This is a genomic window from Frigoribacterium sp. CFBP 8754 (genome assembly GCF_014841815.1).
Classification (GTDB): domain Bacteria; phylum Actinomycetota; class Actinomycetes; order Actinomycetales; family Microbacteriaceae; genus Frigoribacterium; species Frigoribacterium endophyticum.
This window is the reverse complement of record NZ_JACYUO010000004.1, coordinates 171,389-220,470: the sequence shown is the minus strand read 5'-3', so window position 1 is coordinate 220,470 and position 49,082 is coordinate 171,389. Positions and strand designations below refer to the sequence as shown.

At 74.2% G+C, this 49,082-nt stretch carries 51 protein-coding genes (1 of these 51 cut by a window edge); 23 read left to right on the top strand and 28 right to left on the bottom strand.

Annotated elements, in window-relative coordinates:
• Positions 1-284 precede the first annotated feature (284 nt).
• On the top strand, positions 285-953 hold the full coding sequence (locus tag IFT72_RS12875; RefSeq protein ID WP_192046685.1) for a VanZ family protein: 669 nt from the start codon (positions 285-287) through the stop codon (positions 951-953).
• Positions 954-1,156: 203 nt separating this feature from the next.
• On the opposite strand, the gene IFT72_RS12870 is transcribed toward IFT72_RS12875, so the two are convergent.
• From IFT72_RS12870 to IFT72_RS12835, 8 genes are all read right to left on the bottom strand, one after another.
• Positions 1,157-1,981, bottom strand: coding sequence for a CPBP family intramembrane glutamic endopeptidase (locus IFT72_RS12870; protein ID WP_244634511.1), 825 nt, complete (start codon positions 1,979-1,981; stop codon positions 1,157-1,159).
• Between the two features lie 49 nt (positions 1,982-2,030).
• Positions 2,031-2,339 (bottom strand): hypothetical protein, encoded by a 309-nt coding sequence (locus tag IFT72_RS12865; RefSeq protein WP_156155572.1) that lies wholly within the window; start codon positions 2,337-2,339, stop codon positions 2,031-2,033.
• Between the two features lie 132 nt (positions 2,340-2,471).
• Entirely contained in the window at positions 2,472-3,047 is a 576-nt protein-coding gene (locus tag IFT72_RS12860) for a recombinase family protein (protein WP_192046684.1), read from the bottom strand.
• 226 nt (positions 3,048-3,273) lie between these two features.
• A complete protein-coding gene (locus IFT72_RS12855) occupies positions 3,274-3,864 on the bottom strand; it encodes a sigma-70 family RNA polymerase sigma factor (protein WP_307803258.1) in 591 nt (196 codons plus the stop codon).
• Positions 3,865-4,001: 137 nt separating this feature from the next.
• On the bottom strand, positions 4,002-4,766 hold the full coding sequence (locus tag IFT72_RS12850) for an SDR family NAD(P)-dependent oxidoreductase (protein WP_192046683.1): 765 nt from the start codon (positions 4,764-4,766) through the stop codon (positions 4,002-4,004).
• A 226-nt stretch (positions 4,767-4,992) separates the two neighbouring features.
• Positions 4,993-6,294, bottom strand: a complete 1,302-nt coding sequence (locus tag IFT72_RS12845) for a polysaccharide pyruvyl transferase family protein (protein WP_192046682.1) — start codon at positions 6,292-6,294, stop codon at positions 4,993-4,995.
• A gap of 126 nt (positions 6,295-6,420) precedes the next feature.
• The gene (locus IFT72_RS12840; protein WP_192046681.1) at positions 6,421-7,089 is read right to left on the bottom strand and encodes a sortase domain-bontaining protein; all 669 of its coding nucleotides are present in this window, start codon (positions 7,087-7,089) and stop codon (positions 6,421-6,423) included.
• Positions 7,090-7,094: 5 nt separating this feature from the next.
• A complete protein-coding gene (locus IFT72_RS12835) occupies positions 7,095-7,829 on the bottom strand; it encodes a CHRD domain-containing protein (RefSeq protein WP_192046680.1) in 735 nt (244 codons plus the stop codon).
• A gap of 194 nt (positions 7,830-8,023) precedes the next feature.
• On the opposite strand from IFT72_RS12835, the gene IFT72_RS12830 reads away from it, so the two are divergent.
• Entirely contained in the window at positions 8,024-8,620 is a 597-nt protein-coding gene (locus tag IFT72_RS12830) for a sigma-70 family RNA polymerase sigma factor (protein ID WP_192046679.1), read from the top strand.
• Positions 8,613-9,452, top strand: a complete 840-nt coding sequence (locus IFT72_RS12825; protein ID WP_192046678.1) for a hypothetical protein — start codon at positions 8,613-8,615, stop codon at positions 9,450-9,452. The genes IFT72_RS12830 and IFT72_RS12825 overlap by 8 nt, the downstream gene beginning before the upstream one ends.
• Before the next feature lie 188 nt (positions 9,453-9,640).
• Here the strand turns inward: IFT72_RS12825 and IFT72_RS12820 are convergent, their stop codons facing one another.
• Positions 9,641-10,570 carry a serine hydrolase domain-containing protein gene (locus IFT72_RS12820; protein WP_371741293.1) on the bottom strand — a complete coding sequence of 310 codons (930 nt, stop codon included), beginning with the start codon at positions 10,568-10,570 and terminating at the stop codon, positions 9,641-9,643.
• Between the two features lie 157 nt (positions 10,571-10,727).
• Between IFT72_RS12820 and IFT72_RS12815 the strand changes: the two genes are divergently transcribed.
• Together IFT72_RS12815 and IFT72_RS12810 are read left to right on the top strand one after the other, a co-directional pair.
• Positions 10,728-12,998 carry a glycosyltransferase gene (locus IFT72_RS12815; protein ID WP_192046676.1) on the top strand — a complete coding sequence of 757 codons (2,271 nt, stop codon included), beginning with the start codon at positions 10,728-10,730 and terminating at the stop codon, positions 12,996-12,998.
• On the top strand, positions 12,995-14,320 hold the full coding sequence (locus IFT72_RS12810) for a glycosyltransferase (RefSeq protein WP_192046675.1): 1,326 nt from the start codon (positions 12,995-12,997) through the stop codon (positions 14,318-14,320). The genes IFT72_RS12815 and IFT72_RS12810 overlap by 4 nt, the downstream gene beginning before the upstream one ends.
• 35 nt (positions 14,321-14,355) lie before the next feature.
• On the opposite strand, the gene IFT72_RS12805 is transcribed toward IFT72_RS12810, so the two are convergent.
• A complete protein-coding gene (locus IFT72_RS12805) occupies positions 14,356-15,018 on the bottom strand; it encodes a hypothetical protein (RefSeq protein ID WP_192046674.1) in 663 nt (220 codons plus the stop codon).
• A gap of 1,081 nt (positions 15,019-16,099) precedes the next feature.
• Here IFT72_RS12805 and IFT72_RS12795 point away from each other — a divergent pair.
• Both IFT72_RS12795 and IFT72_RS12790 read left to right on the top strand, forming a co-directional pair.
• Positions 16,100-16,768: a response regulator transcription factor gene (locus IFT72_RS12795; RefSeq protein WP_056052315.1), complete on the top strand. Its 669-nt coding sequence runs from the start codon at positions 16,100-16,102 to the stop codon at positions 16,766-16,768.
• On the top strand, positions 16,765-18,453 hold the full coding sequence (locus tag IFT72_RS12790; protein WP_192046672.1) for an ATP-binding protein: 1,689 nt from the start codon (positions 16,765-16,767) through the stop codon (positions 18,451-18,453). Before IFT72_RS12795 ends, IFT72_RS12790 begins: the two co-directional genes overlap by 4 nt.
• A gap of 69 nt (positions 18,454-18,522) precedes the next feature.
• Here IFT72_RS12790 and IFT72_RS12785 read toward each other — a convergent pair whose 3' ends face one another.
• Entirely contained in the window at positions 18,523-19,101 is a 579-nt protein-coding gene (locus IFT72_RS12785) for a PadR family transcriptional regulator (RefSeq protein ID WP_185231390.1), read from the bottom strand.
• Positions 19,102-19,320: 219 nt separating this feature from the next.
• Here IFT72_RS12785 and IFT72_RS12780 point away from each other — a divergent pair, with 219 nt between their 5' ends.
• Entirely contained in the window at positions 19,321-20,166 is an 846-nt protein-coding gene (locus tag IFT72_RS12780) for a Cof-type HAD-IIB family hydrolase (protein ID WP_371741292.1), read from the top strand.
• 49 nt (positions 20,167-20,215) lie between these two features.
• Positions 20,216-21,184 (top strand): hypothetical protein, encoded by a 969-nt coding sequence (locus IFT72_RS12775; RefSeq protein WP_192046671.1) that lies wholly within the window; start codon positions 20,216-20,218, stop codon positions 21,182-21,184.
• A 108-nt stretch (positions 21,185-21,292) separates the two neighbouring features.
• On the opposite strand, the gene IFT72_RS12770 is transcribed toward IFT72_RS12775, so the two are convergent.
• Both IFT72_RS12770 and IFT72_RS12765 read right to left on the bottom strand, forming a co-directional pair.
• Positions 21,293-22,876 (bottom strand): GMC family oxidoreductase, encoded by a 1,584-nt coding sequence (locus tag IFT72_RS12770; protein ID WP_244634510.1) that lies wholly within the window; start codon positions 22,874-22,876, stop codon positions 21,293-21,295.
• Positions 22,877-22,887: 11 nt separating this feature from the next.
• Positions 22,888-24,375: an alpha/beta fold hydrolase gene (locus IFT72_RS12765; protein WP_192046669.1), complete on the bottom strand. Its 1,488-nt coding sequence runs from the start codon at positions 24,373-24,375 to the stop codon at positions 22,888-22,890.
• A gap of 180 nt (positions 24,376-24,555) precedes the next feature.
• Here IFT72_RS12765 and IFT72_RS12760 point away from each other — a divergent pair, with 180 nt between their 5' ends.
• From IFT72_RS12760 to IFT72_RS12740, 5 genes are all read left to right on the top strand, one after another.
• Positions 24,556-25,521, top strand: coding sequence for a helix-turn-helix transcriptional regulator (locus IFT72_RS12760; RefSeq protein WP_192046668.1), 966 nt, complete (start codon positions 24,556-24,558; stop codon positions 25,519-25,521).
• Positions 25,493-25,729 (top strand): hypothetical protein, encoded by a 237-nt coding sequence (locus tag IFT72_RS12755; RefSeq protein WP_192046667.1) that lies wholly within the window; start codon positions 25,493-25,495, stop codon positions 25,727-25,729. The genes IFT72_RS12760 and IFT72_RS12755 overlap by 29 nt, the downstream gene beginning before the upstream one ends.
• Before the next feature lie 102 nt (positions 25,730-25,831).
• Positions 25,832-26,179, top strand: coding sequence for a hypothetical protein (locus tag IFT72_RS12750; protein ID WP_192046666.1), 348 nt, complete (start codon positions 25,832-25,834; stop codon positions 26,177-26,179).
• Between the two features lie 335 nt (positions 26,180-26,514).
• A complete protein-coding gene (locus IFT72_RS12745) occupies positions 26,515-28,209 on the top strand; it encodes a ribonuclease J (RefSeq protein WP_056052293.1) in 1,695 nt (564 codons plus the stop codon).
• A 203-nt stretch (positions 28,210-28,412) separates the two neighbouring features.
• Positions 28,413-28,610, top strand: a complete 198-nt coding sequence (locus IFT72_RS12740; RefSeq protein ID WP_192046665.1) for a hypothetical protein — start codon at positions 28,413-28,415, stop codon at positions 28,608-28,610.
• Between the two features lie 31 nt (positions 28,611-28,641).
• Here IFT72_RS12740 and IFT72_RS12735 read toward each other — a convergent pair whose 3' ends face one another.
• Complete coding sequence (locus IFT72_RS12735) at positions 28,642-29,046, bottom strand: ATP-dependent DNA ligase (protein ID WP_185231378.1); 405 nt, start codon at positions 29,044-29,046, stop codon at positions 28,642-28,644.
• A 440-nt stretch (positions 29,047-29,486) separates the two neighbouring features.
• Here IFT72_RS12735 and IFT72_RS12730 point away from each other — a divergent pair, with 440 nt between their 5' ends.
• The gene (locus IFT72_RS12730) at positions 29,487-29,873 is read left to right on the top strand and encodes an MmcQ/YjbR family DNA-binding protein (RefSeq protein ID WP_056052287.1); all 387 of its coding nucleotides are present in this window, start codon (positions 29,487-29,489) and stop codon (positions 29,871-29,873) included.
• An 88-nt stretch (positions 29,874-29,961) separates the two neighbouring features.
• Here the strand turns inward: IFT72_RS12730 and phoA are convergent, their stop codons facing one another.
• Positions 29,962-31,884: an alkaline phosphatase gene (phoA, locus tag IFT72_RS12725; protein ID WP_192046664.1), complete on the bottom strand. Its 1,923-nt coding sequence runs from the start codon at positions 31,882-31,884 to the stop codon at positions 29,962-29,964.
• Between the two features lie 190 nt (positions 31,885-32,074).
• Positions 32,075-32,680: a TetR/AcrR family transcriptional regulator gene (locus tag IFT72_RS12720; RefSeq protein ID WP_192046663.1), complete on the bottom strand. Its 606-nt coding sequence runs from the start codon at positions 32,678-32,680 to the stop codon at positions 32,075-32,077.
• A gap of 154 nt (positions 32,681-32,834) precedes the next feature.
• On the opposite strand from IFT72_RS12720, the gene IFT72_RS12715 reads away from it, so the two are divergent.
• Positions 32,835-33,545, top strand: coding sequence for an SDR family oxidoreductase (locus tag IFT72_RS12715; protein ID WP_192046662.1), 711 nt, complete (start codon positions 32,835-32,837; stop codon positions 33,543-33,545).
• Between the two features lie 246 nt (positions 33,546-33,791).
• Positions 33,792-33,971, top strand: coding sequence for a hypothetical protein (locus IFT72_RS12710; protein WP_056052278.1), 180 nt, complete (start codon positions 33,792-33,794; stop codon positions 33,969-33,971).
• 111 nt (positions 33,972-34,082) lie between these two features.
• On the opposite strand, the gene IFT72_RS12705 is transcribed toward IFT72_RS12710, so the two are convergent.
• The gene (locus tag IFT72_RS12705; RefSeq protein WP_185231368.1) at positions 34,083-34,538 is read right to left on the bottom strand and encodes an SRPBCC family protein; all 456 of its coding nucleotides are present in this window, start codon (positions 34,536-34,538) and stop codon (positions 34,083-34,085) included.
• A 114-nt stretch (positions 34,539-34,652) separates the two neighbouring features.
• Entirely contained in the window at positions 34,653-35,636 is a 984-nt protein-coding gene (locus IFT72_RS12700) for an EamA family transporter (protein WP_192046661.1), read from the bottom strand.
• 72 nt (positions 35,637-35,708) lie between these two features.
• On the opposite strand from IFT72_RS12700, the gene IFT72_RS12695 reads away from it, so the two are divergent.
• Entirely contained in the window at positions 35,709-36,284 is a 576-nt protein-coding gene (locus IFT72_RS12695) for a CGNR zinc finger domain-containing protein (RefSeq protein WP_192046660.1), read from the top strand.
• 110 nt (positions 36,285-36,394) lie between these two features.
• Positions 36,395-36,934, top strand: a complete 540-nt coding sequence (locus tag IFT72_RS12690; RefSeq protein WP_192046659.1) for a hypothetical protein — start codon at positions 36,395-36,397, stop codon at positions 36,932-36,934.
• A 92-nt stretch (positions 36,935-37,026) separates the two neighbouring features.
• Here the strand turns inward: IFT72_RS12690 and ppk2 are convergent, their stop codons facing one another.
• Complete coding sequence (gene ppk2, locus IFT72_RS12685) at positions 37,027-37,938, bottom strand: polyphosphate kinase 2 (protein ID WP_192046658.1); 912 nt, start codon at positions 37,936-37,938, stop codon at positions 37,027-37,029.
• Positions 37,939-38,236: 298 nt separating this feature from the next.
• Here ppk2 and IFT72_RS12680 point away from each other — a divergent pair, with 298 nt between their 5' ends.
• Positions 38,237-38,692, top strand: a complete 456-nt coding sequence (locus tag IFT72_RS12680) for an Hsp20/alpha crystallin family protein (RefSeq protein WP_056052267.1) — start codon at positions 38,237-38,239, stop codon at positions 38,690-38,692.
• Between the two features lie 155 nt (positions 38,693-38,847).
• Here the strand turns inward: IFT72_RS12680 and IFT72_RS12675 are convergent, their stop codons facing one another.
• Both IFT72_RS12675 and IFT72_RS12670 read right to left on the bottom strand, forming a co-directional pair.
• Positions 38,848-39,726 carry an anti-sigma factor gene (locus IFT72_RS12675; RefSeq protein WP_192046657.1) on the bottom strand — a complete coding sequence of 293 codons (879 nt, stop codon included), beginning with the start codon at positions 39,724-39,726 and terminating at the stop codon, positions 38,848-38,850.
• Positions 39,723-40,232, bottom strand: coding sequence for a sigma-70 family RNA polymerase sigma factor (locus IFT72_RS12670; RefSeq protein ID WP_056052262.1), 510 nt, complete (start codon positions 40,230-40,232; stop codon positions 39,723-39,725). Before IFT72_RS12670 ends, IFT72_RS12675 begins: the two co-directional genes overlap by 4 nt.
• Positions 40,233-40,430: 198 nt before the next feature.
• Here IFT72_RS12670 and IFT72_RS12665 point away from each other — a divergent pair, with 198 nt between their 5' ends.
• Positions 40,431-41,123 (top strand): YceI family protein, encoded by a 693-nt coding sequence (locus tag IFT72_RS12665; protein WP_192046656.1) that lies wholly within the window; start codon positions 40,431-40,433, stop codon positions 41,121-41,123.
• 123 nt (positions 41,124-41,246) lie between these two features.
• On the opposite strand, the gene kdpC is transcribed toward IFT72_RS12665, so the two are convergent.
• From kdpC to IFT72_RS12640, 5 genes are all read right to left on the bottom strand, one after another.
• On the bottom strand, positions 41,247-41,852 hold the full coding sequence (kdpC, locus tag IFT72_RS12660) for a potassium-transporting ATPase subunit KdpC (protein ID WP_192046655.1): 606 nt from the start codon (positions 41,850-41,852) through the stop codon (positions 41,247-41,249).
• A 73-nt stretch (positions 41,853-41,925) separates the two neighbouring features.
• Positions 41,926-44,142 carry a potassium-transporting ATPase subunit KdpB gene (kdpB, locus tag IFT72_RS12655; RefSeq protein ID WP_192046654.1) on the bottom strand — a complete coding sequence of 739 codons (2,217 nt, stop codon included), beginning with the start codon at positions 44,140-44,142 and terminating at the stop codon, positions 41,926-41,928.
• Between the two features lie 3 nt (positions 44,143-44,145).
• The gene (kdpA, locus tag IFT72_RS12650; protein ID WP_192046653.1) at positions 44,146-45,819 is read right to left on the bottom strand and encodes a potassium-transporting ATPase subunit KdpA; all 1,674 of its coding nucleotides are present in this window, start codon (positions 45,817-45,819) and stop codon (positions 44,146-44,148) included.
• Positions 45,819-45,908, bottom strand: coding sequence for a potassium-transporting ATPase subunit F (locus IFT72_RS16715; protein WP_156369875.1), 90 nt, complete (start codon positions 45,906-45,908; stop codon positions 45,819-45,821). Before IFT72_RS16715 ends, kdpA begins: the two co-directional genes overlap by 1 nt.
• The gene (locus tag IFT72_RS12640; RefSeq protein ID WP_156369874.1) at positions 45,905-46,066 is read right to left on the bottom strand and encodes a hypothetical protein; all 162 of its coding nucleotides are present in this window, start codon (positions 46,064-46,066) and stop codon (positions 45,905-45,907) included. Before IFT72_RS12640 ends, IFT72_RS16715 begins: the two co-directional genes overlap by 4 nt.
• Positions 46,067-46,351: 285 nt before the next feature.
• Between IFT72_RS12640 and IFT72_RS12635 the strand changes: the two genes are divergently transcribed.
• Positions 46,352-46,711 carry an ATP-dependent DNA ligase gene (locus IFT72_RS12635; RefSeq protein WP_192046652.1) on the top strand — a complete coding sequence of 120 codons (360 nt, stop codon included), beginning with the start codon at positions 46,352-46,354 and terminating at the stop codon, positions 46,709-46,711.
• A 239-nt stretch (positions 46,712-46,950) separates the two neighbouring features.
• Here the strand turns inward: IFT72_RS12635 and IFT72_RS12630 are convergent, their stop codons facing one another.
• Positions 46,951-47,415 (bottom strand): VOC family protein, encoded by a 465-nt coding sequence (locus tag IFT72_RS12630; RefSeq protein WP_192046651.1) that lies wholly within the window; start codon positions 47,413-47,415, stop codon positions 46,951-46,953.
• Positions 47,416-47,693: 278 nt separating this feature from the next.
• Between IFT72_RS12630 and IFT72_RS12625 the strand changes: the two genes are divergently transcribed.
• A complete protein-coding gene (locus tag IFT72_RS12625; RefSeq protein ID WP_255465212.1) occupies positions 47,694-48,914 on the top strand; it encodes an MFS transporter in 1,221 nt (406 codons plus the stop codon).
• 161 nt (positions 48,915-49,075) lie between these two features.
• On the opposite strand, the gene IFT72_RS12620 is transcribed toward IFT72_RS12625, so the two are convergent.
• A protein-coding gene (locus tag IFT72_RS12620; protein ID WP_192046650.1) for a DUF4287 domain-containing protein crosses the window boundary here: on the bottom strand, positions 49,076-49,082 show its 3' end. 248 nt of this gene lie beyond the right edge of the window; only the last 7 of its 255 coding nucleotides appear in the window; the start codon falls outside the window, past its right edge; the stop codon is at positions 49,076-49,078.

The window sequence follows — 49,082 nt, the reverse complement described above, 5'->3', positions numbered from 1 at the left end:
ACCCCGCTTAGCAAGGATCGACAACGTCGCAAGCGACGCGGCCTGCACGGAGGTTCCGCCGAGGCTCGTCCGCGTGCCACAGATACGACCGTCCGCTCTGCCATCACCAAGCGAAACGGGTCTCAGCTGGCCGCGCTTTCCGTTCCGGACCGCCACCAGTGCCGGAACGTGGCTCGGTCGAGCCACGTTCGTGTGCCCGAATAATCGATCCCCGGGATCGGTTACCGAGACCGTCCACGGTCATCAGATCCTTGCAGCAGCTCAGCGTCACTAGGCTTCCCCGGATGTCTACTAACCCGTTCGGCGAAGTCCCCGTCCTACCCGTCGCTGTCCCCGTCGGCGCCGTCGTGTTCCTCATCCAGCTTGCGCTCCTGCTCAGGGGGCAACGTTTCACCCGGCCGCGCGCGGCTGTCGCGGCCGCCATCGCCGTCTACGCCGCGGGAATCTTCGCGAACACGGTCTTCCCGATCTTTCTCAACCCGATGCCAAGGTCTGAGCCATGGGAGCCGGCGCTGGCACTGATCCCGTTCCAGGACTACGAGCTCGCGGACGCGCTCACCAACCTGGCGGTGTTCATACCGCTCGGCATCCTCATACCGCTCCTGATGCGCCGGCCGTCCTGGTGGAAGGTGCTGCTGACCTCGGCGGTGGTCAGCCTGACAATCGAGCTACTGCAACTCGCCGCGCAGAAGCTGTTCTCCGGTGGTCACGTCGCTGACGTCAACGACTTCATCTGGAACACCTTCGGGGGAATCCTCGGCTACGTAATCTTCGTTCTGCTCACACGTGTACCGATCTTGTCCGCACTCGCGGACCGGTTCCGCTGGCACACGAACCCCGGGGCAGCACCCCCGCCTAAACCGCGGAGCAGCGCCCGCTTGGGGATCGATCACCGACTAATCGCGGAGGCTGGCCACTCCCCCGCAGCTACGGAGCGTCGGCCGTCTCGATAGGTCAGTCCGAAACGGATCTCGGTGAACGATCGTCTATCGGGCACCGAGGAGGTCGAGCGGCGGGTTGATCCAGACGCCACTGCGATCGACTGCACGCTCTTGCTCTCCACATCCGGTGATGACGGTATCTGCGGCGAACACAGTCGTCTTTCGGGATGAGGTCGCTGGGCACATCACCATCGGTGATCGACCGAGGTAGACCGCTAGACCACCTGCTGCCCGTGATGTGCCGCACGGCGCTCCGTCACGAGGAAGACGACGAGCAGCACGACGCCGACGAGGACGACCACGATGTTGCCAAGCTGAGCCAGGGACCCAAGGCCGCCCTGCAGGGGGTATGTGCCCTGCATGAAGATGCTCGGGTCTGTGCTCGCGTGAAGCAGGATCGGAGCGATGATTGTTCCCGTCACCCGGAGGGTGAGGTACATGCAGAGGCCGAAGAAGAATGTGTAGAGCATCTGCAGCATGGTGGAGATGAAGGGCTGACCGGTGAAGAGGTTGGTCGCGTGCAGTAACGAGAACAACGCAGCGGAGACGAGCCCGACGGCGATCTCGGAACGGCCGGCCGAGCGCATGATGCGTACCACGTATCCACGAGTCAGCACTTCTTCGGAGAAGCCGATAACCAGTCCTGCCAAGAGCCACGCGGCGACCCAGTCGAAGCCTGCAGCGTCGTAGTCGATGCTCGCGAAGCGCAACACGTTGAAGAGCAGCACGACGGCGATGGCGATCCACATCCAGCCTCGGCCGGGGACGTCCTGCCGTGCGAAGAGGCCTCGCAGCCAGCCGAGGCTGGCACCGAAGCCGATCAGGATGAGGCTGCCGATCAGGACCGGGACGACGATGAGGACGAGGACATAGCTGGCTGATCCAGCGTCGCCGATGAATGGCACGAAGGGTGCCATGAGGAGCGATGCCGGTTCGTAGATGGCGAGGTAGCCGACGGCGAGGATCAGCGCCTTCCACCAACGACCCCGTTCCCAGAACCGCGTCCACCCTGATCGTGCAGCAGTGTCTTCCATCATCATCCCCTCGATTGGTTTTCAGTTAACCATCAGGTTCGAGACAGATTCAAGTTCAAGTCGGTGGGCGAGAGTCCGCCTTAGGCGCGCTCCGCTGCGTGCCGATCGTGGTCAAACTGCGCAAACGCACGCGACCGATGACGATGCATGCCGCTGTGCCTCCCCACCAGATGAGAAGGGCGACGATCGCGACCACGAGATAGGCGTCCTCGGTCGCCGCCCCGGCGTACGGCTTGGCGTCCAGGGCGTTCAGGGCTACCCGAACGAGGGCGGCCCCGAGGACGACGCTGAGGATGCAACCCACCGCAACGCCTGCGTAGATGCGTCGCCGTCGCGATGGGCTGTCCGGTTGCTCAGGCTTCATGGTCGTGGCCTGCCCGTCGGCGTCGCACTGCTATCAGGGTGAACCCTGCCAGCAAGAAGAGTGCGGCCGCCGTGAGTACGTGACCCGATCTTCTTCGTCGCCCTCCTTCAGAAAAGCAGCTGGCGCAAGCCCTCAAAGTGGCGCCTGGTCGGCGCGCTGAATTGCCCGGTAGACAGTCGAACGCGCGACCCCGAACAGCTCGGCGATCTCGCTTGTGGTGTGCTCGCCGGTGCGGTGCAGCTGCACGAGATGCTTCTCCTGCGAAGCGGTCAGCTTCGGCTTGCGGCCGCGGAGCTTGCCGGCGGCCTTGGCGATCGCCATCCCTTCGCGAGTGCGGGCACGGATGAGGTCGGCCTCGAACTCGGCAACCATGCCGAGGACGTTAAAGAGGAGCCGGCCGACGGGGTCGGTGGGGTCGTAGACCGCTCCCCCGAGGTTCAGTGAGACGCCCTTCTTCGTCAGCTCGTCCGCGATGTCCGTCGCGTCGCGCAGCGAGCGGGCGAGGCGGTCGAGCTTCGTCACCACTAGGACGTCGCCGGCGCGGCACGCGGCGAGAGCCTCGCGGAGGCCCGGACGCGCTCGAGTCGCGCCCGACAAGCCGTGGTCAACATGCACGTGCTGATCGTCAACACCGAGCGCTGCGAGACCGTCACGTTGTGCTGCGAGATCCTGTCCCGAAGTCGAGACCCGGGCGTATCCGATGAGCATCCGACGACTGTAGCGTTCAGACCCCCGTCACCGGGCATTTTTGCGGGACAGGCATACGCGAATCCCCAGGCCAGGCACCACTTGGCCCCAGGCAACCGAGACGCGCTCGAGAAGGTGTCCCGGTGAACGACCGCTCAGTGAAACGGCAACAGCCACCCCAGGGCCGCACTTGTTCAGCATCGGCGGAAGACGACTCCGGGTGGCCTGAGAGCCGAAGCCCCGGCGCTCAGCCGCGCGCGACGGCGTCCGGGCCGAGGAGCTTCCGCAGCGCGATCAGGGCGTCGCGCGTGCGCGTCTTCATCGTCCCGAGCGGCACCCCCGCCTCACCGGCCGCCTCGGAGTGGCTCAGGCCGCCGAAGTAGGTCAGCTCGAGCGCCTGCCTCTGGGCGGCGGTCAGGCCCTTCATCGCCCGGCTCACCCGCGCGTGCTCGATGTGCACCGCAGCGGTCTCGGCGACGTCGTCGCGGACGTCGTCGAGGTCGCGGATGCCGACGGTCATGTCACGCACCCGGCTCGCCTGCGCCGAGCGGACCCGGTCGATCGCACGACGACGAGCACGGACGAGCAACCACGACACCGCCCTGCCCTTCGCGGGGTCGAACTGCGCCGCCTCCTGCCAGGCGGAGAGGAAGACCTCCTGCGCGACCTCCTCCGACTGCGCCGGGTCGACGAGGATGCGCCTCACGAGCCCCAGCACCCGTGACGACGTCATGTCGTACAGCTGGGCGAAGGCCCTCTGGTCACCCTGCGCCGTCGCGAGGACGAGGTCGTCCTCGCTCGGGTCCTGCCGGAGCAGGAGTTCTGAGGTGAGGGTCACGGGGGCCGTCCGGTCTGGGCGTGGGGGGCGAGGAGTACAGGAATGCTCCCCCCGGCGCTCCGGCCACTGTATGCGCCTGCATCCTGTCCGGTACCCCCACTTCGGGCCGCCGCCGAGCCCCCGGCGGCCCGACCGGGTCAGATCGCCGACCAGCCGCCGTCGGAGGGCAGCACGACCCCGTTGACGTTCGTGGCGTCGTCGCTCGCGAGCCAGGTGATCGACGCGGCGAGCACGTCGGCCTCGACGGGCGTCGGCACGGTCGTCTGCATGATCGGCCCGAGGGCCGCCGCGGCGACCTGCGACTTCATCGGCGCCTCGATGTTGGTGCTGGTGGCCCCGGGCGCGACGGCGTTCGTGCGGATGCCGTGCTTCGCGTAGACGACGGCCGTGTTCTTCGTGATGCCCGCGACGGCGTGCTTCGAGGCCGTGTAGGCCACGCCGGCGGCCGAGCCGCGGAGTGCCGCCTCCGACGCGACGTTGACGATCGCACCCGAGCCGGCCTCGATCATGAGGGGCAGCACGGCCCGCGTGAGGCGCACGACGGCCGTGACGTTGATCGCGAAGACGAGCTCCCACGTGCGGTCGTCGACCTCGGCGGCGGGCAGGAAGCCGTCCATGATGCCGGCCACGTTCGCCAGCGCGTCGACCCGGCCCTCGGCGGCGACGACGACCGCCTGCACGCCCTCCTCCGTCGTGATGTCGCCGGTCACGGGCACGAGGTCGAGCTCGGCGTTCTCGGCCACGAGCGCGTCGAGGCGCTCGGCCACGACGTCGGCGGCCACGACCCGGGCGCCCTCCCGCGCGAAACGGAGGGCGGACGCACGGCCGATGCCGCTGCCCGCCCCGGTGACGATGACGGTCTTGCCGCGGAAACGGTCGGGGGTGGTGGTCAGGTCGGCCATGGCTGCCTCTTTCGTCGGGACCGGCCTCGGTGCCGGTCCCGAGCATTGTGACACGCGGTGCCAGAAAGAGGCTGCGCGTCGGCCGGGAGGGCGGCAGACCCTGACGACGAACCCCGTCCTCGCATCCGAACCCCGCCGCGGCAGGGTTCCGGTGCGAAGACGGGGTTCGTCGACCGGGCAACGCGAGCGCGCGGCGCGAGCGGGCGGCGCGAGCGGGCGGCGCGACCTACGCCCCGAGCTCCTCCGCGACGCGGTCCCACCAGCCGGCGGAGGCGGTGCGCACCGAGCCGACCCGCGACTCCCACCGGGCCCGCACCTGCGCGGCGTCGTCCCAGGTCGCCAGCGCGAGCCGCGCCGCCGAGCCGAGCACCAGCGCCTCGACCGAGGCGACGCTCGTCTGGCCGAAGGCGCCGAGCGCCCCCGTGAGCTTCACGCGCGTGTACTCGTCGACCGAGATGCCGACCGTCGGCACCCCGCCGGCGACCGCGAACACGGCCGGGTGGTAGCGGCTCGTCAGGTGCAGGGAGGCGCCCCGCGCGAACCGCGCGGCGGCCACGGAGTCGGTGGTCGGCTCGATCCGCACCCGCGAGGTCGTCATCGCGTCGATGACCCGGCGGTGCAGCACGGAGTCGCCGCGCTCCTCGCCCTCGTTCAGCGAGGCCCAGTGCGCGAGGAACGCGATCTCGAGCCCCGTCTCGTCGGCGACCCGGTCGAGCAGTCGCGCGAGGGCGGTGACGACCTGACGCCGGTCGGCGTCGCCGACGTGCGTCGAGAGGCTGACCGCGCAGTACGGGAAGGAGCCGGCTCCGACGAGCAGCGACCCGGGCCCGGCCGAGGCGCCCGCGTCGAGGCCGGCGCCCGCGTCGAGGCCGGTGACCACGGGAGGCGCGGCGTCGGCCCCGAGGAAGCTCGCGTCGTCGACGTTCTGCACCACCTTGCGCGCGAGGTCGGGCGCGGTGTCGTCGGCGACGCGCCGCATCAGCGTGTGCGAGGCGCTCTCGCGCACCCCGAAGAGGCGCGCGTCACGGAGCAGCCCCGACACGAGCCGCTCGTCGTCGGCGACGAGGTCGGGCCCGATCGTCTGGCCCGTGACGACCAGCGGGCGCCCGACCACGCGGGCGACGGCGCCGAGGGCGGCGCGCTCGAAGACGTGCAGCGACCAGCGCGAGGCCATGTTGCCGCCGCCGGCGACGGCGACCGCGTCGGCCTCGCGGACGGCCTCGATCACGGCGAGCGCCGGGTCGTCGTGGGGCAGGGCGGTGCGGCTGCCCTCGGCCGCGGCGAGCACGCGCTCGAGGCGCTCGACCTGGCCGTCGCGGCCGCCGAGCGGGCCGGGGGCGAAGCCGATCGGCCGGACGGCGTCGACGTCGTAGCGCGCGGCGGTCTCGTCGGGGGCGCTCGAGAGCAGCGTGACGGCGTCGACGCGGCGCCGGCGCAGCTGGACGACGAGCTCCTCGGTCATGGCCTCGTCGCCGATGTGGATCATGTCGTCGACGACGCCGACGTCTCCGATGGCGAGTGTGCGCACGCTGACCTCCGGGCCCGCGGGCCGTCCAGGGACAAGGGGAAGGAGGCGCGGACCGGGCCCGCGCCTCCTCGACGGTAGTGCACCGCAGGTGGCCCGCCGCACGGGCCGCGGGCGCTGCCCGGCCGGCTATGCCACGCGGTCGGCGAAGACGACGCGGTTCTGGTCGTAGTGGCCCGATCCGCGGTCGAAGACCCCGCCGCAGGTGATGAGCCGCAGCTCGTCGGTCGGCTGCGCCCCGAACACCCGGGCGGTGGGGAACTCGGCCTTCGGCACGTCCACCACCTCCGACACGACGTAGCGCGCGACGCCGCCGTCGACGTCGGTCAGCACGACCTCGTCGCCGACGACGAGCTCGTCGAGCCGCGCGAACACGGCGGGCCCCGAGGCCGAGTCGACGTGGCCGGCGACGACGGTCGGACCACGCCCGCCGGGGCGCCCTCCCCCGGTGAACCAGCCCACGTCGTCGGCGTCGACGGGCACCTCCATCGCGCCAGAGGCGTCGAGCCCCAGGTCGATCAGCGGCTCGGAGAGCCCGATCGCGGCGACGTCGACGCGCGCCGGCGCGACGCCGACGGCCGGCACGGCCACGGCCTCCGCCTCGGCCGGCGGAGGCGTCGCCGTCGCCGCGCTCGGCGACGAGGCGGGGTCGGGCGCCGGGGCGGGAGCCGACGGAGTCGCGGTGCGGGCCCCGGCACCGGTCGCGTCAGCGGCGACCCCGGCCCCCGTGTCCGAGCACCCGGTCAGCACGCCCAGCACGACGACCGCCGCGGCGAGCGCCGGCAGCGGCCGTCGCACGCGGGTCAGCCTTCCTGGGCCTGACGGCGGCGGACGGCGATCCACGCCGCCGTGCCGAGGACGCCGACCAGCCCGAGCGCACCCGCGCCGAGCGCGAGGTCGGAACCCGTGCCGGCGCCGGTGCCGGCCTGCGCCGCGCCTCCGAAGCCGGTGTCGACGCCGCCGACGGGCACCTGCGTCAGCTGGCCGCGGACGACGCCCGAGGTGAACGCGGCGGTGTGCGAGTCACCGGTGAACGACGCCGGGTCGGCCTCGATCTGGGCCAGCGTGAAGCCGGTGCCGGTGTCGGCCCCCGCGTCGTTCATGACGCCGGTGGTGAAGGGGCCCTGCAGGCAGCCGCTGCTGGTGCGGGTGCCGTCGCCCTGGTCGACGGGGTTCGGGAAGGCGATGCGGGGCGGGCCCGACTTGCCGACCGCGGCCTGGTGGAGGTGCGTCGCCGTCTTCGCCGGGCTCATGTAGTCGCCCGTCACGCCCGTGAGGGTGATGTCGTAGCAGATGATCTCCTGGTCGCTGTTGATCCGGAAGTCGAACGTGCCCGTCGCGCCGGCCTCGCCCGGCGCCGGGGCGCCCGCGGTCGAGATGACCTGGTCGGGCGTCGCCATGACGGTGAACGCGCTGGTGAACGTGGACGGGGCCTGCACCTCGGTCTCCGCCGACGCGGGCGCGGCGGCGAGCAGGGTGAAGGCGGCCGCGGCGGCTCCTCCGATGGTCAGGATGCGGATGGATCGCTTCTTCGACATTCGTCTGCCTCTCGACGGGAGCCGCCCGGTCGGGCGCGCTTCTGCAGGGAGGTACGCCGGAGGGGACGGCCGCGTTCACCCGAGTCCCGAGAATTCTCGGAACCGTCCTGGGGGCGGGTGAACGGAGCCGCCCGGTCGGTCGTATCCCCCCTCGAGGGCGACGACCGGCGCGCCCCTACAGTGGGAGGCACCCGATGACGCTCGCGCTGACGCGTCCCGCACCCGCACCCGCACCCGAGTGGAGCCCGATGAGCACGCCCGAGCCCGGCGTCGACGTGCACCCCGTCGACCTGCCGACCTTCGACGTGCCGTCGGCGTTCGCCGAGCACGGCTCGGCCCTGCTCGGCTTCGCGGTCAACGCGCTCCGCGACCGCAGCGCCGCGGAGGACTGCGTGCAGGAGACGTTCCTCCGCGCCTGGCGGTCGCGCGACTCCTTCGACCCCGCCCTCGGCAGCGAGCGCACCTGGCTCTTCACCATCCAGCGACGCGTCGTGCTCGACGCCCTCCGCGCCCGGGCCCGCCGACCGGCGCTCGTCGAGCACGACGACCAGCTCGACGTGCCGGCCGAGACGGGGGCGGACCCGCTCGACCGGCTCGGCATCGTCGAGGGGCTCGCCCGCCTCAGCGCGGAGCACCGGGAGGCGGTGGTCGCCGTGCACCTGACCGGCCTGAGCTACCAGGAGTTCTCGGCCGCCACCGGCGTGCCGGTCGCCACGCTCCGCACCCGTGTCTTCTACGCGCTCCGCGCGCTCCGCTCGCACCTCGACGAAGGGGACCAGACCGATGCCTGAACCGATGCCCGGGACGCCCGGCTCCGACGACCGGCGCGACGACGACCGACGGGCCGAGCTCGTCGCCGCGGCCCTCGGCGACGACCTCAGCCCGGCCGAGGCCGACGAGTTCGCGCGGCTGCGGGCGGCCGACCCCACGATCGACCGCGAGCTCGCCGAGCTGGGCGGGCTGCCCGGCGCCCTCGCCGGCCTCGGATCGTGGCAGGACGTCGAGCCGAGCGCCGAGCTGCGCCGCCGGGTCGAGGGAGTCGCGGGGGCGGAGGCACCCGGAGCGACCGCCTCGACGACGGGGCCGGCCCCGGTCGCCGGCACCGCGCCTCCGGCACCCCGGACCCCCCAGGCACCCGGCCACGCCCCCGCACCCGCGCCCACGGCGCCCGCGGCCCCGGTGACGCCGCTGCGGCCGCGGCGCCGACCGCTGCTCACCGTGCTCGGCGCCGCCGCCTGCCTCGCGCTGGGAGCGGGCGTCGGCGCGCTCGTGGCCGCCCCGCGCGACTCGACGCCCGAGGGGCCGGCCGGAACGCTCGGCGCCGTCGAGCCGATCGACTTCGCGGGGGCGCCGACCGGCGTGCGCGTCGAGGGCGACCTCGTCGCGCACACCTGGGGCACCGAGACGCTGCTGACCGTGACGGGCCTGCCCGTGGGCACGGCGTTCTCGGTCGTCGTGATCGACGACGAGGGCGGGGAGCACCCCTCGGGCGCCTTCCTCGGCACGGAGGTCGAGATCGACTGCCAGCTCAACGCGGCGGTGACGCGCGACCACGTCCGGTCGGTGGAGATCCGCGGGGCCGACGGCGAGCTCGCGGTCGCCGCGGTGCCCGCGGTCGCCTGAGCCGTCCGTCGGTCGGTACGTCCGGCCGTCCGAACGGGGGGGGTGCAAGGGCGGGTCGGCGGGTCGAGGTCCTCGTGGGCGGGTCGGGGCCGACCCGCCCACGAGGACGGCGACCCGCCGCACTCCGGGGGGAGAGCACCCACGAGGACGGCGACCCGCCCGCTGCGGCGGGTCGAGGTCAGCGCAGGTCAGCGCTCCGCCGCGGGCGGACCCTCCCGCAGCCCCTCGAGCTCGCGGACGACCGCGGCCGCGACGGCGTCGGCCCGCTCGTGGTCGTCGGCGGTGAGCGTGACGACCGCGTCGTCGACGACGAGCACCAGCTGGCCGAGCGCGCCGTGCAGGCGCCAGGCCGAGCCGGGGCCGCTCCACGCACCGAGGCCGTAGCGCTCGTAGCCCGGGCTCGTGCCCGCCGCGACCCAGCCCGAGTGCACGGCCGCGGCGGTCTGCTCCGACACGACGCGCCTCCCCCGCCAGGCCCCGCCGTCGCGGAGCAGCCAGCCCAGCCGCGCCACCTCCTCCGTGCGGAGCGCGAGCCCGTCGCCGGCGGTGACGAAGCCGAGCGGGCAGCGCTGCCAGGCCACGTCGTCGAGGCCGAGGGGGCCGAGGAGTCGCGGGCGGAGGAAGTCGACGACGTCGCCCACCCGGGTCGCCAGCACCCGCATCGCGGTGTACGTGCTCGCGTTCGAGTACTGGAACACGCGGCCCCGCGACGGTCGGCCGACGAACTCGAGTGCGAGGTCGGGCCAGTCGGTCATCAGGGTGGGCGACCACGGGAGGTCGACGCCGCTCGTCATCGAGAGCAGGTGGCGGAGCGTGACACGGTCGACGCCCTCGCCGAGCTCGGCGCCGGGCAGCCACGCCGCGACGGGCTCGTCGAGCGAGAGCCGGCCCTCGTCGGCGGCGATCCCCGCCGCGAGCGCGCAGACGGCCTTGGCGACCGAGTGCACCTCGCGCCGGACGTCGGGCGACCAGCGGTGCTCGGCGACGTCGTCGCCGACGAGCACGTGCAGCCCGTGCGCGCGGAAGCCCGCGAGCTCGACCTCGGCGACGATGCGGTCCCGGACGGTCTCAGCGCGGGTCGGGGCGCCGGTCGGGGCACGGGCGGGGGCGCGGGTCACCGCCCGAGTCTGCCGTGCCCGGCACCGGGGCACCAGGTGGGGCGGGCCCCCGCACGGCGTTCCCAGGCCACGCACCGCCCGCTCCCCGCTATCGTCGGATCGGCCCCGCACCCGGAGCCGGCGAGCCGGACGACCCCCGGCCGCGAGAGGGGCTCCCGTGGGCATCCAGACTTCGCTCGACGCCGTCCACCAGGCGACCGGCCTCGTCGAGTCCATGCGCCTCGCCGACGACCTCGCCTTCGAGGCCGCGCGCACGGGCGGGACGCGCACCATCCGCCTGCTCACCGGCGCCCTCGGCAGCAGCGACCAGCTCGTCGCCATCGCCGCGACGCACGCGCTCGCGCAGGTGCACGACGAGCAGGCCGACCTCGCGCTCAGCGCCGTGCTCTCGAGCGAGCGCGCCTTCCTCCGCGAGCACGCCGCCTGGGCGCTGTCGTCGCGCCTCCCCCGCCCCGAGACCGTCGGCCGCCTGCTGGCGCTCGTCGTCGAGGGCGGCTTCGTCGGCATGCTCGCGCAGCGCACCCTCGAGCAGTGGTCCGACGCCGCCCCCGACCTCGTGGCCGTGTCGGTCGAGGGCAGCCTGATCGGCGTCCGGGACGCGGAGGCGCGCTACCGGCTGGTCGAGACGCTCGGCCTGGTGCGCGACCGGATCGCGACGCGCCCGCTGCTGGCCGTCGCCGGCGACGAGGGCGAGTGCGAGCACGTGCGCGTCGCCGCCGTCTCGGCCCTCGGCCAGCGTCGCGGCGCCCCCGGGGTGGCCGTCGCGCTCGAGCGCTGGGCGGACGGCGAGGGCTACCTCGCCGACGTCGCCCGGCTCGCCCTCGTCGACCTGGCCGCGGGCCCCGGCTCCGCCGCCGGCGCCGACGACGCCGCCGAGCGCGGCCTCACGGTCGCGCAGCTCTTCCTCCACGCCGACATCGACGCCGACCTCACCGCGGCGGGCAGCGGCGACAACGGGGGCATCGCGACCCTGCTGGTGCGGCTCGGCGACGCGCTCGTGGCCGACACGGCCGAGCACCCGGTCGACGTGCGGCCGGAGGCGGTCTCGCCCCGCGACTCCTCGACGGCATCGCGGCTGCCCACGTCGGCGGGAGGCGCGGTGCACGACGGCCCGCCGCTCACCGTCAGCCGGGTGGTCACCCTCTCGCGGGGCTCGTCCGCCGGGGCGCTCGAGAGCGTCAGCGACCTCGCCGGCTACGACCGCGGCCACGTCTACGGGCGGGTGCCGCTGCTGAGCGGCCCCGTGCCCTCCGCCGCCGCCTGGCCGCTGCGGGTCGCGGCCCGCCGCGGCATCCGCCGCGTGCTGCGCGCCAGCGGCGGCGTCGACGTGCTGCACCTGCGCATGGCCGACGTCGGCAGCCTGGCCGCCGCCGACGTGGCGCGCGAGCTCGACGTGCCCGTGGTCTTCACGGTCGCGCCCGACCCGCACGCCGTCATCCAGTCGATGGACCTCGCGGGCGGCCTCACCCGCGAGAACTTCGGCGACGTCGACGTCAAGGAGCACTTCTGGTTCCGCGCGAGGCTCGTGCAGCAGCTCGCCTCGAACGCGTCGCACACCGTTCTCTTCCCCCGCCCCGAGCTCGCCGCCGACCTGCGCGACCTCGTCGGCATCGACATCACGTCGCACCCCGAGCGCCACACGATCGTGCCCGAGGGCATCGACCTCGCGGTGGTCGACCGGGCCGTCGCCGAGGCGGCCGCCCACGCCGCCGGGCAGCCCCCGACCCCGCCCCTCGCGGAGCTGCGCGAGCTGCTCGAGACGCTGCCCGCCGAGCGGCGGGACCTGCCGCTCGTCGTCAGCGTGGGGCGCTTCCACCGCGTCAAGGGCATGGCGACGATCGTCGACGCCTGGGCCCGTGGCCCGCTCCGCGACCGGGCGAACCTGCTGCTCGTCGGCGGCGACCTGACGGACCCGTCACCCGACGAGCGGGAACAGCTCGAGCTCATCCACGCGACCCTCCCTCGGGAGACGCACCGCGCCTCCGGCCTGCTGCTGCCGGGGCACCGCCCCAACGACACCGTCGCCCGCTGGGTCGCCGCCGCCCGCTTCGGCGTGCCCGGCCTCGCCGCCCCGCGCGGCGTCTACGTCTGCGGCAGCCTCAAGGAGGAGTTCGGCATCGCCCTGCTCGAGGCGATGGGCTCGGGCCTGTTCGTCGTCGCCCCCGACGGCGGTGGCCCGTCGACCTACGTCGAGCGCGACGTCACCGGCGTGCTGACCAGCACCTGGGACGTCGACGCGCTCTCCGCCGCGATGGCCCGCGCGGTCGGGCTGGCGGCGGGCGAGCCCGACGACCAGAGGGCGGCGCGGTCGCGAGCCACCGTGGAGCACAGCTTCACGATCCAGGCGATGGCGTCGGCCCTGGCGTCGGTCTACGGCGGCGTGCACCTCGACGAGGTCGCGGCCCTCGACACGGCGTGGCTCCGATGACGCTCCTGGTGATCTCGCCCGACTACGCGTCGCACCTGCTGCCGCTGGCGACGCTCGCGACGGCCTGGCGCGACCGCGGCGAGCGCGTCGTCGTCGCGACCGGCGAGGCGACGGCAGGGATCGTGGCGTCGTTCGGGTTCGAGCGGGCGCACCTGCAGCTGGCGCGCGGCTCGAACCCCGGCGTGATCCGCGCCGAGGAGCAGCCTGCGGGCGAGGACGACTCGCTGCGCGGCTTCTTCGACGCGACCCGGCGCGGCGGCGTCGAGACCCTCGCCTACCAGGCGCGCGAGCGGCTCACCGACCTCATGTGGCAGCCCGTCGAGACCGCCCGCGCGGTGCAGGCGGTCGTCGCGGAGGTGCAGCCCGACGCCGTCATGGTCGACCACCTGGCCTTCAGCGCCCGGCTGGCGCTGGTCGCCGGGCACGTGCCGCACACCGACGTGGTGCTCGGGCATCCCTCGGCGCTGCCCTTCGGCGACGAGGTCTACGGCCTGCCGCCGGAGTGGCCCGCGGGCTGGGAGGCGGCGCTCGACCCGGCCGCGCTGGCCGACCTGCGCTCCCTCTGCGACCGGGTGAGCGCCTCCTTCACCCGGGAGTGGAACACCGCCCTGGCCGAGCTCGACCCCGCCGCGGCCCCCTCGGCGTCGGCGTTCTCGGAGCACGGCGACCTGCTGCTCTACAACTACCCGGCCGAGCTCGCCGACCCGGAGCGCACGCCGCTGCTGCCGCCGCACGCCCACCTGGGCTCCGCGGTGCGTGAGGAGCCGCTCGACCCCGAGGTGGAGGAGTGGCTCGCCTCGAGCGACGAGCCGTTCGTCTACGTGAGCTTCGGCAGCTTCCTGTCGGTGCGGTCGGACGTGCTCGCCCGCGTCGCCGCGGCGCTCGACGGGCTCGGGGTGCGGGCCGCGATCGCGACGGGCTCCGCGGTGCCCGCCGACCTCGGCGAGCTGCCCGCGTCGTGGCTGGTGCGGGGGTTCCTGCCCCAGGTGCGGCTGCTCTCGCGGGCTGCCGCCGGCGTGACGCACGGGGGCAACAACAGCGTCACGGAGTCGATGACGCACGGGGTGCCGCTCGTGGTGCTGCCGTTCTCGACCGACCAGTTCGCGGGCGCCTCGGCGCTCGAGCGCACCGGCGTGGGCGTCGTGCTGCCGCCCAACACGGCCTCGGTCGACGAGCTGGCTGACGCGGTCGCGCACGTGCTCGACCTGCCGGAGGGCCCCCGGGAGGCGCTGGTCGCGCTCTCGGGGTCGCTGCGGCGGGAGCCGGGCCGGCTCCGTGCCCTCGCGGCGGTGGACGCCGCGGCGGCGGGCCGTCTGCGCTGAGCCCCGGGGCTGGGCGCTATGCGCTGGGGCGGGCCTCAGGCGGCGGGGACCTGCAGGAAGGCGCGCATCGTGGCCTCGTCGACGGCGGCCTCGCGGTAGGCCTGCATCAGCGCGGCGTTGGCGTCGTACTGGGGGCCCTCGCGCGACTCCGCCTGGTGGTGCAGCGCGAAGACGGTGCCCTCGTGGCGCACGGGGGCCTCGCCGAGCAGGGTCTCGTGGGCGAGGTACCAGGCGGCGTCCTCGAAGCCCCAGCCGCGGAAGCGCTCGTCCTGCCCGCCGTGGCTGCGCCAGGTGGCGGGGGTCGTCACGTAGACGCCGGAGCAGGCACCGCGGACGAGCTCGTGGTCGCACTCCTCGAGCGGTGTGCCGGCGGCGAACTGGGCGCTGCCCGTCGCCCCGAGCCAGTGGTAGGCCGTGTAGGGCAGGTGCACGCGGCCGGAGGTGCGGGCCGCGGCGACCGCGGCGAGCAGGGGCTCGAGCTGGGGCAGGGTGTCGGCGTCGGCGATGACGGCGACCTCGTCGGCGGCCACGCGGGAGACGCCCACGTTGCGGCAGCGTGCGAGGTTGAAGAGCTCGTCGTCGGTGTCGACGGGGACGATCTCGGCGTCGGGCAGGGCACGCCGCCACCAGGCGACGACGGTCTCGAAGGCCGGCACACGACTGGGCTGCGGACGCCACGGGATCACGACGGTCACCATGGGCGCGAGCTTACCGGCGGTGCGCGGTGCCGTCGTGCCGACCGGGCACCGGGGCGCCGGGGGGGGCCGGGGGGCCGGGGCGCCGGAGGGCCGGGGCGCCGGGGCGCCGGGAGAACGCCGTCCAGGATCGCTGATCCACTCCGGAGTGGAGCAGCCCGCCACGCACGCGCGCCGTGCCCGGACCCACGCTCCACTCCAGAGTGGAGCGACCGCACGCGCCGCGGAGTGGACATCGATCCGCTGATCCACTCCGGAGTGGATCAGCGGATCTGGACCGCACAGCCTGGTCGTGGCGGCGTCAGCCGCCGGGACCCGACGCTCGGCCGGGTCCCGCCTGCTCAGCTGCCGGTCGACGAGTCGTCGGCCGGCGCCTCGGGCGCATCCGTCGGAGCGGTCGGCGGCGTGGGCGCCGAGCCGTCACCGGGCACCGGGGGCGTCGAGCCGTCGGTCGGCGGCGTGGGCGCCGAGCCGTCGGTCGGCGGCGCGGGCGGCGTGGGCCGGCCCTCGCCGAGCGGCCCGGCGGGCCCGTCGGCACCGTCGGCACCGGCCGGGCCGGCTCCGGGCCCGCCGGTCGCACCGGGGCCGCACTCCCCCGGTGCGGGCGGGGTCGGCGCGTCGGCGTCGGCCTCGTCCCCGGCCGGAGGCGCGGGCGGCGTGGGCGCCCCCGTCGCGTCGCCCTCGGCCTCGTCGCCCGTCGCCGACCCGCCCTGGTCGGGGNTCGAGGTGGCGCTCGTCGACCCGGAGCCGGACGAGCCGGGGCCCGCCGCGAACGCCGCCGTCGACCCGAGCGCCGCGACGCCGAGCACGCCGACGGCGAGCCCGATCACGAGGCGCGGTCGGCGCCGACGGAGCGAGCTGCCGGGGCCGGCGTCGGCGCGGCCGTCGCCGGGCACCGGCGGGAGGGGCTGGGTGGGGGTGTCGTCGTGGGTCATGTCGTCTCCTCGTCCGGCGGGCCCTCGGGGCGGGGCCTCTCGACCGGTTCTCCACCAGGTTCATCAGCGGTCCTGAAGCGGTGCTTAAGAACAGCGTTCGCCCAGGTGACGGGCTGCTCGCCCATGGACGGCCCGCCTACGGTCGAGGGATGCTGCCTCCCGCCCGCGTGCTCGTCGTCGACGACGACGACGCGATCCGCGCCTCCGTCGTGTCCGCCCTCGCCGCGGAGAGGTTCGCCGTCCGCGGCCTGGTGTCGGGCGAGCAGCTGGCGGACGAGCTCCGCACCTTCGTGCCCGACCTCGTGGTGCTCGACTGGATGCTGCCGGGGCCGAGCGGCATCGTGCTCGCCGAGCGCGTGCGGCGGGCGAGCGACGCCGGCGTCATCATGATGACGGCGCGCGACGGCGTCGACGACCGGCTGCGGGGCTTCGGCGAGGGCGTCGACGACTACGTCGTGAAGCCGTTCGTGGTCGCCGAGCTCGTCGCCCGCGTGACGGCCGTGCTGCGCCGCCGCGGCCGCATCGCCGCCGTCATCGAGATCGACGACCTCGTCGTCGACCCCGACGCCGGCCTCGCCCGGCGGGGCGGGCACGACCTCGACCTCACGGCGACCGAGTTCCGGCTGCTGGCCCACCTCGCCGCGAGCCGGGGCCGCACCCTGTCGAAGACCCAGATCCTCACGCAGGTCTGGGGCTACGACCACGTCGACCCCAACCTCGTCGAGGTCCACCTCAGCGCCCTGCGCAAGAAGATGGAGGCTCACGGCCCGCGGCTCGTCCACACCGTCCGCGGCCTCGGCTACCAGGTGAGCGCGTGACGCCGTCCCGGTCGCGCGGCCGCTCGGGGTCGGCGCCCGGGGCTCCGCTCCGCACCGGCTCGCTGCGGACCCGGACGGTCGTCGCCGTGACCGCCCTGCTCGCCGTCCTGCTGCTCGCCCTCGCGCTCACCGTCCAGGCCCTCGTCGGCGACCGCCTCCGTGCCCAGGTCGTCGAGCGCCTCGGCGACCGCGCCGCCGCGGCCGCCGCGCTCGTCGGCACGGTCGACGACGACGACCTGGCCGACCGGCTCTCGGCGCAGGGCGTCTCCGTCGTCGTCACCAGCCCGGACGGAGGCGCGGTGACGGCGGGGCCCAGCCCCGACGACCTGAGGGCGGGGCCGGGAGCCGACCCCCTCGGGGAGCTGCCGGGACCGGCGGGCGGGCCCCGCGACTCCGGCAGCGCCACCGGCGGGACGACCGGCTCCGGGGGCACGACGCCGCCCGACCCCACCAGCACGGAACCCACCAGCGGCGACGCGACGGTGTCGGTGACGTCGAGCTCGGTCGTCGACGACGGCGACCTCATCCGCTACGAGGCCGTGCTCAGCGACGGCACCGAGCTGGCGCTGACCGCGGGCACCAGCTCGATCGACGACACGCTCGCCACCCTGCGCGGGGTGCTGCTCGGGGCGTCGGCGGCGTTCCTGCTGCTCGCGGCGGGAGCGCTCGTGCTGGTCGTGCGACGGACGCTCCGGCCCCTCGAGCGCATGACGGCCGTCGCCCGCTCCATCTCCGGCGGCGACCGCGGTCGTCGCCTGCGGCCCACACGCCCGACCACCGAGCTGGGGCGCACGGCGGCCGCCTTCGACGAGATGCTCGACGACCTGGAGCGGGCCGAGGGGGCGGCGCTGGCCGCGGAGGCGCGGCTGCGGTCGTTCGTGTCGGACGCGGCCCACGAGCTGCGCACCCCGGTCGCCGGCATCCAGGCCGCCGCCGACACGCTCGTGCGGGCGCAGCTGGACGACGACGAGCGGGAGCGCCTCACGGTGCACGTGGTGCGGGAGTCGCTGCGGGCCGGTCGGCTGATCGGCGACATGCTGCTGATGGCCCGGCTCGACGAGGGTCTCGCGCTCGCCCCCCGCCCCCTCGACGTGGCCGAGGTGGCGCGCGGGGCGGCCGAGCGTCAGCGGGTGCGCGGCGGTGACGTGGCCGTCGAGGTCGTGACGAGCGGGCCGGTGCCGCCGGTCTCCGGCGACCTCGACCGGCTCGGGCAGGTCGTCGGCAACCTCCTCGACAACGCCGTGCGCCACGCGCGGTCGTCGGTGCGGGTCTCGGTGGCGAGCCGCGGGGTCGTCGACACGGCCGAGGTGGTCGTGCGGGTCGACGACGACGGCCGGGGCGTGGACGACGCCGACCGCGAGCGCGTCTTCGACCGGCTCGTGCGCCTCGACGAGGCCCGGGCGCGCGGCGACGGCGGGTCGGGGCTCGGGCTGCCCATCGCGCGCGCGATCGCCCGGGCGCACGGAGGCGACGTGGTGTGCCTGCCGCGGGCCGCGGGCGGCGGTGCCGACCCGGGGCTCGGCGGCGCGCGCTTCGAGCTGCGGCTGCCGGCCGCGGCCCGGTCGGCCACGGCCCGGTCTGCCACGCAGTCGGCGGCGGCCCAGAGCTCTTCAGCACAGACGGAGACGCCCCTCCATGCACACCCGACGTGGCATGGAGGAGCGGAGAGGAACAGACCCGAATGACCGTTCCTCTCGGGCGCCACCCGAAGGCGCCCTGTGGACGATGCCCACGGTCACCTAGTCTACCAGGGACTAGCCGAGGAGCCTGGCGACGGCGGGGGCTCCGCTCTCCGCGCTCCGCGCGTCCGGGTCGGCCCGGCCGGCCTCGGCGGCGATGAGCTCCGCCGTCCACCGACGCTCGTCGTCCAGGACGGCCACGAGGCGGGCCGCGGCGAGGTCGCGGTGGCTGGCGGGCGCGTGCGCGTCGTGGGCGGCGACGAGCTCGCGGGCGGTCGCCAGCTTGTGCTCGACGGCGGACAGGCGCTCGCGCAGCACGGCGACCCGCGCCTCCGGCCCGACCTGGTCGAAGAGGCCGAAACGGACGGCGAACTCCTCGTCGTTCGCGGCCTTCTCGGCCGGCAGCGTCGAGATGCGCTCGACGAGCTGGCGGCGGCCCACCTCGGTGAGGCTGTAGGTGCGACGGGCCGGGCGCCCCTCCTGCTGCTCGACCGCGACGGTGACCGCGCCGCTCTCCTCGAAGCGCCGGAGCGCCGGGTAGAGCGAGTTGTTGCTGACCGTCGAGAGGCTCGGCCGCACCACGCGGCGCTTGAGCTCGTAGCCGTGCAGGGGCCCCTCCTGGAGCGTCGCGAGGACGAGGATGTCGAGGACCATCCCTCCAGTCTGTCGACGGCCGGCCCCGCTCCCCGGGCTCTCCGGGCGTGGACGCCCCTGTCCACCCGCGCTTTCACCCGTGCGGCCCGCGCGCCGCCGCCTGCTCGTCCGCAGGGCGCACGGGGTGTCCCGGAGGCGCGGCGGGCCCCGCGCCCCCCTCGCCGGCCCCGAGGAAGCGCGGTGCCGGCCACCCGCCCCGGTGCGGCAGAGTGGGTGACCGTGACCGACGACATCCCCGACATCCGACTCGTGGCCAGCGACATGGACGGCACCCTGCTCGACGGCGACGGGAACGTGCCCGACGACTTCTGGCCGCTGCTCGACGACCTCGAGCGGGCCGGCGTCCTGTTCGCCCCCGCGAGCGGGCGCCAGTACCAGACGCTCGTCGAGGTCTTCGGCGAGCGTCCGGGCCTCGTCTTCATCGCCGAGAACGGCACGAACGTCGTGCGGGAGGGCGTGACGATCGCGATCGAGCCCCTCGACCGCGAGAGCGTCGAGCCGGTCGTGGCCTGGGCCCGCGGGGAGGCGGGCGTCGGCGACGCGGGCGACGCCCAGCCGGCCGCCGGGCTGGTCGTCTGCGGGGCCAGGTCGGCGTACATCGAGCGGGTCGACCCCGAGTTCGTCTCGCACGTGCAGCGCTACTACGCGGCCCTCGAGGTCGTCGACGACGTGCTCGAGGCCTCCCGGCACGACGACGTGCTGAAGCTCGCGGTCTACGACCACGGCCGCGCCGAGGAGCGCACGGGTCCGGCGGTCCGGGCCCTGGGGCTCGACGTCGACGTCGTCGTGTCCGGAGCGAACTGGGTCGACGTCATGCGCCGCGGCGTGAACAAGGGCCGCGCCCTCGAGCGGCTGCAGCGTGAGCTCGGCGTCACCCGGGAGCAGACGATGGCCTTCGGCGACTACCTCAACGACCTCGAGCTCGTCGAGGCGGCCGGCTGGTCGTACGCCGTCGAGAACGCGCACCCGCTCGTGCGCGAGCGCGCCCGCCACGGGGCCCCCGCGAACACCGAGGGCGGCGTGCTGACGACGATCCGGGCGGTGCTGCCCCACCTGGGGCGCTGAGCCCGGCCGGTGCGGGGCCGGTGTCGGAGGCCGCGGCTAGCGTGACGCCGTGCCGGAACCGATCGCGAGGTGGTGGGCGCGACGCCAGTGGTCGCGCGGCACCGACGTGCCCTACGAGGTCGGGCGGTTCCGCGAGGCGTGGGCGTCGTTCCCCGTGCTGATCCGGCAGTACCGGCCCGAGTTCAACGGCGGCGTCGTGCTGACGCAGATCCCGCCCGCCGCCGACGTGTGGCTCACCTGGCTCTGCGACGCCGGCCACCTCGTCGTGGCGACGCCCGACGAGCAGCGCTCGCGGCCGGGCCGCGAGCGACGGCGGTCGTCGTGGTGCCCCGACTGCACCGAGCTCGCCCGGCCCCGCACGCCGAGCCTGCCGATGGCGGCGACGGTGCGCCTGCCGGGCGACAGCCCTCTCGTCACGGGGCCCGTGGCCCAGCCGAGCGGAGCATCGACGCGGGGCCGTGAGCTCGAGGCGACCTGGGCGAACCGCCGGTCGACGGCGGGCGCCTCGGGCGGGCGACCGGTGCGGGCCCGCGTGCCCCGCGCCTCCCCCGGGCTCTGCCGCGCGACGCCCGACCTGCCGCCGGGCGAGCCGTTCGTCAGCAGCTGCGCACCGCCTCCGGCCTCCGCCGTCGAGGCGCAGCTGCGGGCCGACCTCACCGAGCGGCTGGAGTTCACGCCGGGGCAGAACGCCGTCCGGCTCGGCAAGCCGTTCTTCGACCACGTCGAGGCCTGGCCCGACATCGTGCTGCCCGAGCTGCGGGTGGCGATCGAGTACGACAGCACCGGGCGGCACGGGCTCGAGCACGTGGGGAAGCGCGAGGACGCCGACCGCCGGAAGGACCGCGCGCTTCGCGGCGTCGGCTGGGAGGTCGTGCGCGTGCGGACCGGGAAGCTGCCCGCGCTCGGGCCGTACGACCTGCAGGTCGGCGGCCTGGGGCGCACCACGGTGCCGCTGCTGCTCGACCGGCTGCGCGAGATCCGCGGCGATCTCCTCGTCGACGCCTGGCTGCGCCGCTGACGCTGCGCGCGGCGTCACGTCGCGTCGCGTCGCGGACATCGAGGTGACTCGTCCTGGGCCTTCGCCGCGGCGGAGGGGCCAGGTCGAGTCACCTCGACGCGGCTGCAGCTAGGCCGCGACGACCTCGTGGCTGGTCGTCTCCGCCGAGGAGGCGATGATGCCGACCGAGGCGAGGTACCGCTCGGCCGTGCGCAGGCCGAGCGCCATGATCGTCAGCGCCGGGTTCGCGACGACGGCGCTCGGGAACACCGAGTTGTCGCAGACCCACAGGTTGGGCACGTCGAAGCTGCGCCCCTCGGCGTCTACCACGGCCTCCGCCGGGTCGGTGCCCATGCGGCAGGTGCCGATGGTGTGCGCGGTGCGGGCCAGCACCCGGACGTCGCGCCCGCCGGCGGCCTCGACGATCGCCGTCATGGTGCGGACGGCATGGCGGTCGAGCGCCTTCTCGTTCTCGCCGGGGGTGAAGGTCACGACGACCTTGGGCACGCCGAAGGCGTCGAGCTCGTCGGTCAGCTCGAGGGTGTTCTGCTCGTACGGCAGGCACTCCGCGTTGATGCCCACGCCCGCCATGTAGCGGTACGAGTGCATCGCGTCGACGAGCTCGCTGCCCCAGAGGCCCGCCCCGCGGGCGAGGGTCGTCGCGAGGGTGAGGGGCATGACGCCGAGGCTCTGGATGAGGTAGCCGCCGACGAAGTCGGCGCCCTCGGGCCGGTAGAAGTCCTCCGAGATGATCGACGACGGGTAGCCGCGGTGGCCGCGCATCTCGTCGTCGAACGTGGCCCAGACCTGCGTGGCGCCGTGCGCCATGAAGTTCTTGCCGACCTGGCCGCTGCTGTTCGCGAGACCCGTGTGGAGCAGGAGGCGGGGCGTCTCGACGCCGCCGGCGCAGAGGAAGAGGGCCGCCGTGCGCTGGCGGTGCTCGACGCCGTCGCGGACGTAGACGACCGCCGAGACCTCGCCCGCGTCGTCCAGCTCGATGCCCGTGACGACCGAGTCGGCGCGGATCTCGGCGCCGTCGCGGACGGCCTTGGGCAGGTAGGTGGTGTCCATGCTGACCTTGGCGCCGTTGCGGCAGCCCTGGTGGCAGCCGCCGCAGTTCACGCAGGCCTGGCGGAGGCCGCCGCCCTCCTGGCTCCAGTCGCGGGTGACCAGCGCCGCGGGGGCGTCGGTCGCGCGGATGCCGAGGGCCTCGCAGCCGCGCAGCATCATGTCGCTCGACGCGTTGCGCGCGGGCGGCGGCAGCTCGTACGACCGCGAAGCGTCCCACGGGTACTCGGCGGGGCCGGAGACCCCGACGAAGCGCTCCACCCGCTCGACGTAGCCGATCAGCTCGTCGTGGTCGACGGGCCAGTCGACGCCCTGGCCCGTGAGCGAGCCCAGCGTGAGGTCGCGCGGGTCGGGGCGCGGCGTGAAGGCGCCCCAGTGCAGGGTCGAGCCGCCGACGCCCTTGCCCGAGTTGTTCTGCCCGAAGGCCGTGGGGGTCTCGCCGCCGCTGAGGCGCTCGTCCATCCAGTTGATGACCACCGCCTCCGCCTCGTCCGACGTGTAGTCGGCGGGGCCGAGGTTCGAGCCGGCCTCGAGGGCCACGACCCGCAGCCCGGCCGCCGCCAGCTCGGCGAGGATCGGCGCTCCGCCCGCGCCCGTGCCGATCACCACGGCGTCGACGACCTCGTCGTCGGCGTACCTGGTCATGTCGTCCAGCTTCATCGGACCACCTCCATCCGGGGCTCCCAGCCCTCTCGTTCACCGGCGGCGAGCCGGCGGAATCCTTGCATGCGGAGGCCGTCGCCGCCGTTGGCGAAGCCGTCGAAGCCGATCTCCTCCATCGTCGCCGGGTGGGCGAGCCACTGGCGGACGAGGTCGACCCGGACGTCTTCGAACCAGGCCGTGAGCTGCGCGACCGTGAACGGGTGCGCCTCCTCGTCGCGCGGCGGCCCGTCGTCGCCGTCGGCGCCGTGGTGCGAGCTGCCGCCGCCGCTGTCGCCGTGGGCCACCAGCTCGGGGTCGGGGTCGCCGGCCACGATGGCCGTGACGAGGTCGGACCGCTGCTCGGCGGTCATCGCGGTGACGCCGACCAGGGCGTCGAGGCCTGTGCGGTACGCCTCGGGGTCGCTCGGCAGGTCGGCGTTGCGCCAGCCGTCGCCCTCGCCGCGGGCGAGCTGCGCGTCGACGCGGGCCGCCAGGTCGATGGCCGCGCCGCGCTGCGGCACGACCAGGTCGGCCAGGGTGCGGAGCGTGGTCAGCTGCTGGTCGTCGAGGACGACCGGGCGGTAGTCGGTGTCGTCGGCCACGGCGCGGCGCGCGAGGATGCCGCGCGTCTTGGCGGTCGTGCGTGCGGAGGCGAGGGTGGCCACGAAGTCGGGCGAGGGCGCCGGGCCCACGCCGGCCTGCTCACGCCAGAAGGTCGCGACCGCGTCGGCCACCTCGTCGGGCCGCTCGAGGGGCAGCAGGTGGCCGGCGCCGTCGAGCACGAGGTGCCGGGCCCGCGCGTAGACGGGGCCGTTGACCCGCCGCTGGGCGTCCGGGCCGAGGTCGCCGTCGGCGCCGCCCGCGACGATCAGCGCCGGCAGGTCGAGCACGCCGACCTCGGCCGACCAGTCTTCGCGGCTGCCCTGCTCGAGCCAGGCCTGCCAGGCCTCGCCGGAGGCGCGGCGCACGTCGGCGACGGCGGCCGCGTCGGCCGCGGGGTCGAGGGGCGCACCGACGTTGGCGTCGACGAACTCGCGGGCGGCGGCCTCGTCGAGGGCGCCCGTGCCCGCGCCGCCGCCGACGGCCTCGCCGTCGCCGCCGGTCACCCAGCCGATCATGGCCTCCCGGCGCTCCTCCTCCATCGGCTCGGGCGACGGCGGGGAGGCCGCGAGCAGCACGACGCCGGCGAGGCCGAACACCCCGCCCTTGCCGGCCAGGGTGCGCGACGCGACGATCGAGGCGATCTTGCCGCCCATGCTGTGGCCCACCAGGAACCAGCGCGAGGCGCCGCTCTCGCGGATGCGCCGGGTCACGAGCCGCACCATGTCGTCGACGGTGACTCCGTCGCTGGTGTCGGCGTCGCCGAAGCCGGGGAGGTCGAGGGCGACGACGTCGACCACGCCGCGGAGCCGCTCGGCGACCCCGTCGAACTCGCGCGCGCTCGACCCGAGGGCGTGCAGGCAGAAGGCCACCGGGAGGGGGCGCGTCTCGGTCGACGTCATGGGTTCTCCTACTGGGTCGCGAGAGGGAAGTACAAGCCCCTTGACAGTACGGACGACCCCCGACAGAACTCGCAGCCGGGGTACGGGCTCGGCCCCGGCCGCTCCGAGAGCGGCCAGCCGGCGGAGAGGGGCCCTGACAGGGCGCCCTCCCGGGGGCCGTCCCGTCGTACCGTCGTGGGCATGGACATCGACGCGACGAGCACGGAGACCGAGATCCGCGACTTCCTCACCAGCCGGCGCGCGCGCGTCCGGCCCGAGCAGGTCGAGCTGCCGGGCGGCCCCGGCCGTCGCGTGCCCGGGCTCCGCCGCAGCGAGGTCGCCCTGCTGGCCGGGGTCAGCGTCGAGTACTACACGCGCCTCGAGCGAGGCCGGCTCGGCGGCGCCTCCGCCGCCGTCCTCGACGCCCTCGGCACGGCCCTCCTGCTCGACGACGCCGAGCGCGCGCACCTCGCCGACCTCGCGCGGGCCGCCCGGGAGTCGCCCCTCGCGGCGCGGCGCCGCCCCCGGCCGCCGAGCCGCGTCTCGCGGGCGATGCAGCTCACCCTCGACTCGGTGACGGCGGGCCCGGCCTTCCTGCGCAACGGCCGGATGGACGTCCTCGCCGAGAACGCCCTCTTCCGGGCCCTTTACAGCGACCTCTACGCGCTGCCCGAGCGCCCGGTCAACCTCGCTCGCTTCGTCTTCCTGCACCGCGACCTCGCCGAGCGCTTCTACCCCTCCTGGTCGGTCGCGGCCGACATCAACGTCGCCATCCTCCGCACCGAGGCGGGCCGCGACCCGCACGACCGCGCCCTGCACGACCTCGTGGGCGAGCTCTCGACCCGCAGCGACGAGTTCCGCGTCCGCTGGGGAGCCCACGAGGTGCGCCACCACGTCTCCGGCCAGAAGCGGTTCACGCACCCGGTCGTGGGCGACCTCGAGATGGTCTACGAGGCCATGGAGCCGATGGGCCAGCCGGGGCTGAACCTGCTCGTCTACGCGGCCGAGCCGGGCTCGCCCACGGAGGAGCGCCTCCGCCTGCTCGCCAGCTGGGCGGCCACCGTCGACGCCGACGAGGGCCCCGCGACCGTCACCCCTGACCCCGCCGACCCGACCAGAGCCCCCGAGGAGGCACGCCGTGCTGAGCGTCCCCGACCGCCCCGCTGAGCCCGGCTGCGGCGACGCCCGCACCGCCGCCTCCCCCCTGCCCGTCCGCCACGGGCTCGGTGCCCGTCTCGCGACCTGGTGGGCAGCCACGGCCGAGATCACCGAGCTGACCCGTGACCGGGAGCAGGAGGCGCGGGTGCGCGACGAGATGGCGGTGCGACTCGCTCCCGGCCCTGGGGCCGTCGCCGACCTCTTCCGTCGCCGCTGACGACGCGCGCCGCGGAGGAGCGGGCAGACCCGGGCCGGACACGGCAGGATGGTCGTCGTCCGCCCGCCCGGCGGCCCCGCCCCGACCGTCGAGGAGAAGCCCGTGCCCCGTCTGACCTCGGAGGAGCTCGACGGCTGGGTCCGTGAGTTCCACGCCCTCGAGCAGGCCCACCCCTCGTCGCCGCAGGCCGTCGACGCCTCGTGGGACGAGTCGATGGTCGACACCGCCCTCATCGTCGTGCGGCTCGAGACCTCGGGCACCGAGGTCTTCCTCCGTCGCGAGATCGGCGGCTCGCCCGAGTGGACGGTCACCTTCGAGGCCCGCGAGCGCGACGCCCGGGCGACCGCCGACCAGGTGCTCGCCCTCGCCCACGAGGTCGGCTCGGTCGCGAGGCTCTGCGCCTTCCTCACCGAGAAGACGACCGCGCACATGGAGCGCCTCGCGCGCTGACCGGCGCGGCAGGCCGACGCCGCCCGTTTTCCCACTTGGGCCCCACTCGTGACATGCTCAGGGGAGAACGAGGCCGCAGGACGCCGTCTCGCCGGCGAGCCGCGGTCACGACCGGGCCTCCGCACGACACCCGCCCTGCACCTCACGGCCGTGCCGGTCTCCTCACGGGAGCCGCCCACGGCCCGCACCACACGGCGTCGTCGCCCTGCCTCCACGGCCTGCGACCACGCCCTCCACGACATCAGGGAGACCGGCAGAACGTGCCGGCTCCCGACCGCGAGGCCCGCTCGACCGCGTGCTCCGCTCAGCGACACCCCTCCGACGGAAGAAGACCGATGTCCACGATCAAGCACGAGCTCGACCTCAAGAAGCCCCAGCCCCTGAAGCGCGGTGCGCTCCGCGTCACCCCGATGGGCGGCCTCGGCGACGTCGGCCGCAACATGACCCTCTTCGAGCACAAGGGCAAGCTCGTCGTCGTCGACTGCGGCGTGCTCTTCCCCGAAGAGACCCAGCCCGGCATCGACGTGATCCTGCCCGACTTCACGGCGCTGCGCGACCGTCTGAAGGACGTCGAGGCGATCGTGCTGACGCACGGCCACGAGGACCACATCGGAGGCGTGCCCTACCTCCTCAAGGAGCGCCCCGACATCCCCCTGGTCGGCTCGAAGCTGACGCTCGCCTTCATCACGGCGAAGCTGCAGGAGCACAAGATCACGCCGATCACCCACGAGGTCGCCGCGGGCGACCACCACCAGGCCGGCCCGTTCGACCTCGAGTTCGTGGCCGTGAACCACTCCATCCCCGACGGCCTCGCCGTCGCGCTCCGCACGAGCGCCGGGCTCGTCCTCCACACGGGCGACTTCAAGATGGACCAGTTCCCGATGGACAAGCGCATCACCGACCTCAACCACTTCGCCCGCCTGGGCGACGAGGGCGTCGACCTGTTCATGACCGACTCGACCAACGCCGAGGTGCCCGGCTTCACGACCGCCGAGAAGGACCTCGGCGCCGCGATCGACCGCGTCTTCCGCGAGGCGCCCAAGCGCATCGTCGTCTCGAGCTTCGCGAGCCACGTGCACCGCATCCAGCAGGTGCTCGACACCGCCCACAAGCACGGCCGCAAGGTCGCCTTCGTCGGCCGCTCGATGGTGCGCAACATGGGCATCGCGTCCGACCTCGGCTACCTGAACATCCCGCAGGGGCTCGTCGTCGACCTCAAGCAGCTCAGCAAGATGCCCGACAAGAAGATCGTGCTCATCTGCACCGGCTCGCAGGGCGAGCCGATGGCGGCGCTGTCGCGCATGGCCAACCGCGAGCACATCATCAAGGTCGGCGAGGGCGACACCATCCTGCTCGCCAGCTCGCTGATCCCTGGCAACGAGAACGCCATCTACGGCGTCATCAACGGCCTGATCCGCTGGGGCGCGACGGTCGTCCACAAGGGCAACGCGAAGGTGCACGTCTCCGGCCACGCCAGCGCCGGCGAACTCACCTACTGCTACAACATCGTCAAGCCGAAGAACGTGCTGCCCGTGCACGGCGAGTGGCGCCACCTCACGGCCAACGCCGACCTCGCCATCGCGACCGGCGTGCCGGAGGACCGCGTGCTCGTCGTCGAGGACGGCGTCGTGGTCGACCTCGACCGTGGCCGCGCCAGCATCGCCGGCCGCATCCCGGCGCCCTACGTCTTCGTCGACGGCGCCACGATCGGCGTCGCGACCGAGGACGCCCTGAAGGACCGCCTCTCGCTCGCCGAGGAGGGCCACATCACCGTGCTCGGCATCTTCGACGAGGGCGCCCAGAAGCTCGTGGACCCGGTCGAGTTCATCCCCCGCGGCTTCGTCGAGGCCGCCGGCTGGGAGAAGCAGGCCGAGGACGTCGCCGAGAAGGCGCTGCAGCAGGCCACGGCCCGCGGCAAGATCGACGGCGAAGCCGCCGAGCAGGCCATCGAGGACGGCCTCAGCCGCTGGTTCCTCCGCCGCCACCGCCGCACCCCGGTCATCACGACCGTGGTCGTCGACGCCGACTGAGCCGGCCGCACCCCGCACCACCCGCCCGCACGGGCGCCCGAGAGCCCCGGAGGTCACGACCTCCGGGGCTCTCGGCGTGCGCGCCCTACATCGCGCACCGCGCCTCCGGCAACCCCCCGCGACGGTCAGGCTCGTCGGCGTACCGTCCACACCAGCCCACCGGTGCGTCGACGAGGACGCCCCCGAGGGCGGAGGAGGCGCGCATGACCACCACGGACCAGACCACGTCGACCACGGCGCCGGGCCCCACCCGCGCCCGGGAGCTGCCCTCGCGCGACTGCCAGGCGTGCGGCGGCCCCCGCACGATGAGCGGCCGCGTCGTGCCGCACGGCATCCACGTCGTGCGCTGGCGCTGCCACCGGTGCGGGACGTCGCTGACCACGCAGGGCCGCGACTGCTGACGCCTCCCCGGCACCTCGCCGAGCGACGGTGCTACCCGACGGGCGGCCGTGCCCGACGTGTCCTCGGGGGCTCCGGGCGGTCGCTGGCCCAGTCGACCTGGGCGCCCGCCGACCCCGGCAGCGTCGTGCTCGGGTCGAGCTCGGGCTCGGGCTCCGGGCGCAGGCCCCGACCGGAGGCGGCGCCGGCGTAGAGGGCGTCGAGCCACGTCGGGTTGATGTCGATCGCTCGACTGCCGGCGAACTTGAACCGCAGCCCGATGGTGGGCGCGAGCCAGACGGTCGACCGGCCGTCGCCGGTCTCGATCGGCTCCTTCCAGGAGAAGACGAACGACTCGCCCGCGCGGAATTTGTTGACGATGACGATCTGGAGGTGGGCGAGGAGGCGGTCCTCGACCTTGAACTCGAGCTGCTCACCGTCGTAGACGATGTAACCCATGGGGTGCTCCGTTGATGAGGCGCACGGACCGTGCTGGGCAGCGGGGTCCGGGCTGCGGTGGGGTGTGTCCGTGCGGGGCACCCCGCACTGCGCCAGCCCGTTCAGCGGTGCCGCCCTCGGCGGCGTGGCCACGTCGGTGACGCGCCCGCTCGGCTCTCCTCAGGTGCCCAGGCTAGCGGTCGTGACGGGCCGTGGCGGCAGGGACCCGACCCGAACGGGGCCCTGCCGCCGCTCCCCCGGGCCCGACCGGCGAGAGCACGCCTCGGCCACCTGAACCCCGGCCGAGACTCCCTCACGATGCCGGAGCGTGACCGGCCCAGGTAGTTCTGGACATAAGGCGCTCCGCGGGGTAGGGCTGCGTCACGGACGTCGTCGTAGGCTCGTGCTCGTCGTTCCGCCCGCGCGGCCGCCGCCCCCGCCCCCCGACCCCCGGAGGAGACATGCACGCCGACTCGCTGCAGGAGCGCGCCGCCGCCCGCGCAGAAGAGCTGCCGGGCGCCGGGCTCGAGCACCCCTTCGGCCCCGACTGGGAGGTCTGGAAGGTGCGCGGCAAGGTCTTCCTGCTCATGGCCGAGGTCGCCGGCCAGCCCGTCGTGACGGTCAAGGCCGCGCCCGACGACGCCACCGCGCTCTGTGCGCAGCACGATGACGTGTCGCCCGGCTGGCACATGAACAAGCGGCACTGGATCACCGTCCGGCCCGGCGACGACGTGCAGGCCGACCTGCTCGACGACCTCGTCACCGAGTCGTACCTCCTCGTCGTCGAGGGGCTCCCCCGCGCCCGGCGCCCCGTCGACCCCGCCACCTTCGCGGGCGGCGTCGGCTGAGGCGGCGAGCCCCGGGGCAGGACGACGGGAGGCGCGGTGCCGTCGGGCACCGCGCCTCCTGTGGTCGGCCGGTCGCCCGGCCCGTCCGCTACAGCTGGGCGCCGGAGTGGTCGAGCACGGAGCGGCGGCGACGACGCGCGACCAGCACCGCACCGGTGCCCGCGAGCATCAGCGCGAGGAGCAGCGCGGGGACCATGTCGGAGCCGGTGAAGGCCAGTGGGCCGGAGCCCGAGGCCGTCGTGCCGGCGCCGCCGGCGCCCGTGCCCGAGCCGCCGGGGACGGCGGCGGGGGTCGGCGAGGCCGTGGGGGCCGGGGTGGGCGCACCCGCCGCGACCAGCACGTCAGCACGGAGCTCGACGCCCGACTGCACGCCGATCAGCGTCACCGAGCCAGCGCCGAGGGCGGTCGGGGCCGTGACGGTGAAGGTCGCGACGCCGTCGACGACGTCGACGTAGCCGAGGTCGACGGGGTCGCCCGACGCCGGGGTATAGACGCCGGAGACCTGACGGTCGCCCTCGACGCCCGAGGCGGTGACGGTGAAGTCGGTGCCGGGGGCGACCTCGGCCGGGGCCGAGACGGTGCCGTCGGCGCTCAGGCCGTCGAGGTCACGGTCGAGCTCGAGCGCGGTCACGATGGTGAAGAAGTTGTCGGTCTGGTCGATCAGGCCGACGACGTTCGCGGCGCCGGGGCCGTAGCCCGCGACGCGGAGCTGCGTGCCCGTGTGCTGCTGCGAGCCGCCGGCCGCGGCGGTGCCGTAGGCGATCTTCATCGTGCTGCCCTCGGTGGTGAGGAGCGCGGTGCTGAGGGTCGCGGGGGGCGTGCTGTCGACGATCTGGCTGGTGTGCGCGTGGTCGGCGGTGACGATGACCATCGTGTTCCCGTCGGCCTTCGCGAACTCGAGCGCGGCCTGCACGGCCTCGTCGAGGTCGAGGACCTCGCCGATCTGGCCGCAGGCGTCGGCGCTGTGGTCGCGCTTGTCGATGGAGGCGCCCTCGACCTGGAGGAAGAAGCCCTGGTCGCCGTCGAGCAGGTCGATCGACTTCTCGGTCAGCGAGCGGAGCGAGAGGTCCGTCGACAGACGGGCGGGGTTCGGCGTGCACGCCTGGGGCGCGAGGTCGGCGCCGCCGACCGTCGCCGTGCTGGGCGCGAAGCGGGTCGGGAAGTTGCCGTCGGTGAAGGTGCCGAGCACCGGCGAGGCCTGGTCGGCCGCCGTCAGGGCGCCGAGGCCGGCGGCGTCGCCGACGACCTGGTAGCCGCGGTCGGCGGCCTGGTCGAAGAGCGACTCGCCCTGGTACTGGCCCGCACGGGCGGTCTGGCGGAACGACGCCGAGCCGCCGCCGAGGGTGAGGTCGGCGCGCGTGCCGATGATCTGCTCGCTGATCGAGCCGAGCCCGCCCTGGTCGAGGGCGTCGGCGCCGCACTGGGTCACCGAGTCGGGGCCGTAGCAGCTGCGGGCGGCGACGTGGGCGGCCTGCACGGCCGGCGTCGCGTCCTGGATCTCGGCGGTCGACACGTTGCCGGTCTTCTTGCCGTTGGCCTTGGCGATCTCGACCAGGGTGTCCTGCGGGGTGCCCGCGATGTCGACCGAGACGGCGTTGTCGTACGTCTTGGTGCCGGTGGCCCAGGCCGAGCCGGTGGCGGCGGAGTCGGGCACGTAGTCGGGCTTGCCCGCCTTCGTCAACGAGTAGGTCGTGTACTGGCCGGTGAGGGGCAGCGCGTCGATGCCGGGCAGCTCGCCGCCGGCGCCGTACTGGTAGTTGCGGGCCGAGGTGATCTCGGAGTCGCCCATGCCGTCGCCGATGAGCAGGATGACGTTCTTCGCGGGGCCGGCCTGCACGGAGTCGAGCAGGGCCTGCGTGCTGTCGTCGGAGCTGCGGGCGGCGCCGCCGTTCTCGGCGACGTCGGCGGGGGTCGCCGCGAAGGCGGCTCCGGGGAGGAGGGCCACGGAGGTGGCGAGCGCCATCGCTCCCGTGGCGAGGGCCGCGCGGGTGCGGCGGGTGGTGGATGACATCGTGTGGTCCAGCTCCAGGTGATCGGTGGTGCGGAGGGAGGTCGTCACCCCCCTGATCGGGGGACCGTCACAGTGCAGTCGGGCAGGGTGAACGGCCGGTGTCGCCGCGGAGTCGCCCGAGTGACGCCAGCCCGACGAGTTGCACGCTGTGCACCGACACGGACGCCCCCGCGTCCCCGCGCCCCGCCCGTCACTCGCCCCGGAGCACGACCTCCAGCTGGGCCCTCAGCGCCGCCACGATGTCGGGCACCTCGAGCGACTCGTCGACCGCGGAGGCCATCGCGACCATCAGCACGGCCGAGACGACGCGGGCGAGCACGGCGGCCTCCTCGGGGCTCCGACCGGCACGGTCGGCGACGATGTCGGCCAGCGCCTCCTCCGTCCTGGCCACGATCGCGAGCGCCGCCGCGTGGTGCGGCTCGGCGGCGTCGCCGAAGACCATCTCGCGCAGGTACGTGCGGCCGTTCTCGACGTGGCTGCGGTTGCACTCGACGATCGGCGTGACGAGGGCGACCACCGCGTCGACGAGCGCCGCCTCGCCGGCCGCCGCGGCGAGGCCCCGCTCGAGCGCGCGCTCGTAGGCCGCGTTCTGCGCCAGCAGCAGCAGCTCGCCCTTCGAGCGCGCGTAGAGGAAGAGCGTGCCCGCGCCGACGTCGGCGGCCTCGGCGACCTGCTGCGTGGTGACCTCGTCGACGCCGTGCCGCGAGAACAGGTCGGACGCGGCCCGGGTGATGCGCTCGAGCTTCTCCTGCTTGTTGCGCTCTCGACGGCCGAGCGGGGCGGATGTCGACGACATGGGAACTCCTGGAATGAGAACTGACTCTGCTCAGTTGTGACGAGGGTCAGTCGCTGGCGATCGGGTACGCGCACCGCATCATCCCACTCACGAGCGACGACGACCCGCCCGGGGCGACGCGACCGCACCGCCCCGCCCCCCTGGAAGGAACCCCATGACCACCATCCGCGACTCCGTCGTCCTCGTCACCGGCGCCAACGGCGGCATCGGCACCCGCTTCGTCGAGGCCGCCCTCGCCCGGGGCGCCGCGAAGGTCTACGCCACGGCCCGCACCCCGCGCAGCTGGAGCGACGAGCGCGTCGTGCCGCTCACCCTCGACGTCACCGACGCCGCGTCGATCGCCGCCGTCGTCGAGGCGGCCCCCGACGTCACGGTGCTCGTCAACAACGCCGGGGCGAACGCCCCCGAGCCGGGCATCCTCGCGAACACCGACGCCGAGATCCGCGAGAACGTCGAGACGAACTTCTTCGGCCCCCTCTTCCTGGCCCGCGCCTACGCGCCCCTGCTCCGCGCCCACGGCGGCGGCACGGCGATCATCGACATCCACTCCGCCCTCTCCTGGTTCGCGGTCGCCGGCATCTACTCGGCGACGAAGGCCGCGCTCTGGTCGGCGACGAACTCGCTCCGCCTCGAGCTGCAGCCCGCGGGCGTGCAGGTCGTGGGCGTGCACGTCGGCTACGTCGACACGGCGATGGCCGCCGGCGTCGACGACGCGAAGACCGACCCCGCCGTGCTCGTGGCCGACGTGCTCGACGCCCTCGAGGCCGGTGAGCACGAGGTGCTCGCCGACGAGACCTCGCGCCAGGTGAAGGCCGCGCTGTCGGCGCCGCTGGAGGTGCTCTACCCGCAGCTCGCCCGTGGCTGAGCGACGGCGCCTCCGGGCCGGCCCGCGCGACGTCCGGCGCCGGCCCGGGAGGCGCGGGCCGACGACCCGAGGGAGGCGCGGCCGTGTCTCCGAGCACGCTGGGAACGGGGTACGATCGCTCGTCGACGACGGACGCCCGGGGGCGGGGCCGGACGCGCCTCCCGCCTCCTACTGGGGGCAGCACGTGGAGGGCTCCGTGACGCACCATCGTCTGACGCACCCCGCCGTGACACCCAGGAGAACCGCATGACCACGCCTGTCGCCCCGCAGACGCCCGAGCTCGCCGCCCCCGACGCCGCGACCGCCCCGGCCCACGCCCCGCGCCGCCCGTCGTACCGCGACGACGACGTCGCCCCCGCCGTCTGGGACACCGCCCGCGAGGAGCGCCTGCGCCTCGCGCCCCCGGCCGCCGCCCCGATCGGCTGACGCCCGGCGGCCCGCCCCGCCGCCCCCACGACGACGAGACGCCCCGCTGCGGGCGACCGTGGTCGTCCGCCGCGAGGCGTCTCGGGGAGAGCGGGGGTGAGCCCGGCCTGGTCAGGCCTGGACGTCACCGCGCCAGGCGCCGTCGGCCTGGCCCTGCGACTCGATGTACTCCTTGAAGTTCTGGAGGTCCTTCTTGATCGCGCGGTTGTCCTGGCCGAGCGACGAGCCGACCTTCTCCAGGAAGCCCTCGGGCGTCCAGTCGATCTGCACCGTGATGCGGGTCTCGGAGTCGCTGAGCTTGTGGAAGGTCACGACGCCGGCGTGGTCGACCTCGCCGCCCGTGCTGTTCCAGGCGACGCGCTCGTCGGGGTGCTGCTCGGTGATCTCCGCCTCGAACGTCTTCTCGACGGGGCCGACCTTGACCTTCCACACCGTGAGGGTGGGGGTCGTCTGCGTGATGGACTCGACCTCGTCGAGGAACTTGGGGAACTCCTCGAACTGGGTCCACTGGTCGTACGCGACGGAGACGGGGACGCTGACGTCGACGGTCTCGATGGCCTGTGCCATGGTGTGCTCCTTGATCGATGGGGTGGTCGTCGGCTCGGCGCTGCTGCGCCTCCCCGACTTCTCCCTCGACGCTAGGGAGGTCCGCCCGGCGAGGGCCAGATGCACGACGGACGGTCAGGTGGGGGACGGCGCCGACCGCTCGGGCTCCTCTACACCGGCCGCGACGAGCACGCCCGCCGAGTCGTCGCGCTCGGTGCTCGTGTCGGCCCGCACGGCGACGATGCCCGCCACGATCAGCGCCCCGCCGACGAGCTGCAGCGCAGTGAGCTGCTCGTCGAGCAGCACCCACGCCCAGATCGCCGCCGCCGCCACCTCGAGCAGGCCGACGAACGAGGCGAGGCGCGACCCCAGCATCGAGCTGGCCGTGATGCTCGTGGCGTAGGCGAGGCTGGTAGCGACGAGGCCGACGACGAGCATCGGCACCCACCAGGGCACCGTGCTGCCGAGCACGACGACGTCGTCCGCCGTGGCGGTGAAGGGCACGAGGCCGGTGAGCCCCAGCAGGCCGAGCAGCGCCGAGCCGACGAGCAGCCCCGAGGCGGCCAGCGCCACGGGCGGCAGGCCGTCGGAGGGCAGGGCCGCGATGACGAAGTACCCGGCGCAGCAGACCATCGCCGCGACGCCGAGGGCGATGCCGACGGGGTCGAGCGCTCCCCCGCCGCCGGGCGAGACGACGAGCAGCAGGCCGGCCGCCGCGACGGCCGACCCGACGAGCACGACGGCGGCGGGCCGTCGCCGGGTGGCGACCCACGCGATGACGACGAGCAGCAGGGGCGCCATGTACTCGAGCAGGATCGCCGTGCCGACGGGGATGTGCTGGATGGCGGCGAAGTAGAACACCTGCGTGCCGGCGACCCCGATCACGGCCATGCCGAGCACCCGTCGTCGTGCGCGCCAGACCGGGGCGAGGCGGCCCCGCAGGGCGACGAGAGCGATCGGCGCCAGCACGACGCCGCCGACGAGGGCACGCAGGGCGACCGCGGCGACGGGGCTCCAGCCGCTCTCGAGCAGCGGCTTCACGAAGGGCCCGGAGACCCCGAAGGAGGCGGCGGCCACGACCGCGACGAGCAGGCCGGTCGAGAGATGGCGACGAGACACGGGGTACCCTCCAGTCAGGGCCGTTCGGCCTGTTGATCCTGACGCTAGAGCGGGAGCCGACAAGGAGTCAAATTGCTTTTCGCCCCTGACACGGAAGACGTCCTCGACTTCAACGCGGCCCTGGTCAACACGACGGCCGGGGCGTCGCGCTCCGGCGGCGACGAGCTCGCGACGCCCGCCCAGCTGGACGCGCTCATGACGACCTTCGGCTTCTCGGGGCGGCGCGACCGCGACGAGGCCGAGCTCGAGGCGGTGCGGCGGGCCCGCACGCGCCTCCGTGAGCTCTGGCTCCTGCCGCGAGACGAGATGGTCGGCCCGGTCAACGAGCTGCTCGAGCGCCTGCACGCGGTTCCCCGGCTCGTCCGCCACGACGACCTCGACTGGCACCTGCACGCCACCCCGCAGAGCGCGCCGCTCGCCGACAGGATCCTGGTGGAGGCGGTGCTCGCCCTCGTCGACGTGGTCCGGTCGGACGAGACGGCGCGGCTGCGCCCCTGCGCGGCCGACGACTGCGACGGGCTGTTGGTCGACCTCTCGCGCAACGGCTCGAAGCGGTTCTGCAGCGTGCGCTGCGGCAACCGGATGAACATGGTCGCGTTCCGCGAGCGTCGGGCCGCCGAGGAGGCCGACCGGCCCGTCCACCGCTGAGCCGTCGCCCGCGCGGAGCGCATCCGAGCCCGTTCGTCAAGGCCCTCCGGGCTCCGCGGAGGCGGCCTACCGTCCGCCGGACCGCACACCATCGACCTCGGGGAGAACTCATGTCTCAGCGCAACACCTTCGTCCGCAGCCTGCACGACCTCGGCGCCGCCGCCTGGTTCGGCGGCACGCTCATGGGCGCCGTCGGCCTCAACGGCGGCACGGCGGAGGCGAAGGACCCCGTCGAGCGCCTCCGCCTCTCGTCGATCGGCTGGGCCAAGTGGGCGCCCGTGCAGTGGGCCGCGATCATCGCCCACGGCATCGGCGGGGTCGGCCTGATCGTCGGCAACGAGAGCCGCCTCGGCGGCCAGCCGTCGTCGCGCCGCAACACGGTCGTGAAGCCGGTCGTCACCCTCGCCGCCGTCGGCGCGACCGTGTGGTCGGGCATCGAGGGCGGCATCATGGCGAAGAACGCGGAGCAGGGCGCCGAGGGCGTCACCGAGCCCGACGCCACCGCCTCCGAGACCCTCGCCGCGGCGCAGAAGAAGCAGAAGGCGCTGCAGTTCGTCATCCCGGTGCTGACCGGCGTCGTGCTCGTCATGGGCGCCCAGCAGGGGGAGCAGCAGCGCCCGCTCGCCGGGCTGCTCGGCTGGCGCCGCTAGGTCACCAGACCGCCGGACCGCCGGACCGGACCGCCCGGCCGGACGGGTCCCGGGACGGGCGGGGGCGCCTCCCCGGCTCCTCCGCCCGCCCGTCAGTCGCCGTCGCCGGACCGCTTGCCCCGCATCACGATCAGCGGGTCGGGCTGTCCGACGACGGCGTCGTCGCGCCCGTCGTAGTCGAACTGGCCGAGGAAGAACCGCATCGCGTTCAGCCGTGCCCGCTTCTTGTCGTTCGACCGCACGATCGTCCACGGCGCGTGCTTCTTGTCGGTGCGGCGGAACATCTCGTCCTTCGCGGCGGTGTAGTCGTCCCAGCGGCCCAGCGACTCGAGGTCCATCGGCGAGAGCTTCCAGCGACGCACGGGGTCGAGCTGCCGCATCGCGAAGCGCGTGCGCTGCTCCTTCTGCGACATCGAGAACCAGAACTTCGTGACGTGCACGCCCGCGTCGACCAGCATCTTCTCGAAGACGGGGGCCTGCTGCATGAACGTCTCGTACTCGTCGTCGGTGCAGAAGCCCATCACCCGCTCGACGCCGGCCCGGTTGTACCAGCTGCGGTCGAAGAGGACGAGCTCGCCGGAGGTCGGCAGGGCGGCCACGTAGCGCTGGAAGTACCACTGGCCCTTCTCCCGCTCGCTCGGCGTGCTGAGCGCGACGACCCTCGCCGTGCGGGGGTTGAGGTGCTCGGTGAAGCGCTTGATCGTGCCGCCCTTGCCGGCGGCGTCGCGCCCCTCGAAGAGCACGACGGCCTTGCGGCCCGTCTCCCCCAGCCAGTTCTGGCACTTGAGCAGCTCGACCTGCAGCCGGTACTTCTCCAGCTCGTACTCGCTCCGGTCGAGGCGCTCGTCGTACGGGTAGTCCTCGCGCCAGGTGTAGACCGGGTTGCCCGCCGGGTCGATCAGCTCGGGCTCGACGGTGTGGCCGCCCGACACGCGGTAGCCCTCGTGCCGGAGCTGCTCGATGTACTCGCGGAGCGACTGTCCTGTGGTGGGGTCGAGGGTCATGCCCTCGACGGTACCGAGCGGGGAGCGGGGCCGACCGGGGGTGGCGCTCGGCGCCTCCTCGTGGTCACGGGGTCTCGCGCACCACCCACGACACACCACGAACTCGCACCGGAACCACGCCGCGGCCTGGTTCGCGGGCGAGGACGTGGTTCGTCGCCGCGTAGCTGTTCCCAGCGAGGTCTGAGCGCGCTCGGAGCATCCGTTGAGGCACGAGCTCGTCGGCGTCCTTATCATCGTGTCATCGACCTTGAGTCGAGGTGACTCAAGGTCTCGACCACGACTGAGAGAGGAAGCACCCATGGCCCTGTCCTTCGACCCCTTCACCGAGCTCGACCGTCTCGCCGGCACCCTGCTGTCACAGCGCCAGGGCCCGAAGGCCATGCCCGTCGACCTGTACCGCGAGGGCGACCAGTACGTGCTCGCCGCCGACCTGCCCGGCATCGACCCGGGGTCCGTCGACGTCGACGTCGACGGCCAGCTGCTGACGATCACGGCCCGGCGCACGGCCGGCGACCACGCCGGGGCGACCTGGCTGGCACAGGAGCGCCCGCACGGCTCGTACCGGCGCCAGTTCAGCCTGGGCGACGGCGTCGACACCGAGGGCATCACGGCGAACTACGACAACGGCGTGCTGTCGGTGGTGATCCCGGTCAGCCAGCGGGCGAAGCCGCGGCGGATCGAGGTCGGCAGCGCCCGATCGGGCGACGGTGGGGCGCAGCAGCTGTCGGCCTCGCCGGAGGCGGCGACGGCGTAGCCGTCGACCCGCACCTGCCGCCCCTGCCCGCCCGTCGACCTCGGAGGAGGTGCACCATGCTCGAACGCCGCACGTTCCTGTCGCGGGCGCTCGCCGAGCCGCTCGGCGAGCACCGTGNCGTCGTCCCGGGAGGAGGGGGCAGAGGGCGCTGCGGCTCAGAGGGTGGTGCGGGTGAGGACGGTGGTCGAGTCGGCGGCCGTGATCTCGACGCTGCGCAGGCGGTCGAGCGGCAGCTTCGACGAAGCTGCGAGGCCGGCCGCGCCGCCGGGCGCGCTGTCCCAGGTGGCGACGACGGTGCGGGTGCCGTCGACCTCCTCGACGACGAGGTCGTACACGCCGGTGCCCTCGAGGTCGGCGGCGTAGGCGCACTCCCAGTCGAAGCGCGTGCCCCAGGGAGTCGCGGTGACGGAGAGGTCGGCGGTCACCGCGCCCCCCACCAGCGACGTCATCGCGACGGGGACGGCGGGCGTCGGCGTGGTGACCGAGGCCGTGGGCTCCGCGACCCGCCCCGACGACGAGCCCAGCGCGTAGCCGCCGCCGGCGAGCAGCACGACGGCGAGCACCGCGGCCGCGCCGACCAGGGCGCGCCGACGCGGGGAGGAGGGCCGGCCGGAGGCGCGGGGGCGCGGCGCAGGACGCCCCGGTCGACGTCGGGCCGGCGTGCGGGAGCCGCGCGACGGGTCGGCGACGGGGGCTGGCGTGCCGGCCCGCGACTCCTCGGGGTCGGGCTCGGGCTCGGCGGCACCGACCCTCGTCTCGACGGGGGCGGGCGCCGGGGAGGCGACCCGCGCCTCCTCGGCGATCGCCACGGCGTCGTCGACGGGCAGCAGGCGGAGCACGGCGGGGAGCCCGGCGAGGTCGGCGACGGAGGCGGTGCACGCCTCACAACCGCAGAGGTGCCGCTCGAAGCGAGCGCGCTCGTCGGTGCTCAGGCCGCCGAGCACGTAGGCGGCGTCCCATTCGTGGACCGCGTCGTGCTCGCGCCGGAGCTCGGGCTCTCGGCGGGCGTCGGGGCGGCCGTCGCGGTCGGTCATCGGGTGACTCCTCGTTCTTGCAGGGCGAGCCGCAGGGCCTTCGCGGCGTAGTGCAGCCGCGACTTCACCGTCCCGGCCGGCACCCCCTCGATCTCTGCGGTCTCGGCGACGGTGCGACCCAGCCAGTAGCAGCTCACCACGACGCGGCGGTGCTCGCCCGAGAGCGAGCCCAGGGCGTCCGCGACGAGGAGGCGGTCGAGGACGGCGTCGGAGGCGTCGGTCACGGGAGCGCCCTCGGGCAGGTCGTCGGTGGGGAACTCGTGGGCGCGGCGCGCGCTGCGGCGGTCGTCGATCACGAGGTTGCGGGCGACGGTGAAGAGCCAGCGGCGGGCGGGCTCGTCGTCCTCCGCGAGGATGGCGGCGCTGCGCCAGGCGCGCAGCAGCGCCTCCTGCGCGACGTCCTCGGCGAGGCCGTGGTCGCCGGTGAGGCGGTGCACGTAGCGCACGAGCACGTCGCCGTGCGCGTCGTGCAGGGCGCGCAGCCGGGCTGCTCCGTCGACGTCCATCGCCACCTCCTCACCTGTACGACGAGACGGGGGGCCGGATGGTTCACCGTCGCGGCATCTTCGCACCCCGGGCTGCCCGCTCCGCGGTCGCGGCGGACCTGACAGTGCGCTGGGAGGCTGAACCCCGAGCAGCCGCCGCCCGTCGTTCCCAGTGACGGCACCTCCGTCGTCGCCGCCCTCGACCAGCAGGAGAACACCGTGAAGAAGAAGACCGGCATCATCATCGGAGTCAGTGCCGCCGTCGTCGTGGGCCTCGGAGCCACCGCCGCGTTCGCCGGCCCCGCCTTCTACCGCGACGTCGTCGTCGGCGCCCCCGAGGCCGCCCCGACCGTCGCGCCGACCGCCGGCGGCAGCACCCTCGACGCCAGCCAGCTGACCGGCGACTGGCAGGTCGGCGACGGCAGCACCGCCGGCTACCGCGTCGACGAGGTGCTCAACGGCACCGACGTCACCGTGGTCGGCACGACCGACCAGGTCACCGGCACCATCACCGTCGACGGCTCGTCGGTCTCGGCCGCCACGATCGACGTCGACGTCGCGAGCATCGCGACCGACAGCGGCAACCGCGACGAGTACTTCCGCGGCACGGCCCTCCAGACCGACGAGTTCCCGACCGCGACCTTCACCCTGACGCAGCCGATCGACGCCGCGGTGCCCGCCGACGGCGAGGTGGCGACGACCGAGGCCACGGGCGAGCTGACGATGCACGGCGTCACGCAGCAGGTCACCGTCCCGCTGCAGGCCGCGCTCTCGGGCGACGGGGTGCAGATCAGCGGGTCGATCCCGGTCACCTTCTCCGACTACGGGGTGCAGGCCCCCGACCTCGGCTTCGTCAGCGTGGAGGACAGCGGCACGGTGGAGTTCCTCGTCGCGGCGACCCCCGCCTCCTAGGCTCCCGCCCCCGCGGCGACCGGCCCCGCGGCGGCGCCTCGCGGCGGCACGAGGGCCCGGGCACGATGACGTGCCCGGGCCCTCGTGCGGCCCCTCGTCAGCGCCCCCCGGCACCGCCCCTCGTCAGCGCCCGAGCTCGGCCAGGGCCACGTTCAGCTCGAGCACGTTCACCGTCGGCTCGCCGAGGTAGCCGAGGTCGCGCCCCTGCACGTGCTGCTCGACGAGCTCGCGCACCTCGGCCACGGGCAGCTCGCGGGCGGCGGCGACGCGCTCGACCTGCTCGCGCGCGTACTCCGGGCTGACGTGCGGGTCGAGGCCGGACGCGGAGGCGGTGAGCGCGTCGACCGGGACGCTCGCCGGGTCGACCCCGTCGCTCTCGGCCACGGCCGCCCGGCGCTCCTCGATCGCCGCGATCAGGTCAGGGTTCTCCGGCCCCCAGTTGCTGCCGCTCGACGCGGAGGCGTCGTAGCCGTCGCCGGCGGCGGAGGGCCGCGACTGGAACCACTCGGGCAGGGCGGCCCCGTCGTCGTCGGTGAACGACTGGCCGATCAGCGACGAGCCGACGACCTGCCCGTCGACCTCGACCTCGGAGCCGTTCGCCCGGTGCCCGACCGCCAGCTGCCCGACCGCCGTCACGACGAGCGTGTAGGCGACGCCGAGCACGAGGGTGGCGACGACGACGGCCCGCAGGGCGGTGCCGTACTGACGCAGCGTGTTGCGTGCGTTCATGGTGAGTCCTTCTGTCTGTCTCTGGTGCTGCGAGGTGGGTGCTGCGAGAGGTGGTGCTGCGGGAGGCGCGGGCTCAGAACCCGGGCAGCAGGCTGACGACGAGGTCGATCAGCTTGATGCCGACGAACGGCGCCACGACGCCGCCGAGCCCGTAGACGAGCAGGTTGCGGCCGAGGATCGACGACGCCGACGCGGCCCGGTACCGGACGCCGCGGAGGGCGAGCGGGATGAGCGCGACGATGACGAGGGCGTTGAAGACGATCGCCGAGAGGATGGCCGACGACGGCGAGCTGAGCTGCATGACGTTGAGCAGCCCCAGCCCCGGGAAGACGCCGGCGAACATCGCGGGGATGATCGCGAAGTACTTCGCCACGTCGTTGGCGATCGAGAACGTCGTCAGCGCGCCCCGGGTGATGAGCAGCTGCTTGCCGATGCGCACGACGTCGATCAGCTTCGTCGGGTCACTGTCGAGGTCGATCATGTTGCCGGCCTCCTTCGCGGCCGACGTGCCGGTGTTCATCGCGACGCCGACGTCGGCCTGGGCGAGCGCCGGGGCGTCGTTCGTGCCGTCGCCCGTCATCGCGACGAGCGCGCCGCCCTGCTGCTCGCGGCGGATCAGCGCGAGCTTGTCCTCCGGGGTGGCCTCGGCGAGGTGGTCGTCGACCCCGGCCTCGCGGGCGATCGCCGCCGCGGTGAGCGGGTTGTCGCCCGTGACCATGACGGTGCGGATGCCCATGGCGCGCAGCTCGGCGAAGCGCTCGCGGAGGCCCTCCTTCACCACGTCCTTCAGGTGGACGACGCCGAGGACGCGCGCCGCGCCTCCGGCGTCCTTGACCGCGACCACGAGCGGGGTGCCGCCCGCCGTCGAGACGGCCTCGACGCGGCCGGTCAGCTCGTCGTGCTCGCTGCTGGCCAGCCGGCCGCCCTCCTCGACCCACGCGATGACCGAGCCGGCGGCGCCCTTGCGGATCTCGGTGCCGTCGGGCAGGTCGAGCCCGCTCATGCGGGTCTGCGCGGTGAACGGCACGATCGTCGAGCGGTCGACGCCCGCCTCGTGCCAGCCGGTGGTGAGGGCGAGGTCGACGATCGACCGGCCCTCGGGCGTGGGGTCGCTGAGCGACGACGTGGCGGCCGCCTCCACCAGCTCGGCCTCGGCGACGCCGTCGAGCGGCGTGAACTCGACCGCCCGGCGGTTCCCGTAGGTGATGGTGCCGGTCTTGTCGAGCAGCAGGGTGGTGACGTCGCCGGCCGCCTCGACGGCGCGGCCCGACATGGCCAGCACGTTGCGCTGCACCAGGCGGTCCATGCCGGCGATGCCGATCGCGCTGAGCAGCGCGCCGATCGTCGTCGGGATGAGGCAGACGAGCAGCGCGATCAGCACCGGCACGCTCACCGACGCGTCGCTGTAGCCCGCGATCGGGTTCAGCGTCAGCACGACGACCACGAAGACGATCGAGAGGCTCGCGAGCAGGATGTTCAGGGCGATCTCGTTCGGCGTCCGCTGGCGCTTCGCGCCCTCGACGAGCGCGATCATGCGGTCGACGAAGGTCTCGCCCGGCTTGCTCGTGATGCGCACGACCACGCGGTCGGAGAGCACGCGGGTGCCTCCGGTCACGGCGCTGCGGTCGCCGCCCGACTCGCGGATCACCGGGGCCGACTCGCCCGTGATGGCCGACTCGTCGACCGAGGCGATGCCCCAGACGACGTCGCCGTCGCCCGGCACGAGCTCGCCGGCCGTCACCACGACCACGTCGCCGAGCCCGAGGTCGGCCGACGAGACGTCGTCGACGGCGGCGTGCTCGGCCGAGGCGTCGCCGTCGGCGTCGTACGAGGCGACGCGTCGTGCCGTCGTGCTCGTCCGGGTGGCGCGCAGCGTCTCGGCCTGCGCCTTGCCGCGACCCTCGGCGACCGACTCGGCGAGGTTCGCGAACACGACCGTGAGCCACAGCCAGACGGCGATGGCGACCGTGAACGAGCCGGGCACCGGCGAGCCGCCGGAGGTGGCGTCGCCCACGCCGAAGAGCTGGGCGACGGCGAGCAGCGTCGTGTAGGCGGCGCCCACCTCGACGATGAACATCACCGGGTCGTGCCACATGCGGCGCGGGCCGAGCTTGCGCAGGGCGCCGGGCGGGGCCGCGGCGAGCTGCGCCGGGCCGAAGGCCGCGGGGCGGCCCGCGGCGGGGGCGCCGGTGCCGGCCTCGCCGGTCGGGTCGCCGGTGGCCCCGGCGGAGCCGGTCGTGCGGGAGTCGCGGGTCGAGGCCCCGGTGGAGGTGTCGGATGGTGTCGGCATGGTCTAGTTCAGCCCTTCGGCGAGAGGCCCGAGTGCGATGACGGGGAAGTAGGTGAGCGCCGTCACGACGACGGAGACACCGGCGAGGAGGCCGACGAAGAGCGGCCGGTGGGTGGGCAGGGTGCCCGCGGTGGCGGGGATCCTGTCCTGGGCGGCGAGCGACCCGGCGAGCGCGAGCACCAGCACGATCGGTACGAACCGGCCGAGCAGCATGGCGACCCCGAGCGCGGTGTTGAACCAGGGCGTGTTCGCGGTGAGTCCGGCGAAGGCCGAGCCGTTGTTGTTCGACGCCGAGGTGAAGGCGTAGAGCACCTCCGTGAAGCCGTGCACCCCGGGGTTCCAGATCGACGTCGCCTCGACGTCGGCCCGGACGGCGGGGATCGCGAAGCTCAGCGCCGTGCCGGTGAGCACCAGGGTCGGCGTGACGAGGATGTACAGGCTGGCCAGCGTGATCTCGCGCGGGCCGAGCTTCTTGCCGAGGTACTCCGGCGTGCGGCCGACCAGCAGCCCGGCGATGAACACCGTGATGACGGCGAGCACGAGCATGCCGTAGAGGCCCGATCCGACGCCGCCGGGGGCGATCTCGCCGAGCATCATGTTCAGCAGCGGCATCATGCCGCCGAGCGCCGTGTACGAGTCGTGCATCGAGTCGACGGCGCCGGTCGAGGTCAGGGTGGAGGTCGTGCCGAACAGGGCCGATCCGATGATGCCGAACCGCGCCTCCTTGCCCTCCATCGCTCCGCCGGCCAGCTCGGGCGCCGTGCCGGCGCCGCGGAGCTCGAAGATCGTGAGCGCCGTGAGCGAGACGACGAAGAACAGCGCCATGACCAGGGCGATCGCGCGGCCCTCACGGGGCGAGCCGACCATGGTCCCGAAGGTGCGCGGCAGCGAGAACGGGATGACGAGCATGAGCACGACCTGGAGCGCGTTCGTCCACGGCGTGGGGTTCTCGAACGGGTGGGCGGAGTTCGCGTTGAAGAACCCGCCGCCGTTCGTGCCCAGCATCTTGATCGCCTCCTGCGAGGCGACCGGCCCGCCGGGGATCGTGGCCGTGCCGCCGGTCAGCGTGGTGACGTCGGTGAACCCGGTGAAGTCCTGCACGACGCCGCCGATCATCAGCGCGACGGCGCTCAGCAGCGCGAGGGGCAGCAGCAGGCGCACGACGCCGCGGGTCAGGTCGACCCAGAAGTTGCCGAGGGTGCCGGTGCGCACGCGGGCGAAGCCGCGGATCAGCGCGACGGCCACGGCCATGCCGACCGCGGCGGAGACGAAGTTCTGCACGACGAGGCCGCCGAGCTGCACGGCGTAGCCGAGCGTGAGGTCGGGCGAGTACGACTGCCAGTTCGTGTTCGTGACGAACGAGGCGGCGGTGTTGAAGGCGAGGCCCTCGGGCACGGCGGGGAAGCCGAGCGACTGGGGCAGCACGGCCTGCAGGCGCTGGATCGCGTAGAGCGCGAGCACGCCGGCGATGGAGAAGCTCAGCACGCCGCGGAGGTAGGCGGGCCAGCTCTGCTCGGCCGAGCCGTCGACCCCGATCAGCCGGTACACGACGCGCTCGGCGCGGAGGTGGCGGGTGCTCGAGTAGAGGCGGGCCATGTGGTCGCCGAGGGGGCGGTAGGCCACGACGAGCACCGCGGCGACGGTGGCGACCTGGAGGACGCCGAGGAGGGCGTCCATCAGAAGCGCTCCGGCTGCACGAGGGCCCAGACGAGGTAGACCAGGGCGGCGACGGCGAGCACGGCGGCGCCGATCTCGAACACGATCACAGCTTCTCGACCCCCTTCGCGATGACGGCGATCACGGCGAAGACCGCGATGACGGCGAACAGGTAGACGATGTCGAGCACGACGACTCCCAGGGAGGCTGACGGGGCGGGCCCGCTCGGGCCCGGTGCCCGTGGCGGGCACAGCGAGTCAGTAGACACCGGGCCGCGGGGCCGACCGGGGCTCCTCACGGCTTCCTCACGCCGCACGGCCCGATCCTCACGCGGCGCTGACGCGGGGGCCGCCCGGACGGTGCGGGGCCGAGGCCCGATACCCCCCCGAGCAGGGGTCGGCGCAAGCCCTGGACAGGCATCGGAGCAGGGCCGATAGGTTCGGGAGCAGCCTCGTTCCCTCCGGGGGCCAGGGCTCCGTTCCCTCCGGGGGCCAGGGCTCATGGAGGGACGACCGGCCGGGCGTCCCCCACCCCGCCAGCCAGAGGGGCAGACATGGGCAAGTTCGCGTACGACAAGGCGCTCAGCGTCGACTTCGACGACCGGACCCTCGCGCACCTGCAGATCGTGATCGGCATGAAGCTGCGCCGCGGGGAGTCGTTCTACTTCTCGTGGAAGGACGACAAGGCCGTCGGCGACGGGCGCACCGCCATCTGGCTGCACCCGCCCATCCCGCTCGTCTACAAGTACTACGGCAGCCGTCTGCCGCGCATCAACCCCGAGTGGGTCCGGGCGCTCGAGATGACGGCCAACACCAACATCGGCCTGCAGGTCGTCGACGAGCCCGCCGGGCCGGCCGGAGGCGCGAGCTCGGCCCCGGGGGCCGCCCCCGTCACGAACGGGGCCGCCTCGTGACCAAGCGCGTCGACGTCCACTACGACGGGGTGCTCTACACGCTGCCCGGCGACCAGCTCGACGCGGTGCGCGAGCGCGTGCTCGCCGCCGTCGCCGGGGGCGAGGCGTTCTGACTCGAGGTCGACATCGGCGAGGGGCGCTACCAGCGGGCCGACCTGCTGGTCTCGCCGGGCGTGCCGATCAGCCTCGTCGCGATCACGGAGGAGTAGGCCGCCGGGGGCCCGTTCAGCGCGTCCTGCTCAGGCGTGCTCGGCGTCGGCATCAGCGGCAGTGCCCGCGCCCGCGCCCGCGCCCGCGCCCGCGATGTTCACCATCCAGTGGATGCCGAAGCGGTCGTCGACCATCCCGAACGAGTCGCCCCACGGCGCCCTCGCGAGCGGCACGTGCACGTGCCCGCCCTCGGCGAGGCCGTCGAACCAGCGCGTCAGCGCCTCCTCGTCGTCGGCCCCGCCGCTGAGCGACAACGAGATCGCGTTCTCCGACTCGAGCGGGATCTCGTCGGGACGGTCGGCCGCCATCAGCACGAGCCCGGCGTCGGTCTCGAGCTGGCCGTGCATGACCTTGTCGGCCTCGGCCGGCGTGCCCATACCGAAGTCGCCGAAGCGGGTGGTCGTCGGCGTGCCGCCGAGCACGGAGGCCCAGAAGTCGAGCGCCTCACGCGCCTCCGAGCGGAAGGCGAGGTAGGGGGTGAGCTGCACGGACATGGTCGACTCCTCGTCGTCGAGGTCGGCCCCGGCGGGTCGCCGGGCGGCGCCGGTCGGCGCTCGTGCACATCGTGGCACCGGCCGGGCCCGGAGGGAAGGGCGCGTCGGCGGGAGGACGAGGGGCGGCCCCGGCTCCGGGAAACGAGTCGGGACCAGGAGCCGGCGAACCGGCCCCGGCAGGCGGGGCGCACCTGCTGGCGTCGACCGTACGCCGCTCACCTGGAGGGGTCACCGCCCGGGCCTCCCTCCGCTGCCCGGGAGTGCGTAGCGTCGACCGCGTGACGAACGACGCTCCTGCCCCCACCTCGCCCGGCTCGCCCTCGACGGCGACGATGACCCGGGGCCGCACCCTGCTCTTCGCGGTCGCGGGCGGCGCCGCGGTCGGCAACCTGTACTGGGCGCAGCCCCTGCTCGGCATCATCGGGGGCGACCTCGACGCCTCCCCCGCCTCCACCGGGCTGCTGATCACCGTGACCCAGGTCGGCTACGCCCTCGGGGTCTTCTTCATCGTGCCGCTCGGCGACCGGGTCGACCGACGGCGGGCCGTGCCGCTCATCATGCTGCTCTCCGCCCTGGCGCTCGCGGCGAGCGCCGCGGCCCCGAGCTTCCCGCTGCTGCTCGTGGCGCTGACGCTGGTGGGCCTCACGACGGTGGCCGGGCAGATGCTGACGCCGCTGGCGGGCGACCTCGCCACCGACGCCGACCGGGGGCGGGTGGTCGGCACGGTAGCCAGCGGGCTGATCCTCGGCATCCTCGTGTCGCGGGCGATCAGCGGCCTCGTCGCGGACGCCCTCGGCTGGCGGGCCGTCTACGTCGTCGCGGCGGTGCTGCTGGTCGTGCTCGCCGCCCTCATGGCGCGGTCGGTGCCGTCGCTGCCCCGCCGCGCGGCCGCCCCGTACCGGCAGCTGCTCTGGTCGGTGCTGACCACCGTGGCGCGTCGACGGCAGGTGCGGGTCTCGCTGGTGATCGGCGCCTCCGTCATGGCCGTCTTCACGATGTTCTGGACAGGCCTCACCTTCCTGCTCTCGGCCGAGCCGTACGGCTGGTCGCCGGCGCAGATCGGGCTCGTCAGCATCGTCGGCGTCGCCGGCGCCGTCGGGGCCCAGCGCGCGGGCCGTCTGTTCGACCGCGGCCTCTCGCTGCCCGCGATCGGGGTCGGGCTCGCGGTGACGCTCGTCTCCCTCGTCGTCGCCGGCCTCGGCGGCGACTCGCTCGTCGTGGTGCTGATCGCCGTCGCGCTGCTGTCGGTCGGCATCCAGTCGTCGCAGGTGCTGCTGCAGACCCGGCTGCTGTCGCTCGACCCCGCGGCGCGCAGCCGGCTCAACACCGCGTTCGTCGTCGGCAACTTCGTCGGGGGCTCCATCGGCTCGGCGCTGGCGGGCACCGTCTGGCCGGTGGGCGGCTGGCCCGCGCTGATGGTGCTCTCTGCCGTGCTGATCGGTGTCGCCGGCACCGTCTGGGCCGTGCACCGCCGCCGCGGCCTCGTCGACGCCGGCTGAGCGCGGCGCGCGCCCGCCGCACCCCTCGGGGTCGCGCCCCTCACCCCGCGCACCAAGGCTCATCGCACCCCGTTCCGTTCACCGCACCCCGCTGCATCGGGGTGCGGTGAACGGAACGGGGTGCGGCACCCGTCCGGGGCGGGGCGACGGGGCGGGGGCGGCTACTGC

What these genes read in the sequence shown, in the direction of transcription:
- IFT72_RS12710 (WP_056052278.1), top strand. Translation starts at nt 33,792, where the DNA reads ATGACCACGCCTGTCGCCCCGCAGACGCCCGAGCTCGCCGCCCCCGAC.
- IFT72_RS12805 (WP_192046674.1), bottom strand. Translation starts at nt 15,018, where the DNA reads ATGGTGACCGTCGTGATCCCGTGGCGTCCGCAGCCCAGTCGTGTGCCG.
- IFT72_RS12715 (WP_192046662.1), top strand. Translation starts at nt 32,835, where the DNA reads ATGACCACCATCCGCGACTCCGTCGTCCTCGTCACCGGCGCCAACGGC.
- IFT72_RS12770 (WP_244634510.1), bottom strand. Translation starts at nt 22,876, where the DNA reads ATGACCAGGTACGCCGACGACGAGGTCGTCGACGCCGTGGTGATCGGC.
- IFT72_RS12825 (WP_192046678.1), top strand. Translation starts at nt 8,613, where the DNA reads ATGCCTGAACCGATGCCCGGGACGCCCGGCTCCGACGACCGGCGCGAC.
- IFT72_RS12690 (WP_192046659.1), top strand. Translation starts at nt 36,395, where the DNA reads ATGTCTCAGCGCAACACCTTCGTCCGCAGCCTGCACGACCTCGGCGCC.
- IFT72_RS12860 (WP_192046684.1), bottom strand. Translation starts at nt 3,047, where the DNA reads ATGCTCATCGGATACGCCCGGGTCTCGACTTCGGGACAGGATCTCGCA.
- IFT72_RS12830 (WP_192046679.1), top strand. Translation starts at nt 8,024, where the DNA reads ATGACGCTCGCGCTGACGCGTCCCGCACCCGCACCCGCACCCGAGTGG.
- kdpB (WP_192046654.1), bottom strand. Translation starts at nt 44,142, where the DNA reads ATGCCGACACCATCCGACACCTCCACCGGGGCCTCGACCCGCGACTCC.
- IFT72_RS12865 (WP_156155572.1), bottom strand. Translation starts at nt 2,339, where the DNA reads ATGAAGCCTGAGCAACCGGACAGCCCATCGCGACGGCGACGCATCTAC.
- ppk2 (WP_192046658.1), bottom strand. Translation starts at nt 37,938, where the DNA reads ATGACCCTCGACCCCACCACAGGACAGTCGCTCCGCGAGTACATCGAG.
- IFT72_RS12875 (WP_192046685.1), top strand. Translation starts at nt 285, where the DNA reads ATGTCTACTAACCCGTTCGGCGAAGTCCCCGTCCTACCCGTCGCTGTC.
- IFT72_RS12795 (WP_056052315.1), top strand. Translation starts at nt 16,100, where the DNA reads ATGCTGCCTCCCGCCCGCGTGCTCGTCGTCGACGACGACGACGCGATC.
- IFT72_RS12870 (WP_244634511.1), bottom strand. Translation starts at nt 1,981, where the DNA reads ATGATGATGGAAGACACTGCTGCACGATCAGGGTGGACGCGGTTCTGG.
- IFT72_RS12705 (WP_185231368.1), bottom strand. Translation starts at nt 34,538, where the DNA reads ATGGCACAGGCCATCGAGACCGTCGACGTCAGCGTCCCCGTCTCCGTC.
- IFT72_RS12670 (WP_056052262.1), bottom strand. Translation starts at nt 40,232, where the DNA reads ATGGACGTCGACGGAGCAGCCCGGCTGCGCGCCCTGCACGACGCGCAC.
- IFT72_RS12765 (WP_192046669.1), bottom strand. Translation starts at nt 24,375, where the DNA reads ATGACGTCGACCGAGACGCGCCCCCTCCCGGTGGCCTTCTGCCTGCAC.
- IFT72_RS12680 (WP_056052267.1), top strand. Translation starts at nt 38,237, where the DNA reads ATGGCCCTGTCCTTCGACCCCTTCACCGAGCTCGACCGTCTCGCCGGC.
- kdpC (WP_192046655.1), bottom strand. Translation starts at nt 41,852, where the DNA reads ATGAACGCACGCAACACGCTGCGTCAGTACGGCACCGCCCTGCGGGCC.
- kdpA (WP_192046653.1), bottom strand. Translation starts at nt 45,819, where the DNA reads ATGGACGCCCTCCTCGGCGTCCTCCAGGTCGCCACCGTCGCCGCGGTG.
- phoA (WP_192046664.1), bottom strand. Translation starts at nt 31,884, where the DNA reads ATGTCATCCACCACCCGCCGCACCCGCGCGGCCCTCGCCACGGGAGCG.
- IFT72_RS12730 (WP_056052287.1), top strand. Translation starts at nt 29,487, where the DNA reads ATGCACGCCGACTCGCTGCAGGAGCGCGCCGCCGCCCGCGCAGAAGAG.
- IFT72_RS12850 (WP_192046683.1), bottom strand. Translation starts at nt 4,766, where the DNA reads ATGGCCGACCTGACCACCACCCCCGACCGTTTCCGCGGCAAGACCGTC.
- IFT72_RS12740 (WP_192046665.1), top strand. Translation starts at nt 28,413, where the DNA reads ATGACCACCACGGACCAGACCACGTCGACCACGGCGCCGGGCCCCACC.
- IFT72_RS12635 (WP_192046652.1), top strand. Translation starts at nt 46,352, where the DNA reads ATGGGCAAGTTCGCGTACGACAAGGCGCTCAGCGTCGACTTCGACGAC.
- IFT72_RS12735 (WP_185231378.1), bottom strand. Translation starts at nt 29,046, where the DNA reads ATGGGTTACATCGTCTACGACGGTGAGCAGCTCGAGTTCAAGGTCGAG.
- IFT72_RS12630 (WP_192046651.1), bottom strand. Translation starts at nt 47,415, where the DNA reads ATGTCCGTGCAGCTCACCCCCTACCTCGCCTTCCGCTCGGAGGCGCGT.
- IFT72_RS12675 (WP_192046657.1), bottom strand. Translation starts at nt 39,726, where the DNA reads ATGACCGACCGCGACGGCCGCCCCGACGCCCGCCGAGAGCCCGAGCTC.
- IFT72_RS12745 (WP_056052293.1), top strand. Translation starts at nt 26,515, where the DNA reads ATGTCCACGATCAAGCACGAGCTCGACCTCAAGAAGCCCCAGCCCCTG.
- IFT72_RS12835 (WP_192046680.1), bottom strand. Translation starts at nt 7,829, where the DNA reads ATGTCGAAGAAGCGATCCATCCGCATCCTGACCATCGGAGGAGCCGCC.
- IFT72_RS12720 (WP_192046663.1), bottom strand. Translation starts at nt 32,680, where the DNA reads ATGTCGTCGACATCCGCCCCGCTCGGCCGTCGAGAGCGCAACAAGCAG.
- IFT72_RS12810 (WP_192046675.1), top strand. Translation starts at nt 12,995, where the DNA reads ATGACGCTCCTGGTGATCTCGCCCGACTACGCGTCGCACCTGCTGCCG.
- IFT72_RS12785 (WP_185231390.1), bottom strand. Translation starts at nt 19,101, where the DNA reads ATGGTCCTCGACATCCTCGTCCTCGCGACGCTCCAGGAGGGGCCCCTG.
- IFT72_RS12760 (WP_192046668.1), top strand. Translation starts at nt 24,556, where the DNA reads ATGGACATCGACGCGACGAGCACGGAGACCGAGATCCGCGACTTCCTC.